This window comes from Synechococcus sp. WC10meta (assembly GCF_047461475.1).
Window position 1 is genome coordinate 66,453 of the sequence record NZ_JANSHF010000003.1, and the last position, 57,671, is coordinate 124,123.

The window sequence follows — 57,671 nt, forward strand, 5'->3', positions numbered from 1 at the left end:
TGGCAACTCCTCGGGAGCCGGGATCCGCTCGTCCACCCCGATATTTTGGCCGGGGGTAATCCCCCAGGTAACCGTGGGAGCAATCTCGGAGGCCTGAAACACCACCACGTCGTCATAGACAGCGTCGGGGTCGCTGGCTAGGCTTTGCCACCAGGCCACAGCCTCTTCCCAATCGGATCCTTGAGGGGCAAACTCCCGCCCCCGCAAATACTCAAAGGTCACGGCGTCGGGATTGACATAGCCGCAGCGGGCTCCCCCTTCGATGGACATGTTGCAGAGGGTCATGCGTTCTTCCATGCTCATCGCCTCGACAGTGCTGCCGCCGTACTCGTAGGCGTAGCCCACCCCGCCTTTGACCCCCAGCTTGCGGATGATGTGCAGGATCACATCCTTGGCGTAAACCCCCGGCCCCAACGTGCCCTGCACCTCGATGCGGCGCACCTTGAGCTTGGACAAGGCCAGAGTTTGGGTGGCCAGCACGTCCCGCACCTGGCTGGTGCCGATGCCAAAGGCAATGGCTCCAAAGGCGCCGTGGGTAGAAGTGTGGCTATCGCCGCAGGCAATGGTCATCCCCGGCTGCGTCAGCCCCAGCTCCGGCGCAATCACATGCACGATCCCCTGCCGGCCGGAGCCGCTGTTGTAGAAGCGGATGCCGTATTGGCGACAGTTGCGCTCTAGCTCCTGGATCATCTCCTCCGCCAAGGGATCCGCAAAAGGTCGCGTCCGGTTGTCGGTGGGGATGATGTGATCTACCGTCGCCACCGTCCGCTCTGGAAAAAGAACTGGCAGATTGCGCTCCCGCAGCATGGCAAAAGCCTGGGGGCTGGTGACCTCGTGGATGAGGTGTAGCCCAATGAACAACTGCGTCTGCCCTGAGGGCAAGATCCGCACCGTATGGGCGTCCCAGACTTTGTCAAACAACGTCCTCTCGCTCATCTCCTTCTTGGGCCCGCAGCCAAGCTAATTTTTAGTCTGAACTACAGAGCTCTAATGTTCCACCGGTTATCAGGTCCTGTTTCCTGGCTAGGCTAGCTAGCAATTCTAGGGGGATCGAGAGGGTGGGGATCCGGCTCCAGCAGAACCCCAGTGGGAGCAAACTGGGTTACCCAGAAGTCCACCTCCGGGAAGCGGCGGCGCAGGCTCTCGCAGGCTTGAGCAGCCCCCTCCAGGCTAGCCATGAGCCCAAATACTGTCGGCCCCGAGCCCGACATCAGGGATCCCAACGCCCCTACCTCCAGCAGGGCCTGGCGCAATTTTCCCACGATAGCGTACTCGGCCAAAACTGGCTGCTCCAGGTCGTTGCGCAAACTGCGGGCCAAGGCCAGCAGATCCCGACGCTCCAGAGCAGCGAGGACTTGGGGCAAGGTCGGCAGAGAGGCTCCAGCAGAAGGCAAGGAAGCGGCACGGTGAGCGCGAAAGGCTTGATAGGCCCAGGCAGTGGAGATCCCAAGGCGCTTGGGCTTGGCCAACAGCAGGGGGATCCCTTCCCAGTCGGCCAGCGGCTGTAAAACTTCTCCCCGTCCTGTGGCTAGCTGGGTGCCCCCCTGCACGCAAAAGGGAATGTCGGATCCCAAGCGGGCCGCCAAGTGCTGCAGTTCTCTGACCGTCAGGCCCAAGCCCCAGAGCTGGTTCAACCCCACCAGAACTGCCGCTGCATTGGCCGAGCCGCCTGCCAAGCCCGCCGCCACGGGGATCTGCTTCTCGATGTGGATCTCCACCCCCAGATTGGTCTGGCACTCCTTTTGCAGCAGCTCAGCCGCGCGGTAGGCCAGGTTGCGGGCATCTGCCGGCACTTCCGGGTGGTTACAGATTAGGTGGATCCCGTGGGGGCGGCGCTGGAGACGCACGCGATCCGCCAAAGCGATGCTCTGCAGGATCATGGCCACCTCGGAATAGCCGTCGGGGCGGGATCCGAGGATCTCTAGGTAAAGATTGATCTTGGCGCGGGCGACCAGGGTACAGGCTTGCATGGGAAAAAGCGAACAGCATTTTCAACTCCCCTCAGCCCGTCCAGAGACTCGCTGGGGAGCTCTTCCAGCTTATCCCTGGCGGTGACCCGAGCTGGGGCCAGGGGGCCAGCTATTTTTTGCGGCAGCTATCTAGAACTGATAGAGTTTTGGCACCGCTCTACCTCTTCCCCCTCCCATGAGCAAGCCCAAGGTCGGTATCCTCTACAACGACGCCAAGCCTGCCGCTAAACGCAGCAGCGAAACCCTTTCCCGCTGGTTTCAGGAGCAGGGGTGGGAAGTCTGTGTGGCCCCCAATTGGGGCGGCGTCCTCGGCTACGCCAAGCTTGACAGTCCCGTCTGCTTGACCAAGGTGGACAGCCTGGCCCCCGCCGGCTTTGACGAGAACATGAAGTTTGCCGTAGTGCTGGGGGGAGACGGCACCGTTTTGGCAGCAGCCCGGCAGTTGGCTCCCAAAGGGATCCCCTTGCTGGCCGTGAACACTGGCCACTTGGGCTTTCTGACGGAGACCTACCTAACCCACCTAGAAGAGGCGGCCAAGGCAGCCATTGCCGGCGAGTACATTCTGGATCGCCGTAGCATGTTGCTGGTGCAGGCCTACCGCGGCAACGAATTGCGCTGGGAAGTGCTCAGCCTCAACGAGATGGTGCTCCACCGCGAGCCTTTGACCAGCATGTGCCACTTTGAAGTCACCATTGGGGAGCACTCCCCTCTGGATGTGGCCGCCGACGGCATCATTTTAGCCACCCCCACAGGTTCCACCGCCTATGCCCTTTCTGCAGGAGGACCGGTCATCACTCCCAGCCTGCCGGTGTTGCAGTTGATCCCTATCTGTCCCCACTCGATGGCCTCACGGGCTCTGGTCTTTCCCGATTCGGAAGAGGTGTGGATCAGCCCCGCCAGCCCTCAGCCGCTGGTTTTGGTAGCGGACGGCAATGCTGGCTGCTACATCCTGCCAGAAGACCAAATTCGCGTCGTCCGCGCCCCCTACTGCACAGACCTGATTCGCCTACGCCGACCGGAGTTCTTCCGGGTCATGCGTGAGAAATTGGGCTGGGGCCTGACCTATGCTTCTAAGCCTACCTCGGTAGAGCTGCCCTAGCTTTCGCTTACTGCCTCTTAAGCTGCAGCTCGCCGCCCAACCACGGCGTAGAAAGGATCCCCACCCCCTCCGGCCAGAAAGGCAAGCCAACTCAGGGGAGCAGGCCGCTGGATGACTTCGACGATCTCAAACCCTGGCACTGCCTCGAAATAGCGCTTGACCAGCTCCACCCGCTCTGCTTCCGAGCTGTCTCGCCAGGCTTGGATTGCCTTCTGGAAAAACATGCGGTTGGAGAAGCTGACAATGAAGAAGCCCTGGGGCTTAAGGATGCGATGCACCTCGGCAAACACTCGCTCCGGCTGCTGCAGGTATTGCACCGAAACCGCGTTCAGCACGGCATCAAAAGTGCAGTCCGGGAAAGGCAGGAGTGGGTTTTGGTTGAGGTTCTGGACGAAGAAATGGTTAAGCCGAGGGTTAGCCGCCAGTTCTTCGGCATTCATCCCATGCCCTTCCACATGGGCAAAATCCATCTCCGGCGGCAAATGGGAAACCCAACTGCTCATTAGGTCGAGAATGCGGGTCTGGGGCTGCAAGTAGCGGCGGTAGAGATCCGTGAGCTGGCCGATGAAGCCAGCATCTACATGGGTTACGAAGCGGGGGTAGCTGTAGAAGAGGGCATCGTCGCTGGGATCCAACTTGGAGCGCTGCCAATCTTCAAGAACTGCCATGGCCAAAATCTCCAACGTCCTCCGAAAAGGAGCCAGGTAGCAGGACAAAAGGAGAAGTCTGCTTCTTGCCATTGACTTTGAAAGGCACAAGACCAACTCGGCTTCCCCGAGCCAGTCCCAAAGCCCCTCAGGCCAAGCCCTTGCGCAGCACCCCCTGCACCAGCAGCACTGACACCACCACAAACCCCGTCAAGAGCCCCAGGGATCCCGCTAGGGTGAGATTGCCCCAGGGAGCCTGTAGCACCACATCGGCAAAGCTCCAGGTGCTGGTGCGGTAGACGTGGCGAATTGGCTCGATGGCAAAGGTGAGCGGGTTAAGGCTGGCCACCCAGCGCAGCCAGGTGGGCATGAAGCTGAGGGGAGCCAAAGCCGTGCTGGAGAAGATCAAAGGCAAGTTGACCAGAAAGATAAAAGCCAGCAACTGCTGGTGCCCCGGCATGGCAAAGGCTAGGCCCAAGCTCAGGGCAGTGAAGCCCAAGACCAACAGGCCCACGATCAAGGCCACCACCGCCAAGCCCCGCACGTCTGGGATCCCGCCGCCGAGGACGTAGTCTGCCCCCACGATTGCCGCCGTCTGCAGCAGCGCCACGCTGACGATGAACAGGCTGGAGGCCAGCACAATGGAAAAGCGAGAGGTGAGGGGAGCCACCAGCAGTCGGTTTAAAAATCCGAACTCCCGGTCGAAAATCACCGGCACCCCCGCATTCAAAGCCCCGCCAAAGGCCGTAAACACGATCACGCCTGCTCCCAAAAACTGGGTGTAGTTTTGCCCGGCCCCAAAGATGCCAGTAGGGGCATTCTGAAACAAGGCCCCGAACAGAATCAACCAGAGCAGCGGCTGGATGATTCCAACCAGCAGGGTTACAGGGCGGCGCTGCAGTTGGATAAACAAGCGGCGGGTGAGGGCAAAAGTTTCCTGCCAAAATTCTGCTGTCAAAAGGGGAATTGGGCTGGATTGAATTGGGGAAGCAGCAGAGGTCATACGAAGGCTCCTGCAAACTTGGTAAGGATTGGGAATCAGGGAAAAACTACTTTTTCTTGCCTAAGTTGGACTCGGCAGCTGCCAGCTCTGCATCCAGGAGGGTTTGCCCGGTTGCCGCCAAATACACGTCGTCCAGGCTGGGGCGAGATTGGGTACTGCTGAAGACCTCCAGGCCGTGGGCCTCAAGGTGGGCGCGGATCTGGCTGAGGGGATCCTCCCCATTCCGCTGCACCACCAAGTTGAGGGCATTGCCCTGGGCGCTGTTGATCACCACCTTTTGGACAAAGGGCAGAGAGGCCAGCAGTTCGGCACCCCGCTGGGCCAGTTCTGGTGGGGCAAACTCCTGCAGCTTGACGGTGATGCGCTCGCCGCCGACGCGGGCTTTCAGCTCTTCTGGGGTTCCTTCGGCAATCAGCTTGCCGCGGTCGATGATGGCCACCCGGTCAGCCAATAGATCGATCTCTTCCAGGTAATGGCTGCTGAGCACCACCGTGACGCCGGTGTTTCTAAGCTGGCGCAGAAAGTCCCAGATGGCCTGCCGGCTGGGGATATCCAGGCCCACCGTGGGCTCGTCCAAAACCAGCACCTGGGGCTGGTGGAGCAGTCCTGCCGCCAGATCTAGGCGTTTGCGCAGGCCGCTGGAGTAGGTGCCGATGCGTTGGTCAGCGCGGTCGGCTAGCCCCAGCAATTCAAGGACGGTGGCAATCCGCTCTCGGGCCAAGGACCGCGGCAGGTGGTAGAGGTCGGCCTGCAACTGCAGCAATTCTCGCCCCGTCAGCACCTTATCTAAAGCCACCTCCTGGGCAACAAAGCCCAGCTTTTCGCGTACCGCCCTGGGGTTTTCGTTGACCGGGATCCCGCACACCTCGATCCGGCCCGCGTCAGGGCGCAGCAGGGTGCACAGGCAGTGCAGAGTGGTGGTTTTGCCGGCGCCGTTGGGGCCAAGAATGCCGTAGATCTGGCCGGGCTCCACTTGGAAGGAGACATCCGCCACAGCCACCGTGGAGCCGTAGCGCTTCTGGAGGTGTTGAACCAAGACCGCAGGGGTATTTGACATGGGCATCCACCTTTCGCTCCCTCTAGGCTAGCAAGCTGCATAAGAAACCGAGCCTAGGGCTCTCCTCTAGTCCTTGATTCACTGGACAGTGAGGACTCGGTCCCGCTGACGCGAGCGCCACTGCGTGGCGTAACGAACTTTCTGCCTTGACGTGGATTAGCTGCGCTAGTAGACTTGCAGGTGCATCTTTATCTGGCAGGCACTTCGCCTAGGCTAAGGTAGGCTCCGTCTTTAGCCTGTGTGCTCGATCAAGAGCAAGGAGCAACTACCTGCAGCTCGCGGGGAAGTCACGCCTGCGGAGATCCCTCTGGGGGGGTAGTAGGAGTTAAGCCTACCACTAGCTACGGGTCGTGGAAGCAGGAAGAAAGCCTCAACCTGGAGCAAAAGTCCGCTTTTGTCCGGGGTTGTATAAGTCTTTCAGAGCGGTATAGTGGTACAGGCCATTGGGCAGGTTGCGGGCGGAAAACTGTTGCCAACTGTTGTGGAGATGAAGGCTGAAGCCAAAGCTTGCCTGCCGGCCTGGAAAGACCGAGCTTTCCCCAGAAAGGGGGGATCTGGTGCAGCCTTTGTAGCTTTAGTAGCCTTTGCCCTTGGCCTAGTCGGCTGCGGGGAGGCAACAACTCCGCCTAGCCCGCTAGAAAACGTCTTTTTGCGGGCCGATGACTTTGAAATTACGGGGGGATCCCCAACAGCAGGTGCGGTGGGGCCTTACCTCCAGTTCAACGTGCGGCGGCGGCGGGACAACCAGATCTTAAATCGCCCTTTTAACGTCTATGTGGAGAACGCAGGGCTGGCGGAAGGGCGACCTCCTCTAGTCGATAACCAAAACCGTCCCATCCTGCTCCAGCGCTCAGTAGCCTTTTTGGGCAATGGCCTGGATCTAAACAGGGATGGCCAGCCGGATCCACCTCCCCAGGATCCCCCTAGCCTCGACAGCGGCCCCTTGCTGCCCTACGCGCCCCCCAACAACTGGCAAAGCCGGGCCGTCCTCGCTTACGTCCCTGGCCAGGCCAACATCCCTGGACGTGGCCCTAGCGACCGCTTTGGTATCTACTTCTCTTCCCTCTTGCCCTACAGGGGTCAGCTTCGCTTTCGCATCCGCGACGAGCTGGGCAACGCCCCTGCCCGCCTCTTTGAGATTACTTATCCCCCAGCACCCAGCCGGGCCAATGTCACTGTCACCTTGACCAACGTCAGCGCCAGCGCCCAGGAACCCGTGCTCATTGCCATCTGCAACCAGTTGGGAGCTGCTGCCGTGGTGGGCTTGCGGAGCGGCACCTTTACCGAGCTAGTGGATCTTTTGCCAGCCCCCGGTCTGCCGCTGGAGCCCAGCTTGAGTGAGCCCATCCGCTACGTGGCCGAGGCCTATCAGTTCAACCGAGAGCGAGCTGTTATCCGCGTCTCCCAGAACCCTGAGGATCCCAGCCGGATGAGCGTTCCTCTCTTGGGATCCGAGGGCGCGACCGGGCGGGCCGACCTAACGATGGTGAGCGCTAGTGGGGATCGCCTCACCTGCTTTAACGAGCAGCTCTCTAATCTGCGAAATGTATTTCCCGACTTCCTTAGGTAAAAAAATTGCCACTTGGCAACCAGGTGAACCAAGGCAAGCTGGGGCATTTGCCCTGGTTTTGTTCATAGCAAACCTTTTGGCCTTTCTTTCCCCATCGGCAAAGTCCAGCCTGACTTAGGGCTGCCCCCTTTTCCTGTAGGATTGATTGCGATATGCTGGTCTTCCATATCTCAAAAGGCGTGGACTGCTCCAAGACTGTTTCTTCACCCTATGAATCCGGCTCCCATCCTGAACGCAAGCTGGCACTTCCAAGAGCGGGATAGCTGTGGCGTCGGGTTTTTGGTAGATCGCCAGGGAAGAGCCAGCCACGAGCTGCTGCAAAAAACCCTCGCTGCCCTTGCCTGCATGGAGCACCGCGGCGGCTGCGGCGGAGACAGCCAAAGTGGGGATGGAGCCGGTATTGCCACAGCTATTCCCTGGAAGCTGCTGCAGGCAGAGCTTGAGGCCATTCGAGCGTGGGATCCCAGCCGCAGTGCAGTGGGCATGCTGTTTTTGCCTCAGGATCCCGCTGAGTGCCAGGCAGTGCGCCAGCTCATCGACGACTACTTGGCTACTACGGAGTGGGGGCAGCCCATCTGGCGCCAGGTGCCAGTTAATCCAGACTGCCTGGGGCCGATGGCACGGCAGACCCTGCCCTCCATCTGGCAGATGCTGCTTACTCACCCCACGCTGGAGGGAGACGAGCTGGAGCGGCAGCTTTACCTCTTGCGGCGGCGCCTGCGGCGACAGGTGGAGAGCCGGTTTGGCTTTCATTCCCTCTACTTTGCCTCCCTCTCCTGCCGGCTGATTGTCTACAAGGGCATGGTGCAGTCAGCCGCGCTGGGCCAGTTTTACCGCGATCTACAAAACCCCCTCTACACCACTGCCTACGCCACCTACCACCGCCGCTTCAGCACCAACACCCTGCCCCGGTGGTCCCTGGCCCAACCCTTCCGCTACCTCTGCCACAACGGCGAGATCAATACCTACCTGGGCAATGTCAACTGGATGGCTGCCCGCGAGTCCTCTTTGGCCCATCCCTTTTGGGGCGAGGCTATTGAGGAGCTCAAACCCGTCATTGACCCCGGCACCAGCGACTCAGCAGGCCTGGACGCGGTCTTCGAGCTCTTGATTGCCTCGGGCTACTCCAGCCAGCAGGCAATGATGGTGCTGATCCCGGAGGCCTACCGCCACCAGCCGGAGTTAGCCAATCATCCCGAAGTGGCCGACTTCTACGAGTTTTTTGCCGGCCTGCAGGAAGCATGGGATGGGCCGGCCATGGTGGTTTTCTGCGATGGCAAAACTATTGGAGCCACGCTGGATCGCAATGGCCTACGCCCGGCCCGCTACGCCCTTAGCCGCGATGGATTGCTGGTGGTCGCCTCGGAAGCGGGGGTGGTTTCCCTGCCGGAAGCCGAGATCCTAGAAAAGGGGCGGCTGGGGCCAGGGCAGATGCTCATGGTGGATTTGCAAAGCGGCCAGCTCTACAAAAACTGGGAGATCAAGACCCAGGTGGCAGCTCAGCACCCCTATGGGGAGTGGTTGAAGACTTACCGCGTTCAGCTTCCTAGCCAAGACTTTGAGAGCGCCCCGCAGCTTACCGAGGAGCAACTCCTCCAGCTGCAAACGGCCTGCGGCTACTCCTTGGAAGACGTGGAGATGATCATCGAGGAGATGGCGGCCACAGGCAAAGAGCCGGTTTTCAGCATGGGGGATGATGCGCCGCTGGCGGTGCTCTCCACCCAGCCCCACCCCCTTTATGACTACTTCAAGCAGCGCTTTGCCCAGGTGACCAACCCCCCCATCGATCCCCTGCGGGAAAGCTTGGTGATGTCTTTGGACATGTACCTGGGCTCCAAAGGCAACCTGCTGGAGATCCGGCCCGAGCATGCTCGCCTGCTGCACCTACGCAGCCCCGTGCTCAACGAGGCGGAGCTGGCCGCCCTGCAGCGCACGCCCTTTCCTTGTCGCACGCTGCCGACCCTCTACCCAATCGCCGCCGGGCCAGCAGGAATGGCTGCCCAAGTGCGGGCCCTTTGCCAAGAGGCAGCGCAAGCAGTGCGGGAGGGAGCAGAGATCTTAATCCTCTCGGATCGAGGCCTCAGCTCTGAGCAGGCCTTGATCCCCCCTCTGCTAGCCGTGGGAGCCGTCCACCATCACCTCATCCAGGAGGGGCTGCGCCTACGCGCTTCTCTGGTGGTGGAGACGGCCCAGTGCTGGAGCACTCACCACTTTGCTTGCCTAATTGGCTACGGGGCCAGCGCCGTCTGCCCCTACCTGGCCTACGAGGCGGTGCGCCAGTGGTGGCACAAGCCCAAGACCCAGACCCAGATGGCCAGTGGCAAGCTGCCCCAGATTTCTGTGGCCGAAGCCCAATTGCGGTACCGGGCAGCCATTGAGGCGGGGTTGCTCAAGATCCTCTCCAAGATGGGCATTTCCCTCCTCTCCAGCTACCACGGGGCCCAGATCTTCGAGGCCATCGGTCTCAGCCAAGAGGTGATTGACCTGGCCTTCCGCGGCACGGTGTCGCAGGTGGGGGGAATGACGCTGGCGGACTTGGCTCGCGAGGGCATGGTAAATCACCAGCGGGCCTTCCCCCAGCTCACCTCGAAAAAGCTGGAGAACTTTGGCTTTATCCAAGCGCGGCCTAAGGGCGAGTACCACATCAATAGCCCAGAAATGGCCAAGCTGCTGCACAGGGCCATCGCCTCTGGACAGCCCGATCACTACGAGATCTACCGGGCCTATTTGCGCAACCGCCCCCCCACGGCCCTACGGGATCTGCTTGACTTTCGCAGCGACCGGGATCCCATTCCCCTGGAAGAGGTAGAGCCCGTTACAGCCATCTTCAAGCGTTTTACCACGGGGGGGATGTCGCTAGGGGCCCTCAGCCGCGAAGCCCACGAGACCCTAGCCATTGCCATGAACCGCATCGGTGGCAAGTCTAACTCCGGCGAGGGCGGAGAGGACCCAGAGCGCTACCTCCCCATCACCGATGTGACGCCGGAGGGAACCTCGGCGCGGTTCCCTCACCTTAGGGGCTTGCGCATGGGGGACAACGCCAGCTCGGCAGTGAAGCAGGTGGCCTCGGGCCGCTTTGGCGTAACCCCTGAGTACTTGGTCAACGCGCAGCAAATCGAGATTAAGATTGCCCAGGGCGCCAAGCCAGGCGAGGGCGGGCAACTGCCCGGCTCAAAGGTCAGCCCCTACATTGCCAAGCTGCGCCGCTCCAAGCCAGGGGTAACCCTGATCTCGCCGCCGCCCCACCACGACATCTACTCCATCGAGGATCTGGCCCAGTTGATCTTCGACCTCCACCAGGTCAACCCCCAGGCGCAAGTGTCGGTGAAACTGGTGGCGGAGGTGGGCATCGGCACGGTGGCAGCAGGGGTAGCCAAAGCCAATGCCGACATCATCCAGATCTCTGGCCACGAGGGAGGCACAGGGGCTTCCCCTCTCAGCTCCATCAAACACGCAGGCTCACCCTGGGAGCTGGGCTTAGTGGAGGTGCATCACGCCCTCTTGGAAAACGGCCTGCGGCAGCGAGTGATTTTGCGAGTGGATGGCGGCCTGCGCACCGGCTGGGAGGTGGTGATGGCGGCCATGCTGGGAGCGGAGGAGTTTGGCTTTGGAACCGTAGCCATGATTGCCGAGGGGTGCATCATGGCGCGGGTGTGCCACACCAACAACTGCCCGGTAGGGGTGACGAGCCAAAAGGAGGAGCTGCGCAAGCGCTTCCCTGGCACTCCAGATCAGGTAGTAACTTTCTTTACCTTTGTGGCCGAGGAGGTGCGCCAGATCCTAGCCCGCCTAGGCTACCGCTCCCTCAAAGAGGTCATTGGGCGGGTGGATCTGCTTTGCCCCCGCGCCGACGTGGCTTTGGAAAAAACCCAGTCTCTCCAGTTGGACTGTCTGCTGCGGACTCCTCCTGGCTTTGATCCCCACCGTCAGCCCGAGTGGCTAGACCATGAGCCGGTGCACTCCAACGGCCCGGTGCTGGACGAGCAGATCCTGGCCCGGCCCGAGGTGCAAAAGGCCATTGAGACCTGCAGCACGGCCACCTTGGAACTCCCCATCGCGAACACCGACCGCTGTGTGGGCGGGCGCATCGCCGGCACCCTGGCTCGGCGGTATGGGGATGCGGGCTTTGCCCAGCAGGGGGGGCTGCTGGATCTGCGCTTTGTGGGCACGGCCGGCCAGAGCTTTGGGGCCTTTACCCTAGCGGGCATGCGCCTCACCCTGACGGGAGAAGCCAACGACTACGTGGGCAAGAGCATGTGCGGTGGAGAGATCATCGTTCTAGCCCCCCCAGAAGCCCCGCGGGATCCGGCGGAAAACGTGATCCTGGGCAACACCTGCCTGTATGGGGCCACGGGCGGATCCCTGTTTGCCAACGGCCAGGCGGGAGAGCGCTTTGCCGTGCGCAACTCCGGTGCCCAGGCAGTCGTCGAGGGGGCTGGCGACCACTGCTGCGAATACATGACCGGCGGCGTGGTGGTGGTGCTGGGCCGGGTGGGCCGCAACCTGGGGGCGGGCATGACCGGCGGCCTGGCCTACGTGCTAGATGAGGAGGGCAACTTCCCCGCCAAGGTCAACGGCGAGATCGTGCGCATTCAGCGGGTGCAAACCGCAGCAGCGGAAGCGCAACTCAAGGGCCTGGTCCAGGAGCACTACCGCCGCACCCATTCCCCCAAAGCTGAGCGCATCCTCAAGAACTGGGAGCGCTACCTGCCCCTCTTCTGGCAGGTGGTTCCCCCTTCCGAAGAGGGCAGTGAGCTAACGGATCCCGCCCGATCCCAGCCAGCGGCAGTGCAGTCGTAGGAGTTTCAGGGTCTGTTGGTAACACTTCTTATCCCCACGGCAGCTAAGGGAACTGGTAAACTGCGAGGGTGTAGCTGGTTTTTATCTGCTTTAGCCACCTATGAGTTCCAGCCTGGAAGCCGCCAAGATTCAGGCGCGAGTACCCAAGGAGACTATCCTGACACCGCGCTTCTACACCACCGATTTCGAAGCCATTGGCAAGATGAGCCTAGGGGATCGGGAGGCCGACTTCCGAGCCATTCTGGAGGAGTTTCGCGCCGACTACAACCGCCACCACTTTGTCCGCGGCGAGGAGTTTAGCCAGGACTGGGAAAGTTGCCTCGATCCGGAAGCACGGCGGCTGTTTGTGGAGTTCTTGGAGCGCTCCTGCACGGCAGAGTTCTCTGGCTTCCTGCTCTATAAGGAGCTCTCCCGCCGGCTGAAGGAGACTAACCCAATTTTGGCCGAGTGCTTTGCCCTCATGAGCCGGGATGAAGCCCGCCACGCCGGCTTCCTCAACCGGGCCATGGGTGACTTCAACATGGCCTTTGATCTAGGCTTTTTGACCAAGCACAAGTCCTACACCTATTTCGCGCCCCGCTTTATCTTCTACGCCACTTATCTGTCTGAGAAGATTGGCTACTGGCGCTACATCCTCATCTACCGCCACCTAGAGGCCCATCCTGAAAACCGCATCTACCCCATCTTCAATTTCTTCAAGAACTGGTGCCAGGACGAGAACCGCCACGGCGACTTCTTTGCCCTCATGCTTCTTAGCCAGCCGCGACTGCTCAAGGGATGGGTGGCTGAGCTCTGGTGCCGCTTCTTCTTGCTGTCGGTGTTTGCCACCATGTACCTCAACGACGTGGGCGAGCGCCCGGGTTTCTACCGCCTCCTCGGCCTGGATCCCCATGCCTATGACATGGAGGTGATCTACAAAACCAACCGCGAGGCGGCTAAGGTGTTCCCAGTGGTATTGGATGTGGAAAACCCTGAGTTTGTGCGGCGGCTGCAGAAGTGTATAGCCAACAACGCCAAACTGAGGGAGATTGAGCGGGGATCTGGCCCCTTCAAGGGTCTGCGCAAGCTGCCGCTTTACCTCAACAACGCCTACCAGTTCCTGCGGCTATTTCTGCTCAAGCCGCGCAAAGCTGGCTTCTACCTGTGGGAGGAGCCAGAGCCTCGTTTTGAAGGAGCAGCCGTTTCCGCCTAAGCCCTCTTGCCCTAGCTGGATACCCGTACAGCCTTGCTAGGTCAGCCATGAACATTGCTGCTGAGATTACACCGCTCTTTTTGCTGGGAACGCTGGCCTTTTTGGGTTGGGGCTTCTGGCGAGCCCGCCGGCGGGGATCCCTAGCCGTCTGGATGTGGCTGCAGGGATCCCTGCTCCTTTTGCCGTGGGTGATCTTCCTGGGGCTGCTGCTGGTGGGGGTTTACCTCAACTTTGCCGGCTTCTTGCTGCTCTTGCTGGTGTTTACGGGGCTCTACATTGCTGTGGGGCGCAAAACCCGCCAGTTGGCCCAGCAGGAGCTGCAAGCGCGGCGACAGCAGTTGGCTAGTTTAGAGGGGCAACCAGAAGGGGCAGCAGAGGCGTCGACCCAGGCTGCGGCGGAGCCAGCAGGGTTTCTGCGCAAGATCTCCGCCGAGGATTTGCAAGCTATTCAGTCCATCTTCAGCCTGGACACCTTTTTTGTTACTGAAACCATCCCCTATGGGGAGGGGGCCATCTTTAAGGGCAACCTCCGCGGGGACGCCGAGGTGGTCGTACCCCTACTGGTGGAAAAGCTCAAAGAGCGCGTGGGCAGCCGCTACCAACTGTTTTTGGTCGAGGATGCCTCGGAAAAGCCGGCGGTGGTGGTTCTGCCAGACGAGATAGTTAACTACCGCGCCTCGAGGGGAGCCCAGATTCTGGCCGCAGGCCTAATGCTAGCTAGCTTTCTGGCCACCCTAGAGGTGGGGGCCAACTTGCTGGGCTTCCGGCTGTTGGAGGCGCCAGGGCGCTGGGTGGAAGCTCTGCCCGTGGCAGCTGGGATCTTTGCCATTTTGCTGGTGCACGAGACCGGACACCGCTGGATGGCCGGCAGGTATGGGGTGCGCCTCAGCCCCGCTTTTGTTATCCCCAGCCTAGGGATTGGCACCCTGGGATCCCTAAACCGCATCCAATCGCCGGTTCCCAACCGCAAGGCCCTCTTCGACATCGCCTTTGCTGGACCAGCAGCGGGCGGCCTCCTTTCCTTGGTGGTGCTGCTGGTTGGCCTGAAGCTCTCGGGCGCTGGAGGCGTGTACGTGCCTACGGAGATCTTTCGCAGCTCCATCCTGGTGGGCACCCTGGCGCGGCTGGTGCTGGGATCCCAGCTGCAGGCGGAGCTGGTGCCCATTCACCCCTTCGTGGCCGTGGGCTGGATTGGGCTGGCCATCACCGCCTTGAGCCTGCTGCCTGCTGGCCAGTTGGACGGGGGTCGCATTGTGCAGGCCGTGTATGGGCGTAAGACAGCAGCCCGCGCCACGGTGATTACCCTCATTGCGTTGGCCGTGGCAGCCATCAGCAACGTCTTGGCCCTCTACTGGGCGCTGCTCATTCTCTTTATTGCTCGTGAGCCGGAGCGTCCCCCGCAAGATGAGATTACGGAAACCGACGGCCAGCGGGATGCCTTGGCGCTGCTAGCCCTCTTTTTGATGGTGATGACCCTGCTGCCAATTGCCCCCGCCTTGGCGGGCTTCCTCAACCTCCCCAACGGCTAAATGTCGCTGCCAGGAAAAGGCTTGGGCCCCAGCCGAGAGGACCAAGAAAAGCACCTGCAGGCCCTGCGGGTTCAGGCTGTCCACCATCACCAGCGGGGGCAACTGGAAGAGGCCATCTCCCTCTACCAACAGGTGTTGCAGGCCCGGCCCGCCCACCCGGAAGCGCTGCACCTTTTGGGGGTCTGCCGACAGCAGCAGGGAGTCCTGGAGGAAGCCATTGCCCTGATGCAGCAGGCCTTGGCGCAGCAGCCGTGGTTTCCCGACGCCCACTACAATCTGGCAATTGCCCTCAAGCAGGTAGGTTACCTGGAGGAGGCAAAAGCTCACCTCCAGCAGGCGTTGGAGCAGGGGGGGCCGGATCCAGAGGTCCTGTACCAGCTAGGCCTGGTGCTACGGCAGCAGGGGGAGTGGGAGGCGGCGCTGGTGCCGCTGCTGCAGGCTCTGGAGTTGCAGCCGGGCTTTACCGATGCTGCCCATATCCTGGCCATCTTGTTGCGCGATTGCGGGCAAGAGGAGGAAGCGGCCAAGCTGTTCTACCAACTCTGGCAAGCGGATCCAGCCGACTTGGCCGCCGCCCTGGGCTGGTGTGTCAGCCAGTTGCCCCTGCTCTACGACGCCCCGGAACAGATAGCAAGCGCTCGCCAGCGCTACCGCCAGGCCCTAGAAGAGGTCAAGGCCCGCTGGGAGCAACTGCCGCGGGATCCAGAAACCCTGGAGCAAGCGGCTGCCGGCGTCGGCTCTGTCCAGCCTTTCTTTTTGCCCTACCAGGGCCAGAACGACCGCGAGCTGCAGCAACTGTACGGATCCCTAGTGGGGGAGGTCATGGCGGCTCGCTACCCCCAGCCTTCCCTTCCCCGGCAGCGACGTCCTGGGCGGCTTCGGGTAGGCATCGTCTCCGGCCTGTTCCGGGATCACTCGGTTTGGAAGATCCTAACTCGCGGCTGGGTAGAAGCTTTGGATCGCTCCCAAGTGGCCCTCTACGGCTTCCACACCTCGGCCATCCAAGACGAGATCACGCGCTCCCTGCCCTCTCGCTTTGAGCAGTTTGTGGCCGGATCCCGCAGCTTAATGGAGTGGCAGGCAGTCATTCGAGAGGCCCAACTGGACGTGCTCCTCTACCCAGAAGTGGGCATCGACCCGGTCTGCGCTCAACTGGCTGCCCTGCGTTTGGCGCCGGTACAGGCCATGGCCTGGGGCCATCCCCAAACTTCCGGTCTACCAACAATGGATGTCTTCATCAGCAGCGAGCTGATGGAACCGCCGGACGGGGCCAGCCACTACACTGAGCAGCTCCTGCTCCTGCCTGGCCTCGGCACCTACTACATCCCCTCGGAGGTTGCACCTGCCTCTGTGGACTGGCAGGCCTGGGGGGTGGATCCCGACAGGGTGCTCTACCTTTGTGCCCAATCCTTGTTCAAATACCTGCCCCAATACGACGAGGTGTTCCCCCGCATTGCCCGGGAGGTGGGGCGGTGTCAATTCCTATTCCTCCAGGGCCGCCTTTCCCAAGGGATCCGCCAGCGCTTTTGGCAACGGCTGCAGCGAGCCTTCCGCGCCTACGGCCTGGCCGCCGAAGACTATGTGCTGCTGCTGCCGGAGCTCTCGCCCGCCGAATATGCCGCCTACAACGCCCTGGGGGATGTTTACCTAGACAGCATCGGCTGGTCTGGCGGCAACACCACCCTGGAAGCCTTGCCCCACGGCCTGCCCATTGTTACCTTGCCGGGATCCCTGATGCGGGGCCGCCATACCTACGCCATCCTGCAGCAAATGGAGCTCCACGAAACCATTGCTTCTAGCCTGGATGAGTACGTTCAGATTGCCGTGCGGCTGGGCTTGGACGACCGCTGGCGTGAGAAAGTGGGCCGGCAGGTAAAAGCCCGCCAGGAACGGGTCTACCGGGATCCCGCCCCCATCCGCGCCCTGGAAGCATGGCTGCAAACTCTGAAGAGCTGAGGGGGAGTTTACTGGCCGGAGTCCCGACCTTCCAGACGGCAGAGCAGTTGCCGCATCAATAGCTCCCGCTGGCCCAAAGAGAGGTGGGGAGCAACCGCGCTGGAAAAATGGGGCATGGCTAGGGTGACGCGATCCAGCAAGTCAGCACGGCGATGTTGTTGCTGGATGGCCCAGGCCCGCTGCACAAGGTCTGCGGCTGTTTCCAGCTCCAGCCCCGCTTGTTCGGCTAGCCAAGCGGCTAATTGTTCCAGGTCGGGATCAAAGCGCAGCCGGTACATGTAGATTAGCATGCCGATCCCGAGCACTAGGCCTACGGCGCTGGCCACATAGGCAGCCTTAACGGAAGTTCCCGGCAGATAGGCCACCGCCGACACGCGTAAGATTTCATAGGGGATGCGAATCAGGCTGTAGCCGACGACATAGGTCCAGACCCAAGTGCCATCCTTAAGCTTGGGAAAGCGCCAGAACATCCCCATCAAGAGGGCAAACAGAACCAGGTTAAGGAGGCTTTCGTAAAAGAAGATGGGGTGAAAAAACTCAAACTGGCTGTGTTCCGGCTCGCGGGCCTCGGGAGGGATATATATCCGCAAAGGCCAACTGCTGTCAGGAGGAATGGGGGCACCGTAGGCCTCGGAGTTGAACAAATTGCCCCAGCGCCCAATGGCTTGGCCTAGGATCAAGCCGGGGGTAATCACATCGGCGTACTTCCACCCGTTGATCCCGGTGGCGCGGCAATAGAGGTAAAGGGCAAGCGCCCCCGCCAGGATCCCACCGTGGATGATGATGCCTCCCCGCCAGATGGCGAAGGCCAAGAGGGGGTTGTCTCGGAACTCTGACCAATGGGTGAGGACGTAGTAAAGTCGGGCGCCCAGAAACCCCGACACCACTAGCCACAGGGCCAGAGCTTCAACCCGCTCGCCGGCCTTGCCTGGCTCTTTCTCGAGGTGACGGGCCTCCGCTAGGGCTTTGGTCAGGATTAGGCCAACCAACACGGCAATGCCCATCAGCAGGCCGTACCAGCGCAAACCTAGCCCGCCCACCAGGGGAGTGCTGGGGGGAAAGCGGAAGACAAATTCTCCGGGCGAGCTAAAAGTAAGGCCTAGCAGCTCAGTACCCCGCAGATTCATCCCCAGCACGCTCTGCACCCCCAATCCCCCAACTTAGTTCCAGCAGTTAGCTTCCACGCCGCGCCAGTAGGACGAATTTTCCGGTCGCGCTCTTAGTCTCGCAACACGTAGCCTACCCCGCGCACCGTCTGGATGAGGCGCTTCTCTCCTGGAGCTTCGATCTTAAGACGCAAGTAGCGAATGTAAACCTCGATGATGTTAGAGTCGCCTGCAAAGTCGTGCCCCCACACATGCTCCAGAATCTGCTGGCGGGTGAGCACCTGGCGGGGATGTTCCATGAGGTAGCGCAACAGCTCGTATTCTTTAGCGGTCAGCTCCACCTGGCGCTCTCCCCGCCTCACCTCCCGTGTCACGGGATCCAGCGTTAGATCCATGAACACCAACTGGCCATTAGGGGATCCCTTGGGGTGCTGCAAATAGATCCGTATCCGCGCCAGTAACTCCTGAAGGCTAAAGGGTTTCACGACATAATCATCCGCCCCAGCCTCCAGTGCTGCCGCCCGAGCTGCCACCTCATCGCTAGCCGTCATTAGCACCACCGGCACGCGGTTGCCCGTCAAGCGCAACTGGCGACAAACTTCCAACCCCGAGATCCCGGGCAACATCCAGTCCAAGAGCACCAAGTCGGGGTTTTGGGTGCGGGCTGCCGCTAGCCCCGCCGTGCCATCGCCGACCACACTGACTCGGTACCCTTCATAGGTCAGCCCAGTTTCCAGAAAACGGGCCAACTTGGCCTCATCTTCGATCACCAGAATGTGGGCAGAGGAGGATTCCGGCTCGGGCATATTCTCTCCAGAAGAGGCGGGAAATCGGCTCCCTGCCCACCAGCATACCTTAGCCGTAGGGATTGACAGGCGGGGTAACGTGAAGCCTGCGCCAGCTACGTGTCCCACAAGCGGCTGCTGCCTGAAGGAGAGATTTGCTGCAGCTACAGGATCTCCCAGCTATCCCCGAAACCGAGGGTGGCGAACACTTAGATTAACCCCCACTCCTCCTACGCTCGGCTGATGACGAGTAGGTGCGCCCGCGCCAAGAGCGGGGCCGGCTGAGGGCCGACAGGATCACTCGCAGGACGGCCAAGGGATCCGCCAGCGGCGAAGCCCAAAACGTCCAGGGGGGATCTTGGTAGGAGCCGCGAATGCCCACAAGGACTCCCAGTCGCAAGGCAACTAGGCCCAGGTTAAGACCCAGCAGCACCTGCTCCGTTAGGGAAAAGGGGAACCCCAGCCCAGCTTTGATCCCCAGCCCCCCAACCGCCAAGACTGGGATCCCTTGGGTAAGCACAAGTAGGGCGATGTCCCCCCACAGTTGGGCTGCAGGAGTGGCATCTTTCAAGTCCAGGGATCGGCCCCACTCCCGCCAAGTTTCGGCCAAAGAAGTGTACATGCGCACCTTGAGCAGGTGCCGACCGTTGCAGAAAGCTACCCTAAAGCCGGCTGCCGCAATCTGCCGCACCAGGGTGACATCGTCGCAGAAGGAGGCCCGCGCCAGCGTGTAGCCGTTCATGGCTTCTAGCACCGAGCGGCGCACCAACATGCACTGCCCATTGGCCATCGTCCGCTCTGGCAGGGTAGCAGTGTCCCCTGGCGCTCCATAGCGGTAAATTAGGGTTGCCAAAAGAGCTGGTTGGAGCCAGCCTTCCCCCCAGTGCTGCAGGATAAACTGCGGCGCCAGGGTGAGGAGATCCAGCCCTTTGGCCTGGGCAGTTTCCAGCAAGCGCTCCACCAAGCCCGGCTGGGGGCGGGTATCGGCATCAATGCCCAAGATCCACTCAGAAGCGGGATCCGCATGGAGAAATCCGTAGTGCAACGCCCAGGGACGACCCACCCAGCCGCTGGGCAGGGGATCGTCGGTCAAGAGGCGAAAGCGGGGATCCCGCTTGGCCATCTGCAGCACTTTTTCGCGGGTGCCATCCTGGGAGCAGCTATCCACCACCAGTACCTCGCGCACGACCGATCCCTGTTGGTGCAGCCCTTCCAGACAGGGATCCAGGCGCTCGGCCTCGTTGAGGGTGGGCAGCAAAACGCTGACCAGGCCCGGCGGAAAAGGGATCCCCGGTTGACCAGGAGGGAGAGGAGAAGGACGCCACAGAGAGGGCAGCAGCCGGGCCAGCAACACCGCCGCCATCGGCAGCTGTAGGGCCAACAAACCCAAGGCAGCCGCATCCTCCATCGGGATCGCGTGCGTATCCATTAGAGCTACCTTCCTACCTCCAAGTTGCCCAGCAAGGCCCAAGCCGGTGGCTTTGGTTCAGAATCAATGTGACCCTTGCCCTCGGCTTTTTCTTTCTTAGCCCCTTGTGGATGTTTCCACTCAGCTTAGCCCCGGGGGATCCCTTGTCGCCCTCGTCAAGCTTCCTGCAGGACAGCTGGAGCGTGCTTTGGTGCAGAAAGAGCTGAGTCAAATTCTCGCCAAGAAACCCAAGCACCTCTTGCTGGATCTGAGCCAGGTCACGCGGATCGACAGCAGGGGGGTTTCGGCTTTGGTGTGGGCAAGACGCGCCTGCGCCGTCGCCGACTGTCATCTCAAGCTCTGCGGCCTAGGAGAACGAGCCAAGCTGGTTCTCAAGGTTACCCGTCTGGACTCTCTCTTCGAGACTTATCCGTCGGTGGAAGTGGCTCTCAAGAATCTCTCCGACGCCTATAAGGGGGACGGCTAGTTGCAAGTTCTGCTACCTACATCCTCAGGCAGCAGTCCCCTGACTCTCTACAGCCTAAGGCTGGTTTCTTTGGGCATAGAGCTTGGCCTGTTGCCGGATTTCCTCCCGCACCTTGGGCGGGGCCAGGCGGGCTGCTTGCTCAAATAGCTCAGGGGCTTTTGCCCGTAGGTTTTCGTCAGTGGCGGAGCTAAGGGCCATCGCCTTGCCTAGGATTGGGGCATAGTCACTGGGATCCTCCGCAATTAACTCGTCGTAGAGGGCTGTGGCTTTTTCCGTTTGGTCGTTGCGGGCATAAGCGAAAGCCAAGCGCAAGCGGGCCTCGCGATCTGCGGGCGCTGCTTCCAGATGCTTCTCCAGCAGAGCAATAGCCTCAGAGGTGCGGCCCAGGGCTAGCTGTACCTCCACTAACTGCTGCAGCACTTGGCCGTCTTTGGGATCCTTGTCGTAGAGGATTTGGAGCTGCTCCAATGCTCCTTCAAAATCTCCCGTATCTCGCTGAATTTGAGCCAAAAAGGCTCGCAGTTGCCGATTTTCCGGCTCCAGTTCCACTAGCTTCTTCAGCGGCTCGATTGCCCCTTGCGGCTCGTTGAGCTGTAGTTGCGTGTCGACCAGTCCCCGCAGGGCAATGGGGTTGTCCGGCTCCCGTTCCAGCACGGCGCGATAGCCATCCGCCTGGGCCCGCAGTTGTTCGGTAACCAAGCTAGCGGTGTCCTGCGAGTCTGAAGGCCCCAGTGCCTGGAGGATAGGACCAAAGGAGAAGCCCAAGAATATCGCTAGGCCGACCACCGCCACTAGGGCTTCTAGGAATTTGCGGAGGGGCGATTTGTCAGGTTTGGACTGAGGCATGAAGGAGCTCGCACAGAATCTCTCTGTACTCTATCATTCGCTCCTCTGGAAGCCCAGCAGCCTCTCGGTTAGACTTAGGAACTCGTTTTGACCTCCATGAAGGGCAGCTCCCTTAACTTTGAACCTGCTGGAGCTGCTGCACCTGGGCCTGCAGGTAGGGGATCCCCACCCGGTGGCAGTAGTCGCCAAAGCGCTCTTGGGGCTGGCGCTCCTGCTTGTAGATCTGCAGGAGAATCCGCATCAGGGGCACAATTTGGCTAACATGCACCCGATCCTGAAACGGCTGGGCCAAGCGATCCCCTCGCGGGCTAGCCCCCAGCCAGATTTGGTAGTAGCCATCGGGGGCGGATCCCACCAATCCCAGCTCCGCCAAGTAAGGGCGGGCACAGCCGTTGGGGCAGCCGGTCATGCGCACCAAAAAGGGCGAGTCCTGTAGCCCCAGCTCCTGCACCACCTGATCCAACTGGCGAATCAAGCTGGGCAGGGCCCGCTCCGACTCGGTGATGGCTAGGCTGCAAGTGGGAAGCGCCGGACAGGCCATGGAAAGCCTCACCAGCTCCGGGATCTCCTCCTTGGAGGGGACTCCATGAGACTTGAGGGTCTGGTTAATGGCCTCTCGCTGGTGCTCCTCGATGTCGATGAGGATCACGTCCTGCGTGGGGGTAAGCCGCAGGTGGAGAGAAAATTCCTCCACAATCTTGCGCAGTGCCGTTTTGAGCTGCCGCTCCGGCGTATCTTGGATGCGGCCATTTTCAATAGAGATGCCCAAAAACCAACGGCCATCCCCCTGCTCGTGCCAGCCCAGGTAGTCGTCGCTGTTGGGGACAAACTTAGGCATGCGCCGGAAGGGCAATAGCTTCTCCCCCAGGTACTGCTCGACCACGCGGCGAAACTTGTGGATCCCCCAGTCGCGCACAAGATACTTCAGCCGCGCCTGCTTGCGGTCGTAGCGGTTGCCGTGATCCCGCTGCACGGCCAAGACCGCCTGGCAAACCCGATACACCGTCTCCGGCGGGGCAAAGCAGAGTTTCTGGGCCAAAAGGGGCTCCGTCTCTTCCTTGCCATGGGTGCGCCCCATCCCTCCGCCCACCACGATGTTGAAGCCCTTGAGGTTGCCCTTGCGGTCGGTGAGCACAATTAGGCCCAGATCCTGGGCGTAGATATCGACCGTGTTCTCTCCAGCCACGGTGATGGCGGTCTTGAACTTGCGGGGCAAGTAGACTGGGCCATACAGAGGCTCCGGCCCTTCCAGCCTTACCCCATTGCCGACAAACTGCTCGGCTTCCCGGACTTCCGGATCCACCGGCGGGATGGGAACTGGCTCCCCATCTACCCAGATCTCATAGTAGGCAGAGGTCTTCGGCGCCAGGAGATCTGCCAGTTTGCGCGCATACTCCTGGGCGTAGCGGTAGGCAGGCCGGTTCTTGTAGGGGGCAGCCGGCGCCGTGATGTTGCGGTTGACATCTCCACAGGCAGCCAGGGTGGATCCCATCTGCCGAATAATGCTGGCCACTGTGGCCTTGAGATTTTTCTTCAGGATCCCGTGTAATTGCAAGGTTTGTCGGGTGGTGGCGCGCAAGGTGCCGTTGCCGTACTCATCGGCCAGCCGATCCAGGGTCAAATAGAGCTGTGGCGGCACATGCCCCCCCGGAATGCGGGTGCGCAGCATCATCTGGTAGGCCCGCTCCAGTCCCTCCTGCTTTCGCTGCTGCCGCAGATCCCGGTCGTCCTGCTGGTAGACACCGTGGAACTTGAGCACCTGCACCGCCGCTTCGCTGAAGTGGGTGGTGTCTTGGGCCAACTCCTGCTGCAAGGGATCCCGCAGAAAGTTGCTTTCAGCCTTGATGTGCTCTACTTTGGAGCGCTTGGCTTCGGAGGTGGCAGAGGAGGTCATCTAATTCCCCAGTAATCCGGTCGGAATACCTGTGAAACAGGGTATCACCTCTTGCCAGCAACGTCCAGTTTGGCTTCTCCACAGCCTGCTGTAGCGCTTACAGCCGGCCTCAAAGCTCTAGCCGGCCAGCCCCAAGCGGGCGCTGTAGTCTGCCGCCGACCAGAGTTTCCAGGCAGAGTTGCCCTGCAGCTCCAAGACAAGGTCGTGGTAGGCCAGGAGGGTGGGGCGGTGGCCGACACTGACGTAGGTGGTGTTGAGGCGTTGCAGTTGCAGGTAGAGCAGTTTTTCGTTGGCCACATCCAGGGCGCTGGTGGCCTCGTCCAAAATGGCGTAGCGGGGCCGTGTAATTAAGATGCGGGCAAAGGCCAGGCGCTGCTGTTCGCCCAAAGAGAGGGTGCTGGCCCAATCTTTCTCCACGTCGAAGCCGCCCACCCGCTCCGGCAAGTCAGCGAGGTTAACTTGGGCCAAGATCTGCAGGAGCTCCTCGTCGGTCAGATCCCGGCGACGGCCTGGATAGAGGAGTTGATCCCGCAGGGATCCCAGGAGCATGTAGGGCTTCTGGGGCAGGAAGAGCATCTCGCCGGTGTCGGGACGGGCGATGGATCCCTGGCCGTTGCTCCACAGGCCAGCAATGGCTCGCAGCAGGGAGCTCTTGCCGCTGCCGCTGACCCCCACAATCAATAGCCGTTGGCCTGCCTCCAAACTTAGGGACAGATCCCGAACCAAGGTTCGTTCCGAATTGGGCGTAAGCAAAGTAACATGCTGCAGCGCCAGGTGGGGGGCAATGCGGGTTTGGATGGCGCTTTCTCGAGGACGCAGCTGGCGCAGGGCCGGATCCTCCAAAGCTTCGTAAAAGGATCCCAGGCGGTTGATCCCGGCGGCAAAGCTGGAGATGCTTTGGATCTGGTTGGCCACAATCGAAAGGGCGCTCAGCACCTGGCTAAAGGCAATGGTGGCCTGGGTGATGGTGCCAAAATCCCGCACGCCGCTGAAGTAAAGGGGAGCCACAATCACATAGGGAACGATGCGGGTAAAGTAGTTATAGGCGTACTGAAAGATATCGATAATTGCTTGCCAAATGATCAACAAATTAAAGTTGCGCAAGGCAGCAGCGAAGCGATTCAGGATCTGTCTTAGCTCTAGGTTTTCGCCCTGGTAAAAGGCAATGGACTCGGCGTTGTCTCGCACGTGTACTAGGCTGTAGCGAAAGTCGGCCTCGTAGCGCAGTTGATCGAAGTTAATTTTAATCAGCCTGCGACCAGCCAAAACGGCAATGCCAGTGCCAATGGTAGCGTAGATAACCAATCCTATCGCCAGCACGCGGGAAATGCTATAGAGAATGCCAGTGAAGGCGTAGAGAGTGAGGATTGAGTCGAGAATATCCAACAAAAAAGAAAGGGTGGTGCCAGTAAAGGAGCGAACGTCTTCTGAAATGCGCTGGTCAGGGTTATCGATTTCGGTGTTGGCAGCGTTGGAATCCAGCTCGTAGTAGGCCCGCCGGTCAAAGTAGCGATCCAGGAAGTAGTCGGTTAGCCATTCCCGCCAAAACAGGCCCAGCTTTAGCCGCGTATAGCGGTAGATCACCAAGATGGGAATGGCTGAGATAATCAACACCCCGTAGATGATCAAAAACTGCCAGAAGGTGCTCTCTTCCTTTTGCTGCAGGGCAGTGTCGATAAAACGAAAGATAAAGCTAATCATTACATTGAGCCGGTTTACTGTTAGGGACAGAAACAGCAAAAAGGTAAGGAGCACCCATTGCAACCAGCGCCGATGGATCTGCCTCCATACCACCCCAAACGCCAGGCTGCTTAGGGCCAAGCTGGCTGCTGCCACCCATAGCACTGGCGAGGCTAGGTTTCTCTCTGTTTGCTCGACCAAGCCTGCTGCTAGGGTTCGGAAGAACTCTGGAAAAAGGGCCTTTCCAACCAGGGTTACCCCAATCTCGACAAAGAACATGAGGGCAACCACAAACACCATGGATGCTGCTAGCAGGCCAAAGAAAATCCAGCCTCCATAGCGCACCCTCGGGTAAAAATATGGCTGAGCTACGGTGATAAAGCGGTCCCAAAGTTTGCGGTCGAAGTTAAACTGATAGGTTTGGGAGTCCATGTTGGCAGCCGTCGGCAAGAGCGTGGGAGCCTTACAACATCTTCCAGGCTAGCAGGCCAGGGATCCCCATCTCTGTTCAGCAGGAGCAACTTCTCTAGCTGGCAAGTCCGACTGGCTAGGCAGGATCCCCTTGCAGCCGCTTTTGCCATGCCGCGTGAGCCGCTAGCCACACCGTCTGCACCGGCACGCGGAACTCTTGGGCGCGGGCCACACAGTCGCGAAACTCCGGCTGGGCGTTGACGATGCGGCCGTGGTGGCAGGCCACCTTGACGTCCACCAGGCCGTAGGGAGTTTCCACCCGCTCGATCCGCCGCTCCAGGACGGTGCGCTGCTGCAGGGAGTGGCGAATGCCCAGGGTGGTGGTTTCCCGGAAGAGGAGATCCTGGCACTCCAGCACGCGATCCGGCGGGCAGATGACCGTCAGTAATACCCCTGGTCGTCCCTGCTTCATGGTGATGGGCTGGGTAAACACGTCCCAGGCACCGAGGGCCAGCAACTGCTCACAGGTGTAGGCAATGACTTGAGGGTTGAGATCGTCAATCTGGGTTTGTAAGACCGAGACAATCTCGGTCGGCTCATGCCCCTGCGATTGACCAATCCAAAGGCGAAAGATGTTGGGAATGGGCAGCTCACGGCTGCCAGCCCCCCGCCCCACTTTTTCCAGCCGCAGCGGTGGACAAGGCCCAAACTCTTCTGCCAGCGCCACTGCCAAGGCTGCCCCGGTGGGGGTAACCAGCTCGGCTTCCACGCCGTTGCTGAACACTGGCACACGCCCCATTTCCCACAGCTCAATCACCGCCGGCACGGGCACCGCTAGCTGGCCGTGTTCGGTGCTGACCCAGCCGCCGCCAATGGGGTGGGGAGAAGAGATCACCTGCTCCACCTGCAGCCAATCGAGACCAACACAGGTGCCGACGATATCCACCAGGGCATCGACAGCCCCCACCTCGTGGAAATGCACTTTTTCCAGGGGAACCTGATGAACTTTTGCCTCCGCCTGGGCCAGCTTCTCGAAAACCTTGAGGCTGCGGACCTTGACCGCAGGGGCCAAGTGGGATCCGGCAATCAAAGCCTGGATCTCCAACCAGGAGCGAGGGGGCAGGGATCCGTCCAGCACCTCCACCACCGCCTGCAGGGCAGGCTGCCCACAGCGCTGCACGCGACTCACCTGCAGGTTGTATTCCCCCCCGATGCCCAAGGCCTGGAGCTGCTGGTTGAGATACTCCAGGGGCACCCCGCAATCCAGCAGCGCCCCCAGGCACATGTCGCCGGCAATGCCCGCTGCGCAGTCAAAGTAAGCTACTTTCATACCAAAGCATGTTGACTTGACATACTTCCCTCGCCTAAAGGCGAGAGATTCTTGACGCTTCACAGACTGCTGCTGGCTAGCCAGTCTTACGCAGTCTCCACGTCCGTTTTAGAGTCGGGCGATGCCCCATCCCGACTTGCTTTAGGTTGTTGGCAGCGTTGACGTCCCTGTCATGCACTGCCCCGCAACCGTCGCAGACCACCACACGGGTAGCCAAATCCAACTTGCCCCAGTGCCAGCCACAAGCCGAACAGTACTGGCTTGTAGCCTCCCACCGGTCGATTAGGCGCACTTCCCTCTGGTACTTCTCACCTTTGCCCTCACAGAGAGCCCGAAAGGTATGCCACCCCTGCTGACTAATCGCCTTGGACAACCGACGGTTTTTCAACATCCCGCTAACGTTGAGGTCTTCCAAGCACACGACTTGGTTTTCGACTGTGAGCTGGGTTGACAACTTGTGCAGGAAGTCGAGCCGCATGTCGGCAATGCGGTTGTGCAGCTTGGCAATCCTCAGCCGGGTTCGCTCCCACCGATGGGATCCCTTCACCCGCCTGGCAAGCTGCTTTTGCAGCTGGGCAATACGGTTGTACAGAGGCCTATAGTTGGGACTGGGGAACTTGGCCCCATCGCTTGTGGCGGCGAAGGTCTTAATCCCCAAATCCACTCCAATACTGGGTGAGCGAGCAGGGATGCTAACAGGTTCCGTCTCCACCACAAAGCTGACAAAGTAACGCTCGGCAGTGTCTTTAATTACAGTGACGGAACTAGGGGTACTCGGCAAAGGTCGGCTCCAAATAGGCTTAATGGCTCCCACCTTGGCCAAGTAAACCCGCTTACCGTTGATAGAAAAAGCTCCCCTAGTTAGCGTTGCTGACTGCTTGGCTGCTTTCTTTTTGAGCTGCGGCGCACCTCCTTCCTGGGCAAAGAAACGCTGGTAAGCTTTGTCCAAATGTCTGAGAGATTGCTGTAAAGCAACACTTGAAACTTCGCCCAACCACGGAATCGATTGCTTGAGCTCGGTTAGGCGCTTGGCCAAAGCGTTGTACCCTGGATACTTCCCAACGGCTTGGCAGTGGGCTAAGGCTTCATTCCAGACGTACCTGACACAGCCAAACAACTTGGCAAGCTTCTGCCGCTGTTGGTCTGTGGGGTAGAACCTATACCTGTATCGAGCTTTCATGGGCTAGAGCCAAGTTGGCATGTTCAGGATAGCACATGAAATTAAGGAGAGACCGCAACAGTGTTTCCAGTCTGCAGGCTCAGCTGGTGTTCGTCACCAAATCCAGGCGAAAGATACTCACTCAAGAGAGTTTAAACTTGATTGCGAAGGTGTTTAAGAGTGTTGCCCGAAAGATGGACTTTGAGGTCTTGGAGTTTAACGGCGAGGCAGACTACGTCCGCCTTCTAATTGCCTACCCGCCCAAGTGGTCTATCTCTCAAATGGTGAATGCACTGAAGGGAGTTTCGAGTCGCAAGTGCGGGCAAGCTAAACTACCTAAACCTTACGGCAAGAATGCCTTGTGGAGTCCCAGCTACTTGGCTTCTAGTGTTGGGGGTGCCCCTCTGCATCTCTTAGTGGCCTACATCCAAAACCAAGAAAAGCTGCCCTAGAGGGCAGGGTTCTAGACCTAGATTTTCTGATAATGATAAGAACTTGCGGAAGGAGTTGAGCGCTTTGAAGCGTCCTGAGGCAGCAAAAGCCAAGAGGGGATCCCAGATGCGGATCCCCCTGGGGATCCTGCTGGCGGCGACGCTGCTGCTGTGGGGTCTGTGGGGATCGGCGGCGAACGGCCAGACTCGCCTCAACTTCAACAACGCCGATCTGCGAGGGCAGGATCTGTCGCGTCAGGATTGGCGAGGCAGCAGCTTTGTCAGCGCCAACCTGCAGGGTGCCGACCTGCACGGGGCTAACCTCACCGGCGTGGTCTTCACCAAGGCCAATCTGGCGGGGGCCAACCTGGCTGGGGCGGATCTGAGCAACAGCCTGCTGGATCTGGCCAACCTAGCGGGTGCCGACCTCCGAGGAGCCAACCTCAGGGGAGCGATCGCCGCGCGGGCCGTTTGGGAAGGGGCTCAGATTGCCGGCGCCGACTTCAGCGAGGCCTATGTGGATCGGGCAGCCCTGCGGCAGTTGTGCCAGCGGGCAGAGGGATCCCATCCCGTAACCGGAGTTTCCACTCGCGCAAGTCTCGGCTGTCCTTGAAAGCTGGCAAAGGTGAAGAAAACAGGATCCCTGACCCTCGCCAGCCGGATTGACCTTTAGATTGGGTGAGGCATTGATCGTACCTCAGCCATGAGCAAGCCCAGCTTTGCGGTGATCGGCCTGGCGGTGATGGGGGAAAACCTGGCCCTCAACGTCGAACGCAACGGCTTTCCAGTTGTCGTCTATAACCGCACCCGCTCCAAAACCGAGCAGTTCATCCAAGGGCGAGCCCAGGGCAAACAGATTACCCCCGCCTACAGCCTGCCGGAGTTGGTGCAACAAATGGATCGGCCCCGCAGAATCTTGATCATGGTCAAGGCAGGCCCAGCGGTGGATGCCCTCATCGACGAGCTCAAGCCGCTGCTGGAGCCGGGCGACATCCTCATCGATGGCGGCAACTCTCTCTACAGCGACACCGACCGGCGCGCTGCGGCCCTGGAGCCTACTGGGATCCACTTTGTCGGCATGGGGGTGAGCGGCGGGGAAGAAGGCGCCCTCAACGGCCCTAGCCTCATGCCTGGCGGCAGTCTGGAAGCCTACCACTTACTGGAGCCCATCCTCACCAAAATTGCCGCCCAAGGGCCGGACGGCCCCTGTGTCACCTACCTGGGGCCCAAAGGGGGCGGGCACTACGTGAAGATGGTGCACAACGGCATCGAATACGGCGACATGCAACTCATTGCCGAGGTCTACGACCTCATGCGCAGGGGGCTAAAGCTTTCGGCACCCCAGATGCAGGAGATCTTCCAAGCCTGGAACGAGACGGAGCTGGAGTCGTTTCTGATTGAGATTACCGCCAAGATCTTGGGGACGCTGGATGCGGAGACGGGCAGGCCGCTGGTGGATCTCATTTTGGACAAGGCAGGCCAGAAGGGCACGGGCCTGTGGACGGTCAAGGACGCCCTGGATTTGGGGGTGCCAGTGCCCACCATCGAGGCGGCAGTGCAGGCCCGCATTCTCTCGTCGATGAAGGAAGAGCGGGTGGCCGCCTCCAAGCAGTTGCAAGGGCCAGGAACCACCTTTGAAGGGGATCCCGGCCGCTTCCTTCAGGATCTGCGCGCCGCTCTCTATTGTTCCAAGATCTGCTCCTATGCCCAGGGGATGGCGCTGCTCCGGCAAGCCACCGTTGCCCACGGCTACATCTACACCTTTAGCGAGATCCCTCGCATCTGGAAGGGGGGCTGCATCATCCGCGCCCGCCTCCTGGGCAAAATCCAGGCAGCCTACCAGCGGGATCCGGAGCTGGTCAACCTGCTTCTGGATGAGGAGTTCAAGCAGGCCATCCAGGAACGGCAGGGAGCCTGGCGGCGGGTGGTGGCCACCGCGGCAGCTTTGGGGATCCCGATCCCGGCCATCAGCGCCTCCCTGGCCTACTACGACAGCTACCGCACTGCTGAGCTGCCCCAAAACCTCACCCAGGCCCAGCGGGATTTCTTCGGCGCCCATACCTTTGAACGCATCGACAGGCCGGGGGTTTTCCACCACACCTGGAGCGCCTAGAGGGAAGCCCCACCTAGACCCAGGGGTGTCTGCTTAACCGTAAAGCCCCGCACTTCCGTATGGAAAGGCTCTCCTTCTTGGGGGAAATCCTTGCGGAAGTGGGCTCCGCGGCTTTCCTCTCGCAACAGAGCCCCTTGCGCCACCAGGCGGGCAAGCAGCAGCAAACTCCCGGCCTCGACCTCCTCCCGGCTGGCCCAGGGCTTCTCCTCCAGGGGTAGGGCCTCTGCAAAAGCCAGAAAAGCCCGCAGCCGCTCTCCCTCCCGCACCACGCCTAGCGCTTCTCCCACCTGCTGCCTGAGCTTGGGAAGCAGAGAGGGCGGCGCCGTCAGCACCGGTAGAGCCTGCACCTGCCGCGGTGGATCCTGGAGGTCCCGTAGGGCGACTAGGGCAGCCCGCTTGCCCATGACCAGCCCCTCCAAGAGGCTGTTGGAAGCCAAACGGTTTGCCCCGTGCAGGCCCGTAGAAGCCACTTCCCCCGCCGCGTAGAGGCCCGGCAGGCCCGTGCAGCCAAAGGCATCCGTTCGCACGCCGCCCATGACGTAGTGGGCAGCGGGAGCAACCGGCAGGGGCTCTCTTTTGGGATCCAGCCCCAAAGCGCGGGCAGAGGCAACAACGGTAGGAAAGCGCTCTTCCAGATGGGGCACAGCTTGGAGGTCCAGGTAAACTCCCCCCGTCCGCTGCTGCTCCCAGAACACTGCCTGGGCCACCACATCCCGCGGCGCTAGATCCCCCAGCTCCGCATAGCGAGGCATAAAGCGCTCCCTCCAGGCGTTGAGCAGCACGGCCCCTGCCCCTCGGGCGGCTTCACTGACCAGGGCTCCATTGGGCAAAACGGTGGGGTGAAACTGCACAAACTCGAGATCCCTGAGAATGGCCCCTGCTCGCCAGGCCAGGGCCATGCCATCGCCAGTAGCTCCCGGCGGAGCTGTGGAGAGGGGGAAGAGGCTGCCAAACCCGCCTGTAGCCAGGAGAACCGCCCCCGCCCTTACCTGAAGAAAGCCCTCCGGCCCGAGGAGCAGGGCTCCTCCCACTCTCTCCCCTGCCATCAAAAGGCTGAGGGCTGTGTAGCCCTCCAAAGGCGGCTTGCTCAGGCGAGCCAGCAGGCCTCTGAGAAGCCATAGCCCACTTCGATCCCCTCCCAGATGGCGTACCCGCGCCCGCGAATGGCCCCCTTCCCGCACTGGCTCAGGGTGGAAGGGGAGCCCCCAGGACAAAAGCTTCTCTAGGTGAAGGGGCGCTTCCCACAGAATGGAGCGGGCCACTTCGGTCTCCACCAGGCCCCGGCCTGCCTGCAGGGTGTCCTGGAGGTGGGCCTCCACATCCGCCGCATCCAGCGGAAAAGCCACCCCCCCCTGCGCCCAAGGGGTGGATCCCGAGGGGAGGGGATCCTTGCTCACCACCAGGGCTCTGGCCCCCTCCGCTTCCGCCCACAGGGCTGCATAGACTCCTGCCACCCCTGCTCCCAGGATCAAGAGGTCTGTTTCCGCTGAGAAAGGCGTGGACACCACTGGACAAAACCGCCCCTCGACCAGGGCGCCCCCCTTCTAGGCTCCCGCCGGCACCGACAGCATGGCCAGGAGGGACTTGCGGGCTTTTTCGGCCACCGCCTCTGGCACCTGGATCACGTGGCGCATCTCCAGCAGGGAGCGATAGATCTTTTCCAGAGTAATTTTTTTCATGTACTCGCAGACGGCGTCTGCTTTGACAGGGATAAACCTCTTGTTGGGGGCCTCTTTTTGCAGCCGGTGGAGAATGCCCACCTCGGTGGCGACCACAAACTCGCGGCTGGCCGAAGTTTTGGCATAACGCACCATCCCCTCGGTAGAAAGGAGCTTGGCGTCCGGCTTGAGAAATAGACAACTGGAGCCACAACTGCACTCGGGGTGGATGAGGAACTCCGCCTCTGGGTGCCTCTCTGCCATCGCCTTGAGGTGCTCCTCCCGGATGCCGACATGGACGTGGCACTCGCCGGGGAATAGATCCAGCTCCCTCCCCGTTGCCTGGGCTACATAGGCCCCCAGGAACATATCCGGCACAAAAAAGATGGGGCGATCCGGCGGCAGGCTAGCCACCACTTGAACGGCGTTGGCGCTGGTTACGCAGACATCGGCTAGGGCCTTGATCTCGGCAGCGGTGTTGACGTAGGCAACCACCAGGCCCTCTGGGTTGGCCTCTTTCCAGCGCTGCACATCCTCCGGGCGGATGCTGTCGGCTAGGGAGCAGCCAGCCTCCAGATCCGGCAGCAGCACCGTCTTTTCCGGGTTGAGGATGGCTGCCGTTTCGGCCATGAAGTGGACGCCCGCAAAGACGATGACCTGGGCGTTCGTTTTCTGCGCCTCACGGGCCAGGCCCAGCGAGTCTCCCACAAAGTCCGCCACCTCTTGCACCTCGGGGAGTTGGTAGGAGTGGGCTAAGATAACCGCCTGCCTTTCTCGCTTGAGCCGAGCTATTTCCTGCACAAGGGTTGCTTCTGTCATCCTATCTAGGCCGGCCATCGAGTACAGATCCTGCCTTTGCCAGGCTGCCTGCCAAAAAATCCTAGACAAAGCGTTGCCCCGCAGCTGGGCTTGGGCTATTCATCTAGCCTAGCATCAGAAGCAGCCCCCGCCAGGGCAGACCTTAGGGCCGCACTACTAGCAAAGAGAGATCCAAGGCTTTGGCCGAGTGAGTCAGGGCCCCCACACTGATGTAATCCACGCCTGCCTCAGCCGCTTGCCGGGCGCGCTCTAGGTTCATGTTGCCGCTAGCTTCTAGGGGAACTTTCCCCCCTACCCGTTGAACGGCAACCCGGATCTGCTCCAAGGGGAAGTTATCGAGAAGAATTAGATCAGCGCCTGCTGCCAAAGCCTCCTCCAGCTCTTGGAGGTTGCGTACCTCAACCTCGACCTTGAGGTGGTGGGGGGCCCCTGCTTTGGCCCGCTGGATGGCTGCCGAGATGCCGCCTGCGCCGCGGATGTGGTTTTCCTTGATCAAGATGCCGTCGAAGAGGCCAAAGCGGTGGTTTTTGCCGCCCCCGACTCGAACGGCGTATTTCTCCAGGGCGCGCAAGCCAGGGGTGGTCTTGCGGGTGTCCAAAAGCTGGGCTGAAGTTCCCCGCAGCGCCTCTACGTAGGTGCGGGTGAGGGTGGCAATGCCGGAAAGCCTTTGGAGAAGGTTTAGCGCCAGCCTTTCTGCTGCCAGAATGCCCCGCAGGGATCCCTTGAGCTGGACTACCTCCTGGCCAGCAACCACAGAGGCTCCTTCCTCTACCTTGGGGGCGAACTGCACCTGGGGATCCACTAGCCGGAAAACCCGCTTGGCAATCTCCAAACCCGCTAGGATCCCTGGCTCCTTGGCTAGGATCACCGCCTCGCCCTCCACGCCGGGGGGCAGGGTCAGCTCACTGGTGAGATCGCCGTGGCCAAGATCTTCCTGTAGCCAGGCGCACAGGGTCTCCTCTGGGATGTAGAATGCTTGCATCATCTTTTGCAGAAGTTGGTTGCTTATGGCCTCGGCTGGATCCCCTAAGTCCAATAGTGGCACTTTCAGCCGTCGTCAGTTGCTCAAAGCAGGAGCTGCCGCGCTAGGAGGCAGTTTGCTGGCCGCAGCAGGTGCTCAAGCGCAGCGGCGAACTTCCCCCACCCTCATCGTGGCGCAGAGATCCAAGCTCGACCGAGTTTCCTATGCTACCAACTGGTATGCCCAAGCGGAGCATGGCGGCTTCTATCAGGCGGTGGCCACAGGCATTTACCGCGAGTACGGGCTAGACGTCACCATCAAGATGGGCAGCCCCCAGGTCAACATCACCCAGATTTTGGCCGGTGGAGCTGCTGACTTTGCCATGGGGGGAAGCGCGGGAGTCATCAACGCTGTGCGGGAAGGGATCCCGCTCATCTGCGTGGCGGCTATTTTCCAAAAAGACCCGCAGGTTCTCCTGGCCCATCCCGGCACCAAGCGCCTGGAGGAGCTCAAGGGCCGACCCATTTTCGTGTCCAAGGGGGCCTTTACCACCTACTGGCCCTTCCTGAAAGCCAAGTACGGCTTTACTGACGACCAAACCCGCCCCTACAACTTCAACCCTGGCCCCTTCTTGGCCGATCCCAGCTCTGCCCAGCAGGGGTACCTCACCTCTGAGCCTTTTGCCATCGAAAAACAAGGAGGGTTTAAGCCAGTCGTTTTTCTCCTGGCCGACTACGGCTACAACCCCTATGCTACGACCATCGAGACGCGGCGCCAATTGGTGGAAACCAAGCCTGACTTGGTGCAGCGATTTGTCGATGCCTCCATCAAGGGCTGGTACAGCTTTCTCGAGGATCCTCGCCCCGCCTATCGCCTCATCAAGCGGGATAACCCAGAGATGACCGATGAGCAGTTGGCCTACAGCTTTGAGAAGTTGAAAGAGTACGGCATCATTTTGTCTGGCGACGCCCTGGAAAAGGGCATTGGCGCCATGACCCACGAACGTTGGCAAAGCTTCTTTGAGACCATGACTGTAGCAGGCGTCTTTGAGCCAACTATCAACTACCGAGCTGCCTACACCCTGGACTTTGTCAACAAAGGTCCTGATTACTACAAGAAGAGCTAGGCCTATGCCCTGCAGCGGCCCGGTAACCTCCCTAGGGGCAGATAGCGATTGTTGGCTTGTCTAAGTCAAGATTGACACCCTTGCTAGCTTTCCCTTAGCTCAGCCTTACATCCCTCTGGTTTGGCTAAAATCCGCAGGAACCCTCGTGCCCAGTTTGGCTTGTCGAGCACCTTGGCTTAGCGAGCACGTAGAGGGAGGGAACAATCTTGCTTGCGCCAGTCGAGGGTCGTAAGCGATTTGAGTGGACGATGGGCAGCTCCCCGAGCGGAGGGTGAGCGGGTTTGGGAAAGCGGCAAGACGGCTTCCACGACCTCTTGGTCGGTCTGGAACTGGTGCCAGTAAGGCTTTGGGAGGCAGAGCTCTAGAAAAAAGCTAGAGTGAGGGGCTTGAACCGGCCCTCTCTGCATCGCCGTGGGCGCAAGTGGCTTGCCTAAGTGATAATCAGTGATAATCATAACTGGCGACGATTGGAGCAAATTAGCCGTGAAAGTTGCTTACGTATTCATTACCCCCCGCGGCGGCACCTACAAGCTAGGCCAGATGATCCTGCCGCAGCTTGAGGCGGGAGTCCACGGCGCAGAAGTGGTGGGCATGTTCTTTTTCGACGACAACTGCTTTGTCTTGCGGCAGGGGGATCCCATCGGCGAGCGCCTGGCCCTGATTGCCGAAGCGCAAAACATTTTGCTGATGATGTGCGATATGTGCGCCCTGGAGCGCAACCTGGCGGAAGGGGAACCCAAGTGGTGCGACGCCCAGGGACGTGGACGCAAGGAGCCGGGCTACTGCGTTCCCAAAAACGTGGTTAAAGGCGTGCAGGTGGGCTGCTTCCCCGACCTCTACGCGGCCTTGAAAGACAACCCACCTGACCAAGTGATCAGCTTGTAACAGGCCTAGCTGACGGCTACGGCAGCGGGCGGCTCCTGGCGGGGCTGAGAGCCAATCTTGCGGAAGACCAGCCGCTCGTTGGCCACATCTACCAGAATGCGGTCGCCGGGCAGGAACTCGTTTTCCAGCAGCTTGGTGGCGATGGGGTTTTCGATCTCCCGCTGAATCACCCGCTTCAGCGGGCGGGCCCCAAACATGGGGTCGTAGCCCAGCTCGGCCAGGTAGTCCTTAGCCTCTTCGGTAAGCAGGAGCTCGATTTGCTGATCCGCCAGCAACTGCTCCACCCGCCGCATCTGCAGACTGACGATCTGGCGGATTTGCTCTCGGGTGAGGGCGTGGAAGATGATGATCTCGTCCACGCGGTTGAGGAACTCCGGCCGGAAGTGCTGCCGCAACAGAGTCAGCACCTGGCTTTTCATCTCCTCATAGCGGCTTTCGTCGCCCCCGATTTCTAGGATGAGCTCGCTGCCAATGTTACTGGTCATGATGATGATGGTGTTTTTGAAGTCTACCGTCCTGCCCTGGGAGTCGGTGATGCGGCCATCATCAAGCACCTGCAGCAGGATGTTGAAAACATCGGGATGGGCTTTTTCCACCTCGTCAAAGAGCACCACCGAGTAGGGGCGGCGCCGCACCGCTTCGGAAAGCTGCCCGCCTTCTTCGTAGCCCACATAGCCCGGCGGAGCACCGATGAGGCGGGAGACCGAGTGTTTCTCCATATACTCCGACATGTCGAGGCGCACCATTGCCTCGGAGCTGTCGAAGAGGAACTCTGCCAAGGCGCGGGCCAGCTCGGTTTTGCCGACGCCAGTGGGGCCCATGAACAGGAACGAGCCAATGGGCCGATTGGGATCCTTGAGGCCGGCCCGGGCCCGCCGGATGGCTGCCGCTACTGCCGCTACCGCCTCGTCTTGGCCCACCACCCGCTGGTGCAAATGGGCTTCTAGGCGCAGCAGCTTTTGCTTTTCCGACTCCATTAGGCTAGTGACCGGGATCCCGGTCCAGCGGGAAACAATCTCGGCAATGTCTTCGGGCGTCACCTGTTCCCGCAGCAAGGGCTCGCCGTTGGCCTGCAGCTTGGCCAGGTAGGCCTCCTGTTCTTGGATTTGGCGCTCCAGCTCCATCAGCTTGCCGTATTTGAGCTCGGCAGCCCGATTGAGGTCGTACTTCTGCTCGGCTTGCTCAATCTGCAGCTTGACAGCGTCCCGCTCGGCCTTGAGGTTTTGCAGGCGCTCGATGGCCTCTTTTTCCATTTGCCAACGGGCGCTCAGCTCCCGCTGCCGCTCCATCAAGTTGGCTAGCTCCTGCTCAATTTTGCCCAGGCGCTCCTTGGAGGCGGGGTCATCTTCTTTCTTGAGGGAAAGCTCCTCCATCTGCAGTTGCATGATGCGCCGGTCAATCTCGTCTAGCTCGACGGGCTTGGAGGTAATCTCCATCTTGAGCTTGGCCGCTGCCTCATCCACTAGGTCAATGGCCTTGTCGGGCAAAAAGCGCTCGGAAATGTAGCGGTTGGAGAGAACCGCCGCTGCCACCAGGGCCGAATCGCTGATTTTTACTCCGTGGTGCAGCTCGTAGCGCTCCTTGAGGCCGCGCAGGATGGAGATGGTGTCTTCCACGGAGGGCTGATCCACATACACCGGCTGGAAGCGGCGCTCCAGGGCAGCGTCTTTTTCAATGTACTTGCGGTACTCATCCAGGGTGGTGGCGCCAATGCAGCGCAATTCACCGCGGGCCAGCATGGGCTTGAGCAGGTTGCCAGCATCCATGGCTCCCTCGGCGGCCCCTGCCCCTACCACCGTGTGCAGCTCGTCAATGAAGAGGATGATCTGGCCCTCCGATTCGGTAACCTCCTTCAGCACGGCCTTGAGGCGATCTTCAAATTCGCCGCGGTACTTGGCCCCAGCAATCAGGGATCCCATGTCCAAGGCAATGACCCGCCGGTTTTTCAACGACTCCGGCACATCTCCCCGGTTGATGCGCTGGGCCAGGCCCTCGACAATGGCGGTTTTGCCCACGCCCGGCTCGCCGATGAGCACGGGGTTGTTTTTGGTGCGGCGGGAGAGCACCTGAATGACCCGGCGGATCTCCTCGTCCCGCCCAATGACCGGATCCAGCTTCCCTTCGCGAGCGGCTTTAGTAAGGTCGCGGCCATAGCGCTCCAGGGCTTCGTAGCGGGCCTCCGGGTTTTTGTCGGTAACCCGCTGCTTGCCTCGCACTTGCTGAATGACGGGTTTAAGGCGCTCGACCGTCAGACCCAGGGGTGCTAGAACCCGCTTGCCCACCCGCTCGTCGTCTAGGGCTCCTAGGAGCAGGTGCTCCACCGAGATGAAATCATCGCCATACTCTTTGCGAAACTCCTCGGCCCGATCCAGGGTGGTCTCCAGGCCGCGGCCCAGGTAGAGCTGATCCACCCGCGCCAATTTTGGCTGCTGGTTGATGAAAGCCTCGACGCGATCCCGCACCCGCCTTGGCTCAATGCCAGCCCGCTGCAGAATTATTGGGGTAAGGCCGCCCTCTTGGTCCAAAAGCGAGATAAGCAGGTGCTCGGTTTCCAACTGCTGCTGTTGGTGGCGTCGGGCTACATCCTGGGATTGAACCAGGGCGCTCCAGGCTTTCTCGGTAAATTGGTTGGGATTGGTGGGCTGCATAGGAGTTCGCAAGTTGTTCTCTCAATCCAGATATCGCCCATTGGGCCAAAGTTGGAGTTCGTAACAACCGTCCCTCGGGGGAGGGATCCCCGCCTCATTCCTCCTCTTCGCAGGGCCGTCCCTCGCCAATCACCGCCAGGTCAATCTGTTGGCGGTAGTAATCCACGTTCTTGACCTGCACCTCCACCCGGTCCCCAAGGCGGAACTGGCGCCGGGTTTTTCGCCCCACCAGGGCTTGTTTGCGGTATTCGTACCAATCGTTTTTCAAGGTGCTCACCCGCACCAGCCCTTCTGCCAAAATGGGATCTACTAGCACGAAAAAGCCGTAGCTCTGGACGCTGACGATCAGGCCGGGGAACGTCTCCCCGAGGTGTTTTTGCATAAACTCGCACCGCTTCAAGCCCATCAGCTCCCGCTCTGCCTGTTGGTGGAGCTGATACCCCGCCTGGATTTTGGGCAGTTGCGCTTGGAGAAAGGCCTGCCACTCCTCCTGCACTTTTGGCGGCAGCACCTGCCAATCAAGTTGGTCGTAGCCGCTGGGGCTGTGCAGATCCACCACGGTTTTGGAGCGAGGGCTACGCCGATTGCGCCCTTTGCTTAGAGCCAGACCCAGAGCCCGCAAGTTGAGCAGATCGGCATAGCGGCGCAAAGGGGCAGTAAAAGAGGCATAGGGCTCTTTGAGACCTAGGCCAAAATGTCCATCCTGCAGAGGCTGCAGGCAATACTCGACGGGGGGCAGAGTAGCCAACAGCTGGGCCACCAAGGCTGGGCTAGTCCCCGCGGCCAACACATCGGGGGCAGTGATGCGGGCACAGATCCGCTGCCAATCGGCCAGCGTTACCGTCTCCGGCTCCTGCAAGTTCAGATCCAGCTTCATGGCGTTGGCCAGGCGCAGGAAGTTCTGCAGGGCCTCAGCGGTGGGGGGCTTCTGCACGCGGGCCAAAGAGGGGATCCCCAGCCGGCGCAGGTGGTGGCCCAGAACTTGGTTGGCCAGCAGAAGAATTTCGGTCATCAGGGCGTGGGCGCCAAAGCGATCGCTAATCAGGAGGGGCCCGTAGCCGCTCTCGTCGGCAGAGTAGGGGGTGAGCAAGTCCAAAAGCGGCAGGTCGAACCCACCAGCTTGGTGGCGCTTGACCCGTAGGATTTGGCTAAGACGGAGCAGGTTTTGCAGCAGGGCCATCAATTCTGGCACCTCCTCCTCGGGGCCAAGATCCGCAGCAGTGGCCAAAAGCGCCTGCACCTGGCCGTAGGAGAGGTGGGCCCGTGACCGCACCAGGCTGGGGTGGATCTCGAAGTTCCGCACCACCCCCTCGGCGTCAATGGTGATTAGCAGCGAATAGGCCAGGCGCTCCTGCTGCGGCAAGAGAGCCAGGCGGCTATGCACTTCCGGCGGGAAAAGGGGCAGCACCACGCTATCCAGGTAAACCGTGGCGGTGCGCCGCTGCGCCTCCTGCTCCAGCGGGTGATCCGGATCCAGCCAGTGGGCCACGTCGGCAATGTGCACCCCTAGCAGCCAGTGGCCCTCTTCTTGCCGCTGCAGGGAGACGGCCACATTGGGCTCGAGGCCGTGGGGGTGCTGCAAGTCCAGCGGTTCTAGGGTGATGCAAAACCAATCCCGTAGATCCAGACGGCCCTTCTGGTCAGGGCGGCTTAGCTTTTTGGGCAAGGCTGCTGCCGCTTCCAACACCGCCGGGGGAAACTCCTGGGGCAGGTCGTACTTACAGCAGACCAGATCCACGTCGATAGAAGCCTCGGGACCATGGCCCAAAATCTTGCGGATGCTGCCCACCGGCGGCAGGTTGCCAAGGGGGTAGCGCTTCACCTCCACATAGGCCAGCCGACCTTCAGCCAGCTCAGAAACAGGCGCTGGGGAGGAGGGATCCGGCTCGCTCAGGACGAGCTCGAACAGCAGCCGGTCGTCCAAGGGCACTACCCGAAAGCCTTCCTCCGTCTGCTTGAGACGGCCCACCAGCGTAGGGTTGGCCCGCTCCACTACAGCCACCACCTCTCCCTCAGGGCTGCGGCGGCGATTGCCTTCTTTGGTAATCCGGGCTATCACTTGGTCGCCATTCCAAGCGCCATTGAGGTTGCTGCCGTGGATGTACACGTCCTCCGCCCCCGGTTCATCCCGAACGGCGAAGCAAAAGCCCTTGTTGGAGCAGCGCAACCGCCCCACGACCAAGGATTCATCCGGCTTACGCCGGTAGCGAGGCGGATCCCCCGCTCGTTCAAGAAACCCCGCCCGCACTAGTCCATCGAGGGCAATGTCCAGCATTGCCACTGCTTCGGGATCAGAAGTTGGCACAAGGGCTAGCAGCGTCTCTCTATCGCTCCATTGCTCGGCAGGTTGGGAGAGAAAATGATGAAAAATCCGAGAGAAGTCCATTGCAGGGAAGCAGAGAGGAGCAAAACCTGCAAACTCAACGCCTTGAAGCTAGTCGCGGTGGCCCGTGACGATGAACGCCACCCGCTGGCCAATGTTGGTGCTGTGGTCAGCTAGCCGCTCCAGGTAGCGAATAGCCAGCAACATCAATAGGATAGGCTCGATGGATCCCTTGACGTCAGACTGCTGCGCCAACGTATTGTAAAGGTTGGTGTAATCTTCATCAACGGCGTCGTCCTCCCGCTTGAGTTGTCGGCCCAGCTCGGCATCCAATTCCGTCAGGGCCGCAAGACTATGGCTGAGCATTTTCTGGCAGCGCCGCATCATCACGCGAATGCGCCCCAGCTGGGGCGGCGGGGGGTAGAGAGCCAGGCGCAAAGCCACCTCAGCCAAGTCTTTGGCGTAGTCGCCAATTCGCTCCAGATCCCGAACCAGCTGCATCAGGGTGCTGATCCAGCGCAGATCCCGCGCCACTGGCGAGCGCAAGGCGATGAGGTCAATACAGTCTTTCTCGATTTGACGATAGAAGCGGTCGATTTGCTTGTCTTGGTCGATGGCCTGTTCGGCGGCAGCTAAGTTCTGTTCAAAGAGGGCTTGCTGAGCCAAGACCAGCGATTTTTCCGCCAGCGCCCCCATGCGCAGCACATCCTGCTGAATCCGCTTGATCTGAAGTTGCAGCTCAGCTTGCCCCATGGCTTTCTCCCTGGGAATAGCTGCTGTCGTTTGCAGCTTCCAGAGCCTGTAAATTTCATTTGTAGATCTTGATCATGGCAAACTTTTCTTGAGCAGTGGAAAACTGGCTCCCACTCTCCGCGCTGGAGGACAGGGATGAGCCGTCTCCCCATTGTCGTTTTGGACGATGACCCTACCGGATCCCAGACTGTCCATAGCTGCCTGCTGCTGACCCGCTGGGATCTGGAAACGCTCAAGTTGGGGTTACAGGATAGCTCGCCAATTCGCTTTATCCTCACCAACACGCGATCCCTGCCAGCGGCGGAGGCTGCCGAGGTGACGCGGTCGGTCTGCCGGGCCCTGAAGCAGGCCATGGGAGAGCTGGGGTGGGAGCGGGCCCTTTTCATCAGCCGCTCCGACTCGACGCTGCGCGGGCACTATCCCTTGGAGACGGATGTGATGGCGGCGGAGCTGGGGCCTTTTGATGCCCACTTTCTGGTGCCGGCCTTTTTTGAAGGAGGACGCATCACCCGCAACAGTGTCCATTATCTACGGGTGGAGGGCCGCTGGGTGCCAGTCCATGAGACGGAGTTTGCCCGCGATGCGGTGTTTGGCTACCACCACAGCTATTTGCCCGAGTATGTGCAGGAAAAGACCCAGGGGCGGATCCGGGCCGAGCAGGTGGTGCGATTGACTCTAGAGCAGATTCGCGCTGGCTGTCTGGAGCAGCTTTTAGGTCTAGGGGGGAATGTCTGCTGTGTGGTGGATGGAGAAACCCAGGCAGATCTGGATCGTTTTGCCCAGGATGTCTGGGCGGCCATAGAGCAGGGGAAGCGCTTTTTGTTTCGCAGCGCCGCCAGCCTCTTGACGGCTTTGGCCCAGTTGCCGCCGCAGCCGGTTCCGCCAGAAGAGATGGGGCAGTTTGTCCGCTCTGACCGGCCAGGGGTGGTGATCGTGGGATCCCATGTCCAAAAGACCAGCCAGCAGTTGGCCCGCCTGCTCCAGGAGCCAGGGATCCAGGGCATCGAGGTGGAGGTAAGGCGGCTCTTGGAGCCGGGGAAGGAAGCCGAGCTGCTGCCGGCAATCCTGGAGCAAGTCCACCGCGCCTACGGGCAGGGCCTGACGCCGGTGGTCTACACCAGCCGGGAAGAAGTGGGGTTTGACGGCGCCAACCCGGAGGCACGGCTGGCCTTTGGGCAGAGAGTTTCCCGCCTGTTGATGGCCATTGTGCAGGGGCTGCCGGAAGGGATCGGCTATCTCGTTAGCAAGGGCGGCATTACCTCCAACAACATCCTCAGCGTTGGCCTCAACCTGCCAGCGGTGCGGCTGCTGGGGCAGATCTACCCAGGGATCTCCATGGTGCTCACGCCAGCAGACCATCCCCGCTTTCCCAACTTGCCGGTAGTGCTGTTTCCGGGCAACGTGGGCGAGGCGGATACGCTGGTTTTGATCTACCGTCGCCTCCGCAGCCGCGGCTTGGTCTAGCCTAGTCCTTCCCGCCATGGCTGAACTCGTCTCCCCACCTGAAACTCTGCCTGCCTTGGAGGGCTGGTGGGGATCCCTGCGGCAGAAACCAACGGTGCTGCCTCCGGCGGTGGTTCACTGCTGTTCTGAGAGCCTGGGCAGCCCGGATGCCGATGTGGTGATTGCCGGCGGCACCCTGGGGCTTCTCTTGGGAGCGGCCTTAGCCAAGCGGGGCTGGCGGGTGATCCTAATCGAGCGCGGCATCCTGCGGGGGCGGGAGCAGGAGTGGAACACCTCCCGGCGAGAGCTACAAGTGCTGTTGGAGCTGGAGCTGCTCACCCCAACCGAATGGGAGGCGGTGCAGGTGACCCACTACCCCCGAGGGCGCATTGGCTTTGGGGAGGGCCCCACCTGGTGGGTGGAAGGGGTGCTCAATGTGGGCGTGGATCCGGTCAGCTTGCTGGAGTTCCTCAAGCAGCACTTCCTAGACTGGGGAGGGCAGTTGCAGGAGCAAACTGGCTTTCTTGGCGCCACAATCCACCCCGACGGGATCCGCATCCAGACCACCACCGGCCAGCTCAGCGCCCAGCTCCTGGTGGATGCCATGGGGCACCGCTCCCCCATCGTGGCCCAGGCCCGCCAAGGGCAGCCGCCGGACAGCGTCTGTCTGGTGGTGGGATCCTGTGCCCAGGGTCTGCCGGAGCAACCCACGGGGGATCTGTTCTACAGCTTTACCCCAGCCCAGAACGGCTACCAGCCCTTCTGGGAGGCCTTCCCCGCCCGCGATGGGCGCACCACCTATCTGTTTACCTACTGCGACCGGGATCCCCGCCGACCGAGTCTAGAGAGGCTCTGGCAGGACTACTGCCGGCTGCTCCCTGCCTACCAGGGGGTTGAGCTGGAGCAAATCCGCTGGGTGCGCAAGCTGTGTGGCGTTTTCCCCGCCTACCGGCGCAGCCCGCTGCAACTGCCCTGGGATCGCCTTCTGGCAGTAGGAGACAGTAGCGGCAGCCAGTCGCCTTTGAGCTTTGGCGGCTTTGGGGCAATGTTGCGCCATCTGGATCGTCTGCAACAGGGAATCCACGAGGCTCTAGCCCAGCGGCAGTTGGATCGGGCGGCCCTGGCCCTGCTGCAGCCCTACCAGCCCAATTTGGCGGTAACCTGGCTGTTTCAAAAAGCAATGATCCCTCCTTTGGGAGAGGAAAACTGGGATCCCCATAGCATTAACCGCCTGTTGAGCAGGGTATTTGAAGCCATGGTTGCCGCCGGACCCCAGGTGGTGCAGCCCTTTTTGCAGGATGTGGTGCAGCTTGGCGGCTTGGCCCAGGCCCTGTGGGGGGTGACGCGTCGGGATCCCAGCTTGGTAGCCAGACTTTTGCCTCGGTTGGGGTTGCCGGAGCTGGTGGCATGGGCGGGCCACTTTGGCGCCCTTGGCCTCTACGAGCTGCTGCAAAGGCTAACGGATCGCCCGGAGCTGGAAACCGACCCCCAAGACTACTTCTGGAAGCGGCGCCGCGAGGCTTGGCGCTACGGCTGCGGTCAAGATTACAAGTTATTCCCATAGTGATATCGAAACATTGTCAATGTAATCAAGATCACCATTACGTTTCACGACATCACCATTACGTTTCACGACGTTTGATATCCATAGTGGAAGAGTTGGGAATTCTTTATCCATCCACTCGTCAGTGTAGGAGTTAGCCATGGTTATTCTCGACTACAGCGATGCAGAGAGTGGCTTCTGGGCTTCGACTCCTCAGGGTTTGGTGGAGGTGATCAGGTTTCAGAATCACTTCTACGCCCGTCGGCAAGTGTGCAAATGCGCCCAAGACGCGATATCTGCCTGTCGCGCCGACCTTGAAAGGGGATTTCTTAGCATTGTGGTGCAGTTTGAGAATCACGCGGAAGTGTGGGCTCAACTGTCGCCGGGCGTACCCGTGCAGTCCCAACCAGAGGCTGCTCCTACGGGCAACCCTGCCAAGCCCAAGCTGACCTATCGCGGCCAACCAGTGAGCGAACCTTCCCGAAATCCCAGCCTCGCTCGCAGGCCCTTGCCTGACTCCCTCTATTTCCGCGGCGCGAAGATCGGCTAGACCGTTTCCGTTTGCCAGGTCTGGAGCGGTCGAGATTTCCCTTCTGGCCGCAGCCATCTGCGTTAGCGGTGCAAAGCACCATAGAGGCCCACCCCATAGCCCAGTACCTCAACCGGATCCCCTTGGCTTTCTGCCGGCAGTTGGGATCCCTTTCCCAACCACTGGGCCTCGTGGCTATCCAAAAGCTTCTCCCAGGTGCCGCTGGGCCATTGGGTATAGGTGACTGGCTGATCGGGGCTGAAATTGAAAAGGGCAAGCAAAGACTGGGATCCCTGGCGGCGGTGCAGGGCCAGGCCAGAGCCGGAAAACAGCTCCACTTCCACCCCCTCCCGCTCTAGGTGCTGGAGGGCCGGTTGGGTTTTGCGCAGCCGGATCAGGGTCTGGTACCACTTCCAGAGAACCTGGTGGTGACCGGCCTCCTTCAACTCCCAGTTCAGCTTGGAGCGCAAGAAGGTCTCCTCTGCCTGGGGATCCGGGGGCTCGCCCCGCCAGGCAAAGGCGCTGAACTCGCGGCAGCGTCCCTGGCGCACTGCTTTCACCAGGTTGGGATCCCCGTGGCTGATGAAGTAGAGAAAGGGGGCCACCTCCCCATACTCTTCCCCCATAAACAGCAGCGGCAACATAGGAGCTAGCAGCAGGGCAGCGGCGGCCAACTTCAGGCCCGCAAAGGAGGTGAGCTGGCTGAGGCGCTCCCCCAACATGCGGTTGCCCACCTGGTCGTGGTTTTGAATGCAGATGACAAACTGGGATCCCGGCCTGCTGACGGCGGAATTGCCGTGGCGGCGGAGTCGGTAGCGGGAGTACTGGCCGGAGTAGACGTAGCTCTCCCGGTAGGCCTTGGCCAGGTGCTCCAATTGGCCGAAGTCTTGGTAGTAGCCTGTCTTTTCCCCAGTAAGCAGGGTGTGAACCGAGTGATGAAAGTCGTCGCACCACTGGGCGTCTAGCCCGTAGCCCCCTTGCTTGCGGGGGGTGATGAGGCGGACGTCGTTGAGGTCGCTTTCAGCTACAAGCACCCTGGGCCAGCCCGTGCGCGCTTCTAGGGCATCCACCCGCTCCGCCAATTCCTGCAAAAAAGGGTAGGCGCTGAAGTCGTAGATGGCATGCACCGCGTCCAGCCGCAGGCCATCTAGGTGAAACTCCTCCAGCCAGTACTCGGCGTTTTGCAGAAAAAACTCCCGCACCCCGTCCGAATAGGGGCCGTCGAAGTTCATGGCCTTCCCCCACGGCGTACGGTACTTGTCGGCAAAGTAGGGGCCGAAATCCCCCAAGTAGTTCCCCTCCGGACCCAGGTGGTTGTAGACCACATCCAAGACGACAGCCAGGCCCTGCTGATGGCAGGCGTTCACCAACGCTTTCAGGCCCGCTGCTCCCCCATAGCTAGTCTGCACGGCATAGGGATAGACGCCGTCATAGCCCCAGTTGCGCTCCCCTGGAAACTGGGCTACCGGCATCAGCTCCAATACGTTGACCCCCAGCTCCACAAGTTGCGGCAGGCGAGGAATGATGGCGGCAAAGGTGCCCTCCGGGGTAAAGGTGCCCACGTGCAGCTCGTAGAGGATCCACTGGGAGAGAGGGATCCCCTTCCACCCCTGATCCTGCCAGTCAAAGTGGGGATCCACCACCCGCGAGGGGCCATGGACGCCGTAGGGCTGGCAGCGGGAAGCGGGATCTGGCCGCTCCACCACCCCCACTGCGGTGTGCAGGCGGTAGAGGTAGTCCACCGGTCCAGGCGGGATCCCCTCCACCTCCCCCTGCCAGTAGCCCTGCTCATCTTGGGTCAGAGGGATGAGCCGTCGGACGGGGCTAGTCAGCTTTAGCTCGACTCGTTCAACCAAAGGCGCCCAAACCGAGAAGCGATAGCGGCCCTCGCCCAAGGGATAGGCGCCAATTCGTCCAACCGGGGAACGCGGAAGCACGAAACCTGTCTGCGCAACTCGGCTTCTACTATAGCGAGGCTTGCCCCCCGGCAGTTTTAGGCTTCTGCCATAGTGGAATTGGCCTCTTGCTCTCCGTCTCTATGTTCAACTACCCTCCTAGCCATCCGGATCCCACCGTTGTCGACGTCTACCATGGGCAAGCAGTGCCGGATCCCTATCGCTGGCTGGAGGATCTGGACTCTGAGCAAACGCGGGCCTGGGTCGAGGCGCAAAACCGGCTCACCTTTGACTACTTGCAGCGGATCCCGGCGCGGCAGCGGCTCCTGGAGCGCCTAACCCAGCTCTGGAACTACGAAAAATACAGCCAGCCTTTCAAAGAAGGGGGCCGCTACTTCTACTTCAAAAACGACGGCCTGCAAAACCAGAGCGTTCTCTATACCCAAGAGAGCCTGGAGGCCGAGGCCCGGGTTTTGCTAGATCCCAACACCCTTTCCGAAGATGGCACCGTGGCCCTTTCGGGCATTGCCATCAGCCGCGATGGGCGCTATCTGGCCTATGGCCTCTCCCGCTCCGGCTCCGACTGGCAAGAGTGGAAGGTGCGCGATATTGAAACGGGAGAAGACCTGCCGGATCACTTGCGCTGGATTAAGTTCTCGGGGGCCAGCTGGACGCCGGACGGACAGGGGTTTTTCTACAGCCGCTACGACGAGCCGCCCCCCGGCAGGGAATACGAAAGCGCCAACTACTTCCAAAAGCTCTACTACCACCGCCTGGGCACTCCCCAGTCGGAAGATCCCTTAGTCTACCACCGCCCTGACCAAAAAGAGTGGGGCTTTGCCGGCGGGGTTACCGAAGATGGCAACTACCTCATCATCTCCGTCTGGCGGGGCACGGATCCCAAAAACCTCCTCTTCTACAAAGACCTGCGGGATCCCAACTCGCCAGTGGTGGAGCTTATCCGCGAGTTCGAGGCCGAGTACAGCTTTGTCGGCAACGACGGCTCCCGCTTTTGGCTGCTCACCGACCTCAACGCCCCCCGGCGGCGACTGGTGGCCATTGATCTTGACAACCCAGGGCAGGTGCAAGAGGTGATCCCTGAAGCCGAGGAAACCCTGCAAGGGGTTAGCCTCATCAACAACCAATTTGTTGCCTTCTACCTCAAAGACGCCCACACCCAGATCAAGACCTTTGCTCTAGACGGCACCTACCTGGGGGAAATTCCCTTGCCAGGGCTGGGATCCGCCAGCGGCTTTGGCGGCAAACGCTATGACACCGAAACCTTCTATACCTTCACCAGCTTCACCACCCCGCCCACCATCTACCGCTACGACTTCACCACTGGCAGGAGCACCCTATTCCGTCAGCCGCAGGTGGACTTCGATCCCCAAGCCTATGAGGTGCAGCAGGTGTTCTACCCTAGCAAAGACGGCACCCGCATCCCCATGTTCCTCGTCCACCGCCGTGGCCTGGCTCGGACAGGGGATCACCCGACCCTGCTGTACGGCTACGGCGGCTTTGGCATCTCCCTGACTCCCAGCTTTTCGGTGGGCCTGGTGGCCTGGCTGGAGATGGGAGGGGTTTACGCCCAGCCCAACTTGCGCGGCGGCGGCGAATACGGGGAAGCCTGGCACCAGGCGGGCACCAAGCTCAACAAGCAAAAGGTGTTCGACGACTTCATCGCCGCGGCTGAGTGGCTAGTGGCCAATGGCTACACCAACCCCTCCAAGTTGGCCATCTCTGGTGGCAGCAACGGCGGCCTCTTGGTAGGGGCTTGCCTGACCCAAAGGCCGGATCTCTTTGCGGCAGCCCTGCCCGCCGTGGGGGTGTTCGACATGCTGCGCTTTCACAAGTTCACCATCGGCTGGGCCTGGATCTCGGAGTATGGATCCCCGGAGGACCCAGAGGAGTTCAAGGCCCTCTACGCCTATTCCCCCCTGCACAACCTCAAGCCCGGCACTGCCTATCCCGCCACCCTAATTACCACCGCCGATCACGACGACCGCGTGGTGCCGGCCCACAGCTTTAAGTTTGCCGCTGCCCTGCAAGCAGCCCAGGGGGGATCCCAGCCCATCCTCATTCGCATCGACACCAAAGCCGGCCACGGAGCCGGCAAGCCCACCACCAAGCTTATCGAAGAGACCGCCGACCGCTGGGCCTTTTTGGTGGAGGTGCTGGGGATCCAGACCGACTAGCGACTTCGCGCCGGCAGGGCCCGAGGGCCCAGGCCCACCCGACCGGCATAAACTGCTGCTTCCCCCAGCTCGTCTTCGATGCGCAGCAGTTGGTTGTACTTGGCAATGCGCTCGCTGCGACAAAGGGATCCAGTTTTGATCTGGCCGGCGCGGGTGGCCACCGCCAGGTCGGCAATGGTGGTGTCTTCCGTCTCGCCGGAGCGGTGGCTGATGATGGTGCGAAAGCCCGCCTGAGCGGCCAGTTGAAGGGTCGAGACCGTTTCTGTCAGCGTGCCAATCTGGTTGAGCTTGATCAAAATGGCGTTGGCCACACCGCTGTCGATGCCTTTCTGCAGCCGAGCTGGGTTGGTAACAAACAGGTCGTCCCCTACCAGTTGCACGCGAGATCCCAGTTGAGCAGTCATGGCCTGCCAGCCAGCCCAATCTTCTTCGGCCAGACCATCTTCAATGGAAAGGATGGGATAGTTGGCTAGCAGTTGCTCGTAGTAATTGACCATCTGCTCGGCGCTGCGGGCTTTGCCCTCAAAGTGGTACTGCCCATCCTCCAGCAGTTCATTGGCCGCTACATCCAGGGCCAAGGCGACCTCTTCCCCTGGCTTGTAGCCCGCTCGTTCAATAGCGGTTATCAACAGATCCAAAGCGGCAGCGTTGGAGTCGAGGTTGGGGGCAAATCCCCCCTCATCTCCTACCCCCGTGGACAGCCCCTTCTGTTGCAGCACTTGCTTTAGCGCCGCAAACACCTCCGCCCCATAGCGCAGCGCCTCGCGAAAGCTGGGTGCCCCAATGGGCACGAGCATGAACTCTTGAATATCGAGGTTGTTGTCGGCGTGGGCGCCGCCGTTGAGCACATTCATGAGCGGCACTGGCAGCAGGTTGGCAAAGGGTCCGCCCAGGTACCTGTACAAAGGCAGGCCCACCGCATTGGCAGCCGCCTTAGCCGTGGCCAAAGAGACCGCCAAGATGGCGTTGGCTCCCAGTTGCGACTTGTTGGGGGTGCCATCCAGATCGATCATCAACTGGTCGATGCGGGCCTGGTTGAGGGCATCTTCTCCCCGCAGCTCCGACTGGATGGGGCCAAGAATGTTTTCCACCGCCCTCAACACGCCCTTGCCGCTGTAGCGCCTGGGATCCCCATCCCGCAGCTCGTGAGCCTCAAAAGTGCCAGTCGAAGCGCCACTGGGCACCTGGGCCAAGCCGGTTGCTCCATTGGCCAGGCCCACCAGAGCTTCTAAGGTCGGTTGTCCCCGCGAGTCGAGGATCTCATGGGCGGTAATCCACTCGATGGCCGTTTCCACAGTTGCACCTCAGCAATTGGCTAGACAGTTCTGGCCAAAGCCCAATTGCCAATAGACTAGTGGATTTTCGCCCCTAGATCCCTTTGCTTCCGGAAAACTTTAACGGCTTGCCCCTGTTTCAAGAGAAGCGGAAGTAGAATAGGCAGAGTAGTCCGGGTGGGGTGGAGGGGGAATCTGCGACTATGTTCGAAAGACTGCTCTTTCCCATCGACAACTCGCGGGAAACCAGCCATGCCCTGCCGCTGGTGGCGGACATAGCGCAGCGTTACAAGAGTCAGGTATATCTGCTCTCCGTCCTAGACAGTACAGAGCTAGACCCAGAGCAGGTGGAGCAAGCCCGCCAAACTATCCACAACCTGCTCAAACACGCTGAGGCTGGCCTGCAGCAGATTGGGATCCAAAACGTCAAGAGCGAGTATCGCGAGGGAAAAGTTCCCTTCGTCATCTGCGACGTGGCAGACGAGCTAGAGATTAGCCTAATTGTGATGGGATCCCGCGGCATCAGCCTAGCCGAAGGCCGGAAAAACGAATCTGTCAGCCACCGGGTCATCGACCTCTCCCCTTGCCCAGTGCTGGTAGTACCCTGAAGAGCAGACCTTCTCTTTCCGGGGAGTGTGTTGAAGTTGTCTCAAAATGTTGCCTTGTGTAACAGCAAGGCCGTTTTTGTTCGTGTTGAACAGGAGTCTGCTGTACAACGAAGAGCGAGGTAGCCCGGATTACTGGTTACACCCCTGGGAATCGGTATGGAAAATCAAAGTCGTGGTTACAACAAGGCCTCGCAGAAAACCTTCGAGGTGATGCGCCATTTTGCAGAAACCTACGCCAAACGTACCGGCACTTTTTTCTGCTCCGACCCCACAATTACGACAGCGGTGATTGAGGGCCTAGCTCTGCACAAAGAGCAACTGGGCGCCCCGCTCTGTCCTTGCCGCTTCTACGAAGACAAAGAGGCGGAGGTGAAAGCTGGCTATTGGAACTGTCCCTGCGTACCCATGCGGGAGCGAAAAGAATGCCACTGTCTGCTTTTCTTAACTCCGGACAACCCCCTTGCCGGCACCAGCCAAACGCTAGAGGAGGTACACCTGGAATACCAAGCTAGCCCCTAGGGTCTCCCCGCTAGGAGACGGAGGCAAACCAAGGTCACGAGGCTGGGTATAATTGAGAGGCAGTTGGAAACGGCTATTTGCCCGAGGAGGAAACCTTTCTATGACTCCCTCATTGGCTAGCTTCCTCTGGAGCCTGGTGTACGGCGCTGTAGTGCTGGGTCTCCTCTTTGGCGCCATCGTGATTGTTAGCTATAGAGACAGGGTGCGTCGCCGCTAAAGCCTTGGCAAAGGGCTTGACCGCGGGCAAACCTTTGAGCAGCGGCGGCAAAGGTTAGGCCTTGAACTTCGCAAAAAATCAGCTTTCCCAAAGTCTATTGCCAGCCTCTGGATGCCCTCTTCACTACTGGCAGCAGAAGAACCGTTACTACTACGAGGATCTGGAGCGGCTGCTCCGCTTCTTTCTGCCTCCAGGTCTGCGCATTCTGGAGATTGGCTGCGGTACAGGGGCTCTGCTCAACGCTTTGCGGCCCAGTTTTGGAGTGGGGATCGACCAAGATGCCGAGGTCATTGCCCAGGCCCAGCAGCAATTTCCCCACCTCCACTTTCGCCTGCAAGATCTCCATAGGTTGGACAAGCGGGATCCGATCTTGGCCCAGCCTTTTGACGCCATTTTGCTCGTCAATACTCTCAGCTACCTGAGGGATATTCAGCAGGTTCTTGAGCAGTTGCGCTGTTTCTGCACCCCGCGCACTCGCCTTATTCTTTCCCATCACAACCCCCTTTGGGAGCCGCTTTTGAACTTGGCAACCCTTCTGAAGCAGCGCAGGCCCCTACCAGCAGCCAACTGGCTCTCGGCAGCCGATGTGGCCAATTTGCTCCATCTGGCGGGGTATGAGGTTATCCAGCAGGGCAAGCGGTTGTTGTTGCCGCGGCGGATCCCCCTGCTCTCAACCCTGGTGAACCGCGTGATTGCCCCCTTGCCAGGGATCAACGCCCTCTGCCTGACGGAATACACGATTGCCCGTCTCCAACCGGATCCCAACTGGGATCCCCCCCCTGAGAAACAGCCCTCTTGCACCGTGATCATTCCAGCTCGCAACGAAGCTGGCAACATTCGCCGCTGCGTGGAGCAGCTGCCCGAGATGGGATCCCGCACCGAGATCCTTTTCGTAGAGGGGCATTCCAGCGACGACACTTGGGCCGAGATTCAGCGGGTTCAGGCCGAATACCAAGGGATCCGTCCCATCCAGGCTCTCCGGCAAGAGGGCAAGGGCAAAGGGGATGCGGTGCGCCAGGGGTTTGCCGCAGCCAGGGGCGACGTGGTGATCATTCTCGACGCCGACCTAACTGTCCAGGCGGAAGACCTCCCCAAGTTCTTCCGGGCGGTGGCTTCCGGGCGCTGTGATTTTGCCAACGGTTGCCGACTCATTTATCCGCTGAAACCGGAGGCGATGCCGCGCCTGAACCAGTGGGCCAACCGCTTTTTTGCTGCTCTTCTTTCCTACATCCTTGGCATTCGCGTCAAAGATACCCTCTGCGGCACCAAGGCCCTCTGGCGGGAGGACTACTGGCAAATTGCCAAGCTGCGGCAAGAATGGGGGAATTTTGATCCCTTTGGCGATTTCGACCTGTTGCTAGGGGCGGCCAAGCGCACCCTCAAGATCCTGGACATTCCAGTGCGCTATTTCCCCAGAACCTATGGCCGCTCCAATATCCACCATCTGCGCGACGGCTTGCGGCTGCTGCAGATCTGTGGCTTTGCCCTCAAGCACTTCAAGGGATCCTAAACCCTAACTCCTGCAGGGCAGTTCCCTGCCTGGCCTCTTGGGAGTTGTTACAATAGCTAGCCATTGAAAAATCAGGCCTGAGAAAAACCGCCCTATGGGGAAATCCGTACTGAGCAGGCTCGGCCAGTGGATCTCAAGTACTCCCCTCCGCTCCCTTGATCGGGCCTATCAAGCTGCCCTTCGCATCAAAGCCATTGAAAACCGCTACTTCCAGGGAGGAGTCATCGGCAGCAACGGAAGCCACGGCCAAAACACCAGCCACTACTTTCAGATCCAACTGCGCCAGCACCTGCGGCAGATTAGCCTTAGTCTAGCAGAATTTAGAGCCAGCAGTCTCTTTTCCCGCCTGCCCGATCCCGAGCTAGATGGCAGTGGCCCTCGCGTTGCTGCAGAAGTCAACGACGCCGAGGATCTTAGTGCCAAGAGCAGCCCCTCCACAACCAAGGGCAAGGGGGCTGAGAGGGATCCCTCCATTTTCGAGAAGCTAGAGTTTATCGATCAGGTTATCTCCCGCTACAAGCGCCCTGCCCCTCCACTCAAGTTCAGCGCCACGCGGCCCCAGCCCCAAGAGCAAGACGAGTCAACTCAGGCAGAGCCTGCTGCTCAACCCATCAAGGCTGAGAAGACCCCTCTTGAGGATGGCAGTGCCCCCGTTGCTTCTAAAACAGCCGTCCTGCCTCGCTCCCTTTTGCGCACAGCTAGGCAGATTCGCCGAGAGTTAAGTTCACAGGCAGAAGAAGAGTTGCTCCAGGAGTACCGCAGCCAACGCACGCGCACACTGGTGGCAGTTCGGTTTTTGTTGCTGCTGGCCATTTTGCCGCTACTTGTCCAGATTTTCTCGAAGCACTTTCTGTTTGGGCCGTTGGTGGATCGGCTGCAGCCTCAGGAGCCTACCCTTGTGGCTTTAAGCCACGAACTTCAAGAAAGAGCTGTTGCGGAATTTGAGCTTTTCAAGGAAAAAATGGAGTTTGAGCGGGCTTTACGTCACCAACCTCGAGAAGAGCTGGACTCAGAGTTGGAGGATCAACTTTCCCTGAAAGCAGAGGAGCTGCTGCAAAAATACAGCCGTAAGAACTTGGAAGGCCCAAAAAACATCCTTGCCGACTTGCTATCCCTGGCGGTATTTGGCTGGCTAGTCTTTGTCGGGCGTGAAGAAATTGAAGTTCTTAAGTCCTTTCTAGATCGCCTAATCTATGGCCTGAGCGATAGCGCCAAGGCTTTCATCATCATTCTCTTCACCGATGTGTTTGTTGGCTATCACTCTCCCCATGGCTGGGAAGTCTTGCTAAGTAGTCTAGCTGAGCACCTGGGTTTGCCCGAAAACCGCAATTTCATCTACGGCTTTATTGCCACTTTTCCAGTTTTTCTAGATACGCTCTTTAAGTACTGGATCTTCCGCTACTTAAACCGTGTATCGCCGTCTGCAGTAGCTACCTACCATGCTATGAATGACTAAAGTTCTCCCATTGCCATGCCGGAGTTTAGGAAGCTGGCTGACCTCCTTGCAGCCAGATCAATGCTGGGGTTTTCCAAGCCAGGCGGCTTGCCTTCAGCCGGCAGGCTCTAAAGCGGTACACTAGTCAGAAGCTTTTTTTCACCGAGTCTGGTTGGGAAGAGCTCTTGCGAAACCTGTTTCTTACTGGCGCTAGCGGCTGCTTAGGGCACTATGTGTTGGAGCGCCTAGCCCAGCAAAGAGATCCCGAGTTTCCGGAGCGGCCCGCTTACCACCTGTACGTCCTTGTCCGCAATCCCAGCCGCCTGCGGCTGCCCCTGGAGCGGCTGCCTGCTCCCATTACCTTGGTGCATGGCGATCTCCTGCGCATTAGAGAACACGCCGCCTTGCTGCGGCAGATGCATGGGTTAATCCACATGGCAGCGGCTTGGGGGGATCCCTCGCTGGCTTGGGCGGTGAATGTTACCCACACCTTGGAGCTCTTTCAGCTGCTGGATCCCCAGCGCTGTCAGCAGGTGATCTACTTTTCCACAGCCAGCCTTTTGAACCAGGCTCTCGAGCCCTTGGCCATTGCTGGCCAGGCCGGAACCGACTACATCCGCAGCAAGTACGAGATGCTACTGCGGCGGCAGGAAAGCTGCTTCTGGCCGGATCGCCTGCTCACGCTCTATCCCACCCTGCTGTTTGGCGGTAGCCCCTACCACCCCTACTCCCACATCACTGCCGGCCTCAAGGATGTGCTCCGCTGGCTGGATCTCATCCGCTTTTTGCGGGTGGATGCCAGCTTCCACTTCATCCACGCCGCCGATGTGGCCGAGATGGTGGCTTACTGGGTGGCCCATCCGCCCGGTGGCGGCGATTGGGTGTTGGGCAATCCTCCCCTCTCCCTAGACGAGTGCGTGGAACAGGTGTGCGCCTATCTCAAAAAGCGGATCTACTTCCGCCTGCCTCTGCCCATCGGCTTCCTCCGCCGCCTGGCTTTTCTGTTTGGGGTGCGGCTTTCAGAGTGGGATGAGTATTGTCTGCGCCACCGCCACTTTGTCTATCATCCCGCCCTTTCGCCAGCAGCCCTGGGTTTGCCCTGCCGCTTCCCCACTGTAGCCTCCCTCCTGGAGGCCTACCTCTAGGCCGCTCTTGAGGGATCCCAGGGATCAGCGGGTGGCAGCTAGGGCCTGAAGCTCTGCGGCAATGCGCGCCCGGTTAAGTCTCTGTCCAATGAACACCAGGCGGGTTAAACGCGGCTCTTGGGGGCGCCAAGGGCGATCGTAGTAGGTTTCAAATCGCCCTCCCACCCCCTGCAGCACCAGGCGCATTGGCTTGTGGGGCACGGCTACAAAGCCCTTCACCCGGTAGAGGCATTCCTCTTGCGCCAGTTGACGCAACTGGGCAACTAGGGATCCCGGCTCATAGCCTTCCTCCAGGCTTAGGCAGAAAGACTCAAAGGCCTCGTGCTCGTGCTCCTCCCCGTGGTCGTGGTGGCTGGGGCGGCGCTCGAGTTGATCTTCCACGGCTGCGTTGAAGCCCAGGAGCACTTCTGGGGCAACCTGGCCCCGCTCGCAAGGGAGGACTTGAACCTCAGGGCGCAATTTTTGGCGCAGCCAGCTTTCCACTTGCGCTCGCTCCGCCGGCGTAATCTGATCCACCTTGGTGAGCAACACCAGATCGGCACAGCTTAGCTGATCCTCGAACAGCTCCTCAATGGGTGTCTCGTGATCTAGGCTCTCGTCTGCCTGCCGCTGGGCCTCCAGGGCCGCCAGATCCCCCACAAGCTGCCCCGCAGCCAGCGCCTGGCCGTCTACCACCGCAATCACCGCATCCACAGTGGCACCGGTGCGAATCGTTGGCCAGCGGAAAGCCTGCACCAGCGGCTTGGGCAAAGCCAACCCTGATGTCTCAATAACAATGTTGTCTAGCTCCGCCCGCCGTTGCAGCAGCGCCTCCAGGGTCGGCAAAAACTCCTCCTGCACTGTGCAGCAGAGGCAGCCGTTGACCAGCTCCAGAATGGAGACCTCTCCCTCGCAGAGTTGGCAGTCTCGCAGCAACTCGCCATCGATGCCCACTTCGCCAAACTCGTTTACCACAACAGCGATGCGGCGACCCCGGCTGTTGAGCAGGAGGTGACGGATCAGCGTCGTCTTGCCGGATCCCAAAAATCCCGTGATGACGGTAACTGGGACTTTGTGCATCTTCTTCAAGGATTCAGCTCTCCCAGTCTCTACCCTCGCCGCCTTCCCCGCCAATCCCGACCAGGGGGATCCCAAAAAAAGGCCCCCCACTGGGGGCCAAAGGTGCTAGTTGGAAAGACCTGCACTTTCTATCGGATTGGCTTCATCCGATAGACAGGCTCGTCCTCGCGGCTAATTCCTTTCTCAAAGCCGGCAGCAGCAGCACGGGCGCGACCGGCGTGCCACAGGTGGCCGACAAAGAACAGGAAGCCCAGGATGAAGTTGTGGGCCGCCAGCCAAGTGCGCGGGCTGGTGAAGTTTACGGTGTTGATCTCAGTAGCCACACCTCCCACCGAGTTCAGGGATCCCAACGGGGCGTGGGTCATGTACTCCACCGCCCGGCGAGCTTGCCAGGGCTGAATGTCGTTTTTCAGCTTGTCCAGATCCAAGCCGTTGGGCCCCAGCAGCGGCTCCTTCCAGGGCGCCCGCACATCCCAGAAGCGCATTGTCTCGCCCCCAAAGATGATCTCGCCCGTGGGAGAGCGCATTAGGTACTTACCCAGACCCGTAGGCCCTTGGGCTTGGCCGATGTTCGCCCCCAAGCGCTGGTCGCGCACGATAAAGGTGAGGGCTTGCGCCTGAGAGGCTTCCGGTCCCGTGGGTCCGTAGAACTC

Annotated in this window: 45 protein-coding genes (2 of these 45 cut by a window edge); 22 read left to right on the forward strand and 23 right to left on the reverse strand. The window is 60.3% G+C overall.

The window, feature by feature from the left end:
- Both leuC and ispE read right to left on the reverse strand, forming a co-directional pair.
- Positions 1-936 carry the 5' portion of a 3-isopropylmalate dehydratase large subunit gene (gene leuC, locus NW804_RS02530; protein WP_414410784.1) on the reverse strand. The gene continues 468 nt to the left of window position 1, outside the view, so only the first 936 of its 1,404 coding nucleotides appear in the window; the start codon lies at positions 934-936; its stop codon lies off the left edge, out of view.
- A gap of 92 nt (positions 937-1,028) precedes the next feature.
- Positions 1,029-1,970 carry a 4-(cytidine 5'-diphospho)-2-C-methyl-D-erythritol kinase gene (gene ispE / locus NW804_RS02535; RefSeq protein WP_414422782.1) on the reverse strand — a complete coding sequence of 314 codons (942 nt, stop codon included), beginning with the start codon at positions 1,968-1,970 and terminating at the stop codon, positions 1,029-1,031.
- A 175-nt stretch (positions 1,971-2,145) separates the two neighbouring features.
- Between ispE and NW804_RS02540 the strand changes: the two genes are divergently transcribed.
- Complete coding sequence (locus NW804_RS02540) at positions 2,146-3,069, forward strand: NAD(+) kinase (RefSeq protein WP_414421012.1); 924 nt, start codon at positions 2,146-2,148, stop codon at positions 3,067-3,069.
- A 17-nt stretch (positions 3,070-3,086) separates the two neighbouring features.
- Here NW804_RS02540 and NW804_RS02545 read toward each other — a convergent pair whose 3' ends face one another.
- The 3 genes from NW804_RS02545 to NW804_RS02555 all read right to left on the reverse strand — a co-directional run bounded on the left by NW804_RS02545 (position 3,087) and on the right by NW804_RS02555 (position 5,782).
- Positions 3,087-3,737 (reverse strand): class I SAM-dependent methyltransferase, encoded by a 651-nt coding sequence (locus tag NW804_RS02545; RefSeq protein ID WP_414421013.1) that lies wholly within the window; start codon positions 3,735-3,737, stop codon positions 3,087-3,089.
- 127 nt (positions 3,738-3,864) lie between these two features.
- Positions 3,865-4,719, reverse strand: coding sequence for an ABC transporter permease (locus tag NW804_RS02550; RefSeq protein ID WP_414394712.1), 855 nt, complete (start codon positions 4,717-4,719; stop codon positions 3,865-3,867).
- 46 nt (positions 4,720-4,765) lie between these two features.
- Complete coding sequence (locus tag NW804_RS02555; RefSeq protein ID WP_414405632.1) at positions 4,766-5,782, reverse strand: ATP-binding cassette domain-containing protein; 1,017 nt, start codon at positions 5,780-5,782, stop codon at positions 4,766-4,768.
- 463 nt (positions 5,783-6,245) lie between these two features.
- On the opposite strand from NW804_RS02555, the gene NW804_RS02560 reads away from it, so the two are divergent.
- The 5 genes from NW804_RS02560 (at position 6,246) to NW804_RS02580 (ending at position 16,823) form a co-directional block, all read left to right on the forward strand.
- Positions 6,246-7,346 (forward strand): hypothetical protein, encoded by a 1,101-nt coding sequence (locus NW804_RS02560; RefSeq protein ID WP_414421015.1) that lies wholly within the window; start codon positions 6,246-6,248, stop codon positions 7,344-7,346.
- A gap of 210 nt (positions 7,347-7,556) precedes the next feature.
- Entirely contained in the window at positions 7,557-12,146 is a 4,590-nt protein-coding gene (locus NW804_RS02565; protein WP_414422783.1) for a glutamate synthase-related protein, read from the forward strand.
- Positions 12,147-12,246: 100 nt separating this feature from the next.
- A complete protein-coding gene (acsF, locus tag NW804_RS02570; RefSeq protein ID WP_414410775.1) occupies positions 12,247-13,338 on the forward strand; it encodes a magnesium-protoporphyrin IX monomethyl ester (oxidative) cyclase in 1,092 nt (363 codons plus the stop codon).
- Between the two features lie 47 nt (positions 13,339-13,385).
- Positions 13,386-14,867: a site-2 protease family protein gene (locus NW804_RS02575; protein WP_414421018.1), complete on the forward strand. Its 1,482-nt coding sequence runs from the start codon at positions 13,386-13,388 to the stop codon at positions 14,865-14,867.
- Positions 14,868-14,888: 21 nt separating this feature from the next.
- Positions 14,889-16,823, forward strand: a complete 1,935-nt coding sequence (locus NW804_RS02580; protein ID WP_414422784.1) for a tetratricopeptide repeat protein — start codon at positions 14,889-14,891, stop codon at positions 16,821-16,823.
- An 8-nt stretch (positions 16,824-16,831) separates the two neighbouring features.
- On the opposite strand, the gene lgt is transcribed toward NW804_RS02580, so the two are convergent.
- The 3 genes from lgt to NW804_RS02595 all read right to left on the reverse strand — a co-directional run bounded on the left by lgt (position 16,832) and on the right by NW804_RS02595 (position 20,143).
- Positions 16,832-17,968, reverse strand: coding sequence for a prolipoprotein diacylglyceryl transferase (gene lgt / locus NW804_RS02585; RefSeq protein WP_414422785.1), 1,137 nt, complete (start codon positions 17,966-17,968; stop codon positions 16,832-16,834).
- Positions 17,969-18,042: 74 nt separating this feature from the next.
- Positions 18,043-18,735: a response regulator transcription factor gene (locus NW804_RS02590; protein ID WP_414422786.1), complete on the reverse strand. Its 693-nt coding sequence runs from the start codon at positions 18,733-18,735 to the stop codon at positions 18,043-18,045.
- Between the two features lie 193 nt (positions 18,736-18,928).
- Complete coding sequence (locus NW804_RS02595; protein ID WP_414422787.1) at positions 18,929-20,143, reverse strand: glycosyltransferase family 2 protein; 1,215 nt, start codon at positions 20,141-20,143, stop codon at positions 18,929-18,931.
- Between the two features lie 106 nt (positions 20,144-20,249).
- On the opposite strand from NW804_RS02595, the gene NW804_RS02600 reads away from it, so the two are divergent.
- Entirely contained in the window at positions 20,250-20,609 is a 360-nt protein-coding gene (locus tag NW804_RS02600) for an STAS domain-containing protein (protein ID WP_414421023.1), read from the forward strand.
- A gap of 54 nt (positions 20,610-20,663) precedes the next feature.
- Here the strand turns inward: NW804_RS02600 and NW804_RS02605 are convergent, their stop codons facing one another.
- The 5 genes from NW804_RS02605 to NW804_RS02625 all read right to left on the reverse strand — a co-directional run bounded on the left by NW804_RS02605 (position 20,664) and on the right by NW804_RS02625 (position 27,950).
- Complete coding sequence (locus NW804_RS02605) at positions 20,664-21,455, reverse strand: tetratricopeptide repeat protein (protein ID WP_414421024.1); 792 nt, start codon at positions 21,453-21,455, stop codon at positions 20,664-20,666.
- 112 nt (positions 21,456-21,567) lie between these two features.
- The gene (locus NW804_RS02610) at positions 21,568-23,349 is read right to left on the reverse strand and encodes an NADPH-dependent assimilatory sulfite reductase hemoprotein subunit (protein WP_414422788.1); all 1,782 of its coding nucleotides are present in this window, start codon (positions 23,347-23,349) and stop codon (positions 21,568-21,570) included.
- Between the two features lie 117 nt (positions 23,350-23,466).
- Complete coding sequence (locus NW804_RS02615; protein ID WP_414422789.1) at positions 23,467-25,461, reverse strand: ABC transporter ATP-binding protein/permease; 1,995 nt, start codon at positions 25,459-25,461, stop codon at positions 23,467-23,469.
- A 115-nt stretch (positions 25,462-25,576) separates the two neighbouring features.
- Complete coding sequence (gene larC, locus NW804_RS02620) at positions 25,577-26,770, reverse strand: nickel pincer cofactor biosynthesis protein LarC (protein ID WP_414422790.1); 1,194 nt, start codon at positions 26,768-26,770, stop codon at positions 25,577-25,579.
- A gap of 76 nt (positions 26,771-26,846) precedes the next feature.
- Entirely contained in the window at positions 26,847-27,950 is a 1,104-nt protein-coding gene (locus NW804_RS02625) for an RNA-guided endonuclease InsQ/TnpB family protein (RefSeq protein ID WP_099812285.1), read from the reverse strand.
- 35 nt (positions 27,951-27,985) lie between these two features.
- On the opposite strand from NW804_RS02625, the gene tnpA reads away from it, so the two are divergent.
- The 3 genes from tnpA to gndA all read left to right on the forward strand — a co-directional run bounded on the left by tnpA (position 27,986) and on the right by gndA (position 30,473).
- Positions 27,986-28,381 (forward strand): IS200/IS605 family transposase, encoded by a 396-nt coding sequence (gene tnpA, locus NW804_RS02630; RefSeq protein ID WP_414422791.1) that lies wholly within the window; start codon positions 27,986-27,988, stop codon positions 28,379-28,381.
- A 64-nt stretch (positions 28,382-28,445) separates the two neighbouring features.
- A complete protein-coding gene (locus tag NW804_RS02635) occupies positions 28,446-28,973 on the forward strand; it encodes a pentapeptide repeat-containing protein (protein WP_414422792.1) in 528 nt (175 codons plus the stop codon).
- Between the two features lie 90 nt (positions 28,974-29,063).
- Positions 29,064-30,473, forward strand: coding sequence for an NADP-dependent phosphogluconate dehydrogenase (gene gndA / locus NW804_RS02640; protein ID WP_414421028.1), 1,410 nt, complete (start codon positions 29,064-29,066; stop codon positions 30,471-30,473).
- Here the strand turns inward: gndA and NW804_RS02645 are convergent.
- From NW804_RS02645 to nadC, 3 genes are all read right to left on the reverse strand, one after another.
- The gene (locus tag NW804_RS02645) at positions 30,470-31,978 is read right to left on the reverse strand and encodes an L-aspartate oxidase (protein ID WP_414422793.1); all 1,509 of its coding nucleotides are present in this window, start codon (positions 31,976-31,978) and stop codon (positions 30,470-30,472) included. The two genes, gndA and NW804_RS02645, sit on opposite strands and share 4 nt — an antisense overlap.
- A 39-nt stretch (positions 31,979-32,017) precedes the next feature.
- Positions 32,018-32,950: a quinolinate synthase NadA gene (gene nadA, locus NW804_RS02650; protein WP_414394741.1), complete on the reverse strand. Its 933-nt coding sequence runs from the start codon at positions 32,948-32,950 to the stop codon at positions 32,018-32,020.
- A gap of 142 nt (positions 32,951-33,092) precedes the next feature.
- On the reverse strand, positions 33,093-33,935 hold the full coding sequence (gene nadC / locus NW804_RS02655) for a carboxylating nicotinate-nucleotide diphosphorylase (protein ID WP_414422794.1): 843 nt from the start codon (positions 33,933-33,935) through the stop codon (positions 33,093-33,095).
- A 22-nt stretch (positions 33,936-33,957) separates the two neighbouring features.
- Between nadC and NW804_RS02660 the strand changes: the two genes are divergently transcribed.
- On the forward strand, positions 33,958-35,037 hold the full coding sequence (locus NW804_RS02660; RefSeq protein ID WP_414421031.1) for an ABC transporter substrate-binding protein: 1,080 nt from the start codon (positions 33,958-33,960) through the stop codon (positions 35,035-35,037).
- A 483-nt stretch (positions 35,038-35,520) separates the two neighbouring features.
- Positions 35,521-35,922 (forward strand): SaoD/DsrE family protein, encoded by a 402-nt coding sequence (locus NW804_RS02665; protein ID WP_414422795.1) that lies wholly within the window; start codon positions 35,521-35,523, stop codon positions 35,920-35,922.
- A 5-nt stretch (positions 35,923-35,927) separates the two neighbouring features.
- Here the strand turns inward: NW804_RS02665 and clpB are convergent, their stop codons facing one another.
- The 3 genes from clpB to phoU all read right to left on the reverse strand — a co-directional run bounded on the left by clpB (position 35,928) and on the right by phoU (position 41,646).
- Complete coding sequence (gene clpB / locus NW804_RS02670; protein WP_414394818.1) at positions 35,928-38,570, reverse strand: ATP-dependent chaperone ClpB; 2,643 nt, start codon at positions 38,568-38,570, stop codon at positions 35,928-35,930.
- A gap of 94 nt (positions 38,571-38,664) precedes the next feature.
- The gene (locus NW804_RS02675) at positions 38,665-40,875 is read right to left on the reverse strand and encodes a ribonuclease R family protein (RefSeq protein ID WP_414422796.1); all 2,211 of its coding nucleotides are present in this window, start codon (positions 40,873-40,875) and stop codon (positions 38,665-38,667) included.
- Positions 40,876-41,004: 129 nt separating this feature from the next.
- Positions 41,005-41,646 (reverse strand): phosphate signaling complex protein PhoU, encoded by a 642-nt coding sequence (gene phoU / locus NW804_RS02680; RefSeq protein WP_414410756.1) that lies wholly within the window; start codon positions 41,644-41,646, stop codon positions 41,005-41,007.
- A 135-nt stretch (positions 41,647-41,781) separates the two neighbouring features.
- Between phoU and NW804_RS02685 the strand changes: the two genes are divergently transcribed.
- From NW804_RS02685 to NW804_RS02695, 3 genes are all read left to right on the forward strand, one after another.
- The gene (locus NW804_RS02685) at positions 41,782-43,110 is read left to right on the forward strand and encodes a four-carbon acid sugar kinase family protein (protein ID WP_414422797.1); all 1,329 of its coding nucleotides are present in this window, start codon (positions 41,782-41,784) and stop codon (positions 43,108-43,110) included.
- Between the two features lie 16 nt (positions 43,111-43,126).
- Positions 43,127-44,653 (forward strand): FAD-binding oxidoreductase, encoded by a 1,527-nt coding sequence (locus NW804_RS02690; protein ID WP_414421035.1) that lies wholly within the window; start codon positions 43,127-43,129, stop codon positions 44,651-44,653.
- Between the two features lie 139 nt (positions 44,654-44,792).
- Positions 44,793-45,182 (forward strand): hypothetical protein, encoded by a 390-nt coding sequence (locus NW804_RS02695; protein ID WP_414422798.1) that lies wholly within the window; start codon positions 44,793-44,795, stop codon positions 45,180-45,182.
- Between the two features lie 62 nt (positions 45,183-45,244).
- Here the strand turns inward: NW804_RS02695 and treZ are convergent, their stop codons facing one another.
- Positions 45,245-47,098: a malto-oligosyltrehalose trehalohydrolase gene (gene treZ, locus NW804_RS02700; RefSeq protein ID WP_414421037.1), complete on the reverse strand. Its 1,854-nt coding sequence runs from the start codon at positions 47,096-47,098 to the stop codon at positions 45,245-45,247.
- 86 nt (positions 47,099-47,184) lie between these two features.
- Between treZ and NW804_RS02705 the strand changes: the two genes are divergently transcribed.
- The gene (locus NW804_RS02705; RefSeq protein WP_414422799.1) at positions 47,185-49,251 is read left to right on the forward strand and encodes a prolyl oligopeptidase family serine peptidase; all 2,067 of its coding nucleotides are present in this window, start codon (positions 47,185-47,187) and stop codon (positions 49,249-49,251) included.
- On the opposite strand, the gene eno is transcribed toward NW804_RS02705, so the two are convergent.
- Positions 49,248-50,546, reverse strand: a complete 1,299-nt coding sequence (eno, locus tag NW804_RS02710; RefSeq protein WP_414394758.1) for a phosphopyruvate hydratase — start codon at positions 50,544-50,546, stop codon at positions 49,248-49,250. The two genes, NW804_RS02705 and eno, sit on opposite strands and share 4 nt — an antisense overlap.
- A 182-nt stretch (positions 50,547-50,728) precedes the next feature.
- Here eno and NW804_RS02715 point away from each other — a divergent pair, with 182 nt between their 5' ends.
- The 6 genes from NW804_RS02715 (at position 50,729) to NW804_RS02740 (ending at position 55,959) form a co-directional block, all read left to right on the forward strand.
- Positions 50,729-51,133, forward strand: a complete 405-nt coding sequence (locus tag NW804_RS02715) for a universal stress protein (RefSeq protein WP_414394759.1) — start codon at positions 50,729-50,731, stop codon at positions 51,131-51,133.
- Between the two features lie 156 nt (positions 51,134-51,289).
- Positions 51,290-51,652 (forward strand): ferredoxin-thioredoxin reductase catalytic domain-containing protein, encoded by a 363-nt coding sequence (locus NW804_RS02720; protein WP_414410750.1) that lies wholly within the window; start codon positions 51,290-51,292, stop codon positions 51,650-51,652.
- A gap of 100 nt (positions 51,653-51,752) precedes the next feature.
- The gene (locus NW804_RS02725) at positions 51,753-51,869 is read left to right on the forward strand and encodes a photosystem II reaction center X protein (RefSeq protein WP_414361544.1); all 117 of its coding nucleotides are present in this window, start codon (positions 51,753-51,755) and stop codon (positions 51,867-51,869) included.
- Between the two features lie 61 nt (positions 51,870-51,930).
- A complete protein-coding gene (locus tag NW804_RS02730) occupies positions 51,931-53,379 on the forward strand; it encodes a glycosyltransferase (protein WP_414422800.1) in 1,449 nt (482 codons plus the stop codon).
- 94 nt (positions 53,380-53,473) lie between these two features.
- Positions 53,474-54,835 carry a proton extrusion protein PcxA gene (gene pxcA / locus NW804_RS02735; protein WP_414422801.1) on the forward strand — a complete coding sequence of 454 codons (1,362 nt, stop codon included), beginning with the start codon at positions 53,474-53,476 and terminating at the stop codon, positions 54,833-54,835.
- Between the two features lie 164 nt (positions 54,836-54,999).
- Complete coding sequence (locus NW804_RS02740; protein ID WP_414422802.1) at positions 55,000-55,959, forward strand: NAD-dependent epimerase/dehydratase family protein; 960 nt, start codon at positions 55,000-55,002, stop codon at positions 55,957-55,959.
- Positions 55,960-55,983: 24 nt separating this feature from the next.
- Here the strand turns inward: NW804_RS02740 and cobW are convergent, their stop codons facing one another.
- Both cobW and psbC read right to left on the reverse strand, forming a co-directional pair.
- On the reverse strand, positions 55,984-57,018 hold the full coding sequence (gene cobW / locus NW804_RS02745; protein ID WP_414422803.1) for a cobalamin biosynthesis protein CobW: 1,035 nt from the start codon (positions 57,016-57,018) through the stop codon (positions 55,984-55,986).
- A 128-nt stretch (positions 57,019-57,146) separates the two neighbouring features.
- Positions 57,147-57,671: the end of a photosystem II reaction center protein CP43 gene (gene psbC / locus NW804_RS02750; RefSeq protein WP_414410745.1), read on the reverse strand. It continues 855 nt past the right edge of the window; the window shows 525 of its 1,380 coding nt (coding positions 856-1,380); the start codon falls outside the window, past its right edge — the gene reads right to left on this strand; the stop codon is at positions 57,147-57,149.

Bases quoted from the DNA above. Each gene is read 5' to 3' on its own strand.
- NW804_RS02555 (WP_414405632.1), bottom strand. From the start codon at position 5,782: ATGCCCATGTCAAATACCCCTGCGGTCTTGGTTCAACACCTCCAGAAG.
- NW804_RS02690 (WP_414421035.1), top strand. From the start codon at position 43,127: ATGGCTGAACTCGTCTCCCCACCTGAAACTCTGCCTGCCTTGGAGGGC.
- NW804_RS02575 (WP_414421018.1), top strand. From the start codon at position 13,386: ATGAACATTGCTGCTGAGATTACACCGCTCTTTTTGCTGGGAACGCTG.
- NW804_RS02605 (WP_414421024.1), bottom strand. From the start codon at position 21,455: ATGCCTCAGTCCAAACCTGACAAATCGCCCCTCCGCAAATTCCTAGAA.
- NW804_RS02725 (WP_414361544.1), top strand. From the start codon at position 51,753: ATGACTCCCTCATTGGCTAGCTTCCTCTGGAGCCTGGTGTACGGCGCT.
- cobW (WP_414422803.1), bottom strand. From the start codon at position 57,018: ATGCACAAAGTCCCAGTTACCGTCATCACGGGATTTTTGGGATCCGGC.
- NW804_RS02610 (WP_414422788.1), bottom strand. From the start codon at position 23,349: ATGACCTCCTCTGCCACCTCCGAAGCCAAGCGCTCCAAAGTAGAGCAC.
- NW804_RS02715 (WP_414394759.1), top strand. From the start codon at position 50,729: ATGTTCGAAAGACTGCTCTTTCCCATCGACAACTCGCGGGAAACCAGC.
- NW804_RS02660 (WP_414421031.1), top strand. From the start codon at position 33,958: ATGGCCTCGGCTGGATCCCCTAAGTCCAATAGTGGCACTTTCAGCCGT.
- NW804_RS02590 (WP_414422786.1), bottom strand. From the start codon at position 18,735: ATGCCCGAGCCGGAATCCTCCTCTGCCCACATTCTGGTGATCGAAGAT.
- acsF (WP_414410775.1), top strand. From the start codon at position 12,247: ATGAGTTCCAGCCTGGAAGCCGCCAAGATTCAGGCGCGAGTACCCAAG.
- NW804_RS02615 (WP_414422789.1), bottom strand. From the start codon at position 25,461: ATGGACTCCCAAACCTATCAGTTTAACTTCGACCGCAAACTTTGGGAC.
- larC (WP_414422790.1), bottom strand. From the start codon at position 26,770: ATGAAAGTAGCTTACTTTGACTGCGCAGCGGGCATTGCCGGCGACATG.
- NW804_RS02550 (WP_414394712.1), bottom strand. From the start codon at position 4,719: ATGACCTCTGCTGCTTCCCCAATTCAATCCAGCCCAATTCCCCTTTTG.
- clpB (WP_414394818.1), bottom strand. From the start codon at position 38,570: ATGCAGCCCACCAATCCCAACCAATTTACCGAGAAAGCCTGGAGCGCC.
- NW804_RS02540 (WP_414421012.1), top strand. From the start codon at position 2,146: ATGAGCAAGCCCAAGGTCGGTATCCTCTACAACGACGCCAAGCCTGCC.
- NW804_RS02625 (WP_099812285.1), bottom strand. From the start codon at position 27,950: ATGAAAGCTCGATACAGGTATAGGTTCTACCCCACAGACCAACAGCGG.
- NW804_RS02565 (WP_414422783.1), top strand. From the start codon at position 7,557: ATGAATCCGGCTCCCATCCTGAACGCAAGCTGGCACTTCCAAGAGCGG.
- gndA (WP_414421028.1), top strand. From the start codon at position 29,064: ATGAGCAAGCCCAGCTTTGCGGTGATCGGCCTGGCGGTGATGGGGGAA.
- nadC (WP_414422794.1), bottom strand. From the start codon at position 33,935: ATGATGCAAGCATTCTACATCCCAGAGGAGACCCTGTGCGCCTGGCTA.
- ispE (WP_414422782.1), bottom strand. From the start codon at position 1,970: ATGCAAGCCTGTACCCTGGTCGCCCGCGCCAAGATCAATCTTTACCTA.
- nadA (WP_414394741.1), bottom strand. From the start codon at position 32,950: ATGACAGAAGCAACCCTTGTGCAGGAAATAGCTCGGCTCAAGCGAGAA.
- pxcA (WP_414422801.1), top strand. From the start codon at position 53,474: ATGGGGAAATCCGTACTGAGCAGGCTCGGCCAGTGGATCTCAAGTACT.
- tnpA (WP_414422791.1), top strand. From the start codon at position 27,986: ATGAAATTAAGGAGAGACCGCAACAGTGTTTCCAGTCTGCAGGCTCAG.
- NW804_RS02595 (WP_414422787.1), bottom strand. From the start codon at position 20,143: ATGGATACGCACGCGATCCCGATGGAGGATGCGGCTGCCTTGGGTTTG.
- NW804_RS02685 (WP_414422797.1), top strand. From the start codon at position 41,782: ATGAGCCGTCTCCCCATTGTCGTTTTGGACGATGACCCTACCGGATCC.
- phoU (WP_414410756.1), bottom strand. From the start codon at position 41,646: ATGGGGCAAGCTGAGCTGCAACTTCAGATCAAGCGGATTCAGCAGGAT.
- NW804_RS02545 (WP_414421013.1), bottom strand. From the start codon at position 3,737: ATGGCAGTTCTTGAAGATTGGCAGCGCTCCAAGTTGGATCCCAGCGAC.
- NW804_RS02720 (WP_414410750.1), top strand. From the start codon at position 51,290: ATGGAAAATCAAAGTCGTGGTTACAACAAGGCCTCGCAGAAAACCTTC.
- NW804_RS02695 (WP_414422798.1), top strand. From the start codon at position 44,793: ATGGTTATTCTCGACTACAGCGATGCAGAGAGTGGCTTCTGGGCTTCG.